Origin of the sequence: Rathayibacter sp. AY1F9, from assembly GCF_002932155.1 — a bacterium.
GTDB lineage: Bacteria > Actinomycetota > Actinomycetes > Actinomycetales > Microbacteriaceae > Rathayibacter.
The window spans coordinates 1-57,163 of the sequence record NZ_PSVA01000013.1; the positions used below are offsets into that span (position 1 = coordinate 1).

Consider the following 57,163-nt stretch of genomic DNA (forward strand, 5'->3'; position numbering starts at 1 on the left):
GCGGGGGGTCACGGGAGCCCGCTTCGCGTCCTGCTGGACGCGGTGCGCAGGAGTCTGGGGGGTTTTTTTCTCAGGGGGTCTCCTGGGCCTTCTGCCCCGTAATTCCGCGGGTTTTGCCCTCGTCAAGGTGACGAATTACGCGCGAGAATTGGCCTCTTTCGACCCTGTTTCGAGCAGGTTCTGAGAGGGCCCTCAACGGTAGAATTGGGGTGTCGGCGTCACGAGCTTGCCGCTCCTCGATCGGGGCGCCGACCTGATCTTCGAGACCCTCTCTGGGCTCGATCTGCTGTACCCACAACGAGGAGCGATGCTTTGCCGAACCGTGCTGCCGACCACCCTGATCTGATCGCCGCGACGAACGAGGCGTACCACGCGCTGCTCGCTCGAGTGATGACCCGCGAGGAGCAGCGAGCGGTCGTGCTCGACGTCGTTCACCGCTACGAGCTCGACACGACGGAGGCGACGCAGGTTTTCCTCGACGTGACCGTGGCGATGGTGGAGACGCTGTACGAGTACGTGCCGACGCTTCTCGCGTCGGAGGTGCAGGAGGGCTCTCACGAGCAGGCGACGCTTCTGCGCCTCGAGCGCGACCTCTCGCAGGGTGGTGACAGCTGATGCCGGGCGTCGGCGGCAAGTCCGTCGGGCGGGTCACGATCCGTGTCCTCCCGGATGCGACGAAGTTCCGCGATGACCTCCTCGCGACGCTGCGCCGGGTCGAGAAGACCGTGTCCGGATCAATCAAGGTCGACGCGGACACCGACGGTTTCGAGCGCAGCCTGAAGCGTCTGCAGGACCGGTGGAACGGCGAGTCAATCGCGCTGAACGCTGACGTCGACGCGGGGATCGCCTCGGCGCGCCTCGCCGCCGTGACGCGGCCCCGGACGGTGCCGATCACCGCTTCGATCGCGCCCGGATCCCTGGCGAAGGTCGGGACCGCTCTCGCTGCGCTGTCCGGCGCTCGTCTCGGCGCTGACCTGTTCAAGGGCGTCGGGGAGCGCCTGGCGAACCTGGACCGCGCGCTCCCGAAGCTCGCGGCCGTCGCGTCGTCGATCGCGTCTCTCGCCGCTGTGGGCATCTCCGCGGGCGGGGGTCTCGCGACGCTCGCAGCGAGCCTGTCGTCCATCCTCGCGGTGTCGGCCCTCGCGCCCGCCCTCATCGTCGGCGCCGGCGTCTCCGTCGCTGTCCTCGCGGTCGCGCTGTCGCAGATGGGCGACCGGCTCGGCGACGTCATCGACCGATGGAAGGGCCTCGGCGACGTCATCGGCGACGGGTTCTGGGACCAGGCCGCGCAGCCTCTCCGCGAGCTCTCCGACTCGATCTTCCCCGGCATCCGGGACGGCCTCGAAGGCACCGCCTCGGCTCTCGGATCCTGGACCGCCTCGCTCGCGCAGGGCTTCCAGTCCGCCCTCTCTGGCGCCGCCCTTGAGCAGCTGTTCGGGCGGCTGAACGAGAGCATCGCGATCGCCTCGGGCGGCACGGGAGCTTTCACCTCGGCCCTCGTGGATCTGGGCCTCGTCGGCTCCGACTACCTCCCGCGCCTCGCGCAGTGGATCTCGGATCTCACCACCCGATTCGGCGAGTTCGTCGGCGCGGCCGCCGCGGACGGGAGTCTGAAGGGCTGGATCGACGGCGGCATCACGGCCGCGCAGGAGCTCGGCTCGGTCCTGTTCTCGGCCGGGTCGATCATCTCCTCGATCGCTGACGCCGCGCAGGCAGCCGGCGGCGGCGGCCTGGCGACCCTCGCAAGCGGCCTGGCGGGCATCGCGGAGGCCGTCGCATCCTCGGGCGCTCAGGAGGCGCTGAGCACCTTGTTCGGCGGCGCGGCAGAGGGTGCCACCGGTCTCGCGACGGCCCTCGGCCCGATCGGGTCCTTCTTCGGCGTCCTCGCGCCGATCCTCGCCGACATCATGGGCGGCGTTGGCGCCGGCATCGGCGGACTGTTCTCGGAAGTCGCAGAAGCGCTCTCGGCCCCCGTCTTCACGACCGGCCTGACGGAGTTCTTCGACGGTCTGCTCGCCGGCATCGACGGCATCGGCCCCGCGCTCCCCGCTGTTGCGGAGGCCCTCGGCTCGTTCCTATCCTTCGGCGGCGAGCTCGCCTCTAACGTCGGTCCGCTGCTGGGCGAGGTGCTCACCCTTTTTGCGCCGCTGTTCACGACGATCCTGACGGAGCTCGAGCGCCTCCTCCCGGTCCTCGGTCCGGCGCTGGAGCAGATCCTCCGCGATCTCGTTCCCGCCCTCCTGCCGCTCATCTCGGAGCTCCTGCCCAAGCTCGTCGACCTGTTCATCGCCGCGGTCCCCGTGATCGTCGACGTCATCCGCGCGGTCTCCGAGCTGAAGCCGGTCCTCGACTTCCTCCTCGACGTTGTCGAGTTCGGGATCGGCATGTGGACGGCGCTCCTGAAGGTCCTCGGAGACCCGACCGCGTTCAACGATCTGCAGGGCTTCATCAAGTCCGTGGGCGGGCCGTTCGGGGACTTCATGCAGTTCGCGTTCGACTCCGGGCAGCAGTTCGGGCAGACCGTCCGCGACATCGTCGACGGCTTCGCAGGCATGGTCGGCGACGGGATGGCGAACGTGCGGGACTTCGTGAACTCCGCCATCAGCTTCGTGAACTCGGGCATCAGCGGCATCAACTCGGCACTCTCCGGCCTCTCCGCGATCGGCCTCGACATCTCGATCCCGGGCATCCCGGAGCTCGCCGACGGCGCGACGATCAATCCCCGCGAAGGCGGCACCCTGGTCCGCGTCGCTGAAGCCGGCCGCGCAGAGAGCGTCGTCGACACGGGACTCCTGAACCGGCACCTGGCCGCGTCACTGCAGATGCAGCTCGCGCAGCAGTCGGCCACTCCGCCTGCGATCTACGTGCAGAACCCGTGGACTGCTGAGTACCACGAGGCGCGCATGGCGGATGTCTCCGACCGGCGGATCGGCAGCAGCAACGAGCGCCGGGACTCGGACGCGTCGCGAGGCCGCTGGTAAGGTCCTACTGGGTAGCAGTCCTTCAGAGGGGGGCCTCGATCGTGCAGACTGACTGCATGATCGAGGCTTCTTCTGTGTTCAACGTCCGCCAGGCGGCGAGGCGCATCAAGCGCGATCGCGTCACGGTCCAGCGGTGGCTCCGTGAGGGTCTCCCGCACGAGCGCCTCTCGGAGTACGACGTGCGGATACGGGAGGACGATCTGACGCTGTGGCTGCGCACGAAGCTCGGGAATCAGCGGGCGTCGCGCTTCGGGGAGCGTGCAGCGTGACCGCGTACTCGGTCCGTGGAGCTGCTCGACGGGTGAAGCGAACCCGGACGACGATCCAGAACTGGATGCGAGAAGGGATGCCCTGCCGGCGCTACGGCGCGCACCGCGTGGAGATCGACGAGGACGTCCTGACGGAGTGGCCGCGCCGCAAGATCGTCGCGAACCCGTGCCGTCCGGGCGCCATGAACTACAACGCACGCCAGGAGCCGGTGACCGACCCGGTGACGGTCTTTCACGCCGCCTGAGCACTCCCGGACCCAAGGAGCCCCACAGGGTGCAAGAGGGCGGACAGGCGCGCCACCGCGGTCCGTTTCGCGCCCGGCGCTCCGACCGTCGCGACGTCGCGTCACCCTGGACGCATGACCACCGCCGCGCATCACCTCGTCACCGTCACCCGCCTGTGGACGACAGGGCCCGACGTCGTCGGCATCTTCGCTACGCGTGAGGCCGCAGAAGCCGCAGTCGCAAGCGCTCGGCGCGACGACGCTGGCCCCGACCGCTACTCGATCGAAACGTGGCGGGACCACCAGCGCGACGACGGGTAGCCGGAGAGCCGGTGATCTAGACGCTCCCGGCCTTTCACGCCGTCGAGGCACTCCCGGACGGGCAGATGTGCCAACGCGTCACAGAGGCGCACACCACTCGACTAGGGCGGGCTCGCGCCCATACGATCACGGAATGTCGTTCCCTCTGGCGCACTGTCCCGTCCACGGCTCCGTCCCGGCAACAGTCTTCGGAGAAATGGGGCCCTGGACCTCCGGTGAGACGATCATCACCAGCTCCCAGACTTGCCCGGTGCCAGGCTGTTCGCAACGGGCAACCATCCTCGATGCTCGCTACACGGCCTCACCATCAGGGAAGTTGATCGCCGTTCCGGCGACCATGCTCGGCGAGTCTCAGTTCCGCCGTCTGCGGAAGTCACTTGAGCAAGCACGACGGGCGACGCAACGCGGCGAGGAGCCTGCAGCGGTCGCGGCTGAGCTGCAGGCCGAACTGCTCTCACAGCTTCCGGGCGCCGCGCCAGCGGTCGAGAAGGCTCGCCAGAGCTTCGGACAGTGGTTCGAGGGACCTCAGAGTCAGGCTGCCGCGACCTGGCTGAGTGTGCTCATCGGCCTAATCGCCCTCTTCGTCACCTTGGGCAGTACGGGCATCGCGGACGATCAGCTTCAAGAGATCATCGAGGAGACCGTGCGCGAGTACCAGCAGCAAGAGCAAGCGCCGTCAGCGCCCACGCCGCCAGTACGGCCCCCAGGACCTGAACAAGGGCCGCAGATCCTAGACACGTGAACAGCACCCCGACGATTGCGAGGATGCCCCACACGATCGTCCGTTCCATGGGCGCCACGTTAACGCACCGCTGGTCGAACGTCGATGGGCGAACGAGGTCCTGTCATCGAGTCGTCGGGTCAACCGAGGGCACCGCGGGCGTGCTGGACTAGTGGCATGCAACGCGGCGAGGCCTGGGCCTACAGAGAGACCCCGAAGAAGAGCCCAGTTGAGGCACGGATCTTGTCCATCGGCACCAACGCCGACACCCCGAAGGTGAAGATCGAACTCCTCGACGATCGGTTCGAGGGCCTGCAGCGATGGGTGACACGTCGGAAATTGCTCGCGCCATGGTCCGAGGTTGACGCGTTCCTCGAGCGGGAGAGGCTCGAGGACTCGATCTGGGTACGTCGCACGTCCTCCACCGAGAACCTCACTCTCGCGATCGCCATGGAAGGCGTCCCGACTCACGTTGCCGAGGAGCGCAGCCCTGTCGGAGTCATCCGCGACGAGGCGGAGTTCGAGCGGATCACGGGCGTAGCTGCTGCCGGCATCGTCGACGGGCTGCCCCACTATCGCGACGAGGATGGCCTGCACATCTCGATCGATGGCGTCTATCGCATGGCCCAAGCGGTGGCCCGGGCTCGGCCGTCCAAGGTGCTTGCGAGTGCGGCGCAGATGGAGGCAGAGGCCCTCGAGAAGTGCGCTCAGGGCGACACGGTCGAGTCGCTGATCCAACCGGGCGAGTTTGTCCGGATCCCAGCGGAACGGTATCGCGAGGAGTACCGCGAGGAGACGCAGCCGATGATTGCGCAGTTGCGGGACTGGTGCGGCTACGAGCCGGACGGTTCGAAGCGCGAGACAGTCGAGGATCGTCTGCAGCGGCAGCTCGACTCAGCGGTGGCCGTCGGTGAACGGGCGATCGCCTACCTGCGGCACCACGGCCGGAAGCACGACGCGGACGCCCTGTCACGAGAGCTGCGTGACGCTCTCGGCGTCGAGCGCCTCTCGCAGAGGAAAGGCCGCGGCAAGGGCTGGTTCGACGGATCCTGAGGCAGTGCCCACATTCTGCCCACACTTCAGCGCAACCTGACGTGATCGGAGCAGATCGCGGTGACCGTGGATCACCGGAATGACGCGGCCCGGGACCGGTGGTCGTGCTATTCCGCGGGCCGCATTCGCCCTCCGGAGGCAGGGGCGTAGGTTCGAATCCTACTGGGGGCACATCCGCGGTCCTCCGCTCTCCTTCCTCGCACACGGGCGCTCAGCTCCGGTGCTCGACGCCCCTCGAGGCGCACCCCTCCATCACGGACCGAGCGGCGTCACCCGGTGGGCGACCGAGTCCGACCGTCCCGCTCCTCACCCGGCGCTCCGACACTCCCGAGACAGCACGAAGGCCCGCGATCGTCGATCACGGGCCTTCGGAACGTTCACCACCGGCACTCGGCCGGTCGGGCTCACTCGTAGAGGTGGAAGGTGCCGGCGCAGTCGGCCGAGCAGAAGCCGTCGCGGCGACGGGCCGAGGCCGCTCCGCAGGCTTCGCAGCGGCGGCGTCCGAGCATCCGCGAGATCAGGCTCTGAGGCGCCGACGCGACCACCGAGACCGGGGTGTCGGGGCGCACGGGGGATCCCGTGGTCGAATCGAGCTGGATCCCAGCGGTGTCGAGCGTGGCGCGGAGCATCCGTGTTACTTCCGATCGGTGAACCATGTGCGAGCACTGTATTGCCAGTCCCTGAGATTCTGCGAAGGGCTTGACGCGGCTCGCGATCGAGAGGAGCCGAAATCGACATCTGTCGGTCAGTCGGGATCGACCCGGGGAACGACGAACAGAAGCGCCCCCTCCTGGCGGAGAGAGGCACGGCTGTTCGGGCGTCGGGGATCGGTGGGCGGACGACGCCGGAGCTCATGGGAGCGGGGCGTCGAGCCCGGAACGACCGGGAAGTGGGCCTAGTACGCGCCGCTGGTGCTCCGGGTGTCGATCGCCACCGTCGGTGCGGGAACCGGCACCGGTCGCAGGGCGGGGAGCGAGGCGCTCCTGCCCGTGCGGAACGGCAGCAGGACGAGCATGACGGGAAGAAGGACGATCCACAGGAGGACCGACAGCGCGAGACGCGCCCAGATGGAAAGAATATCGAGCATTTTGTGCCGCCTTCGGGTGACGGTAGAGGTGAACTTCGCGAACAGGATCATCGGGCCGACGGGGAGAGAAGAGTAGAAATGCGCCACTGATCGCGCCTCTCCCGCCACGCCCCCGGGGCGGTCTGTTGCTCCTCATTCGTCGCCCAGCGCCGATCGGATGGGTCGATCCCGCATCCGATCGACACACGGCCCGCCCAGTGCGTCCTCCTGGGAGCCGGGCCGTAGGGTGAGCGCGTGAAGATCCTTGTCGTCGAAGACGATCCAGCCATGGGTGAGGCCCTCGTCGGCGGCCTCGAAGACGCCGGCTACGAGGCCGTGCTGACCACGAACGGCATCGACGCGCTCGTCGCGTTCAGCAACGCCGAGTTCTCGGCCGCCATCGTGGACGTCATGCTCCCGGCGATGTCGGGCTTCGAGATCTGCCGCCGGATCCGCGAGCTCGGCCGGCCCACGCCGATCATGCTGCTGACCGCGCGGGACGCGATCGAGGACCGCGTCTTCGGCCTCGACGCCGGAGCGGACGACTACCTGACCAAGCCGTTCGCGTTCACCGAGCTCAACGCGCGCCTCCGGGCCCTCCTGCGCCGCAGCCCGTCGCTGATGTCCACCTCGATCGACGTCGGACGCATCACCGTGGACGGATCGAGCATCCGGCGCACCGCCGACGGCTCGCGCATCCACGTCAGCCCGAAGGAGCTCGAGCTCCTCAAGCTCCTCATCACTCCCGTCGGCTCCGTCGTGACCCGCCAGCGGATCCTCTCCGAGATCTGGGGCGGCGGCGAGATCGTCGACAACAACATCGTCGACCAGTACGTCAGCTACCTGCGCAAGAAGCTCCCGACCGAGGACACGGGCGTCAGCATCGTGACCGTCCGCGGCAAGGGCTACTTCCTCCGCCCGGTCGAATAGCCCGTGTCGCGGATGAGCACGGCACGCCGCCGGGTCGGCGCGCTCTCGATCCGCGCGAGGATCACCGTGGGAACGGTCGCTGTGGCGACCGCCCTCTTCGCGCTCGCGGCGCTGCTCTTCTACCAGGTGGTCACCGGCATCGTCGACCGCAGCGAGCGGACGATCCTGATGTCGATCGAGGACGAGGTGCGCCGCGACATCTCGGCGGGCAACGTCCCGCGCACGCAGGGCTCGTCGACGGGCCAGCTGTTCCTCGCTCTCGCGCCCGACGGGAGCGTCAGCACCTCGACCATGCCCTCGCGCCTGAGCGGCGAGGTGCTCAGCGCTCTGGCGGAGGAGCCGGCCGACACCTCGCCCCGGTACGCCGACGTGACGACGGCGAACGGCAGCTACCTGGTCCGCTTCACGGCCATCGAGAGCGATCGCGGCGTCTGGCAGGTCGCCTCCGCCCGCGATCAGGCCGCGTCGCAGCTCGTCCTCGACGACTTCGCCCACGTGCTCGTCTACGCCGCGATCTTCCTCGTCGTCACGTTCGGGCTCGCCTCGTGGATCCTGACGGGCGCGGCCCTCGCCCCGGTGCGCCGGATGCGGGCGCGCGCGGATCAGATCGCCGCCGAGCCCGGGCAGGGCGACCAGCTCCCGGTCGTCGGCACGCGCGACGAGATCGACGAGCTCGCGGTGACGCTGAACGCGTTCCTGACCAAGCAGACCGCGTCGCTGGCCCGGGAGAAGCAGATGGTGTCGGATGCGAGCCACGAGCTCCGCACTCCCCTCGCCGCGCTCTCCGCCCAGCTCGAGATCGCCCACCACCGCGTCGACGACCCGGTCGCGGTCGACCGGGTCATCCTCGACGCGCAGAAGAGCGTCGACCGGCTCGTGCGCCTCGCATCCGCCCTCCTCGACATCTCGCGCATCGAGAGCCGCACCGTCCGCCCGACCGCTCCCTTCGCCGAGCTCGTCGACGAGCTGGTGGGCGCCGTCGACCGCACCCGCCTGCTCGCCTCGGAGTCGGGGGTGGAGATCGACTACGAGATCGACGAGCGCGAGCCGGTGCGGCTCTACGCGGTCGCGTCCCAGGACTTCGGCCGGGTGATCGACAACCTCGTGAGGAACGCGATCCAGGCGATGAACGGCGGCGGCATGATCGTCGCCTCCCTCTCGCAGTCGGACGGGCGCCTGATGCTCAGCGTCTCGGACGACGGACCGGGGATGCCCGACGCCTTCATCCCGGTCGCCTTCGACCGCTTCTCCCGCCCGGACGACTCCCGGACCCTCGCCTCCGGCGGCAGCGGTCTGGGGCTGGCCCTGGTGCACACCACCGTGCTCTCGGCCGGCGGGACGGTCGCCCTGGTCAACCGCTCCCCCCGGGGTCTCGCGGTCGACATCGTCCTCCCGCCCGTCGGCTCCGCCTGAGCCGCCCCGCCCCCGGAATGACGAAGGCCCCCGGCGGACCGGGGGCCTTCGTGGAGGATCGTCAGCGCGGGTCGTCCTCGGGGCGGACGGGCTGCGGCTGCGGGTCGCCGACCGCGGCGGGCGGCGGAGCCCAGGCCGTCTGCGGCGCCTCCGCCGGGGAGGTGCCGCCGTCGAGCAGGTTGCGCGCGCGGTTGACCACCTCGGGGTCCACGAGCACGGAGTAGCTTGTCGCGATCACCTGCATGGTCGAGGTGAAGTCGCGACGGCGGCGGTTCACGGCGTAGGAGGCGAGCCCGAAGAGCATCCCGAAGCCGGCGCCGAGGAGGACCGCCGCGATGAGGAAGGAGAACTCCGTCGTCGGCGAGAAGATGATGAGCAGGAGGCCCAGGAAGACACCGAGCCATGCGCCGGAGGCCGCTCCGGCGAGGGCGACGCGGCCCCAGGTGAGCTTGCCGGTCACCCGCTCGACGCTCTTGAGCTCGTTGCCGATGATGGCGAGCTGGCGCACCGGGAAGTCGGCGCGGGCGAGCACGTCGACGGCGGCCTGCGCCTCCTGGTACGTGTCGAACGTGGCGAGGATCTCCCCGCGCGGGATCGTGGGGAAGGCCGGCCCTCGGCCGCTGAACGGCGTCTGCTGAGTCACCCGGACAGAATCGCACAGGCCACTTGAAGGTCTCTGAACGGATTCGGAGAACCGGCCGAGGGCGAGCCGGGAACGCTCGGCGTCCGCCCGGCTGCACGGGACTAGGTTTGTAGCCGTGAGTTCCGCCAGAGTCTTCGTCGCGCGCTTGGCCGGATGCAGTGTCTTCGACCCGGCCGGCGATCGCGTCGGCAAGGTCCGCGACGTGCTCCTGGTCTACCGGCAGAACGACGCCCCGCGGGTGGTCGGCCTGGTGGTCGAGATCCCCGGGCGCCGTCGGGTCTTCGTGTCGATCGGCCGGGTCACCAGCATCGGCAGCGGCCAGATCATCACCACCGGGCTGATCAACGTGCGCCGCTTCGAGCAGCGGGGCGGCGAGGTCCGCGTCATCGCCGAGCTCCTCGGCCGCCGGGTGAGCTTCGTGGACGGCTCCGGTGACGCGGTCGTCGAGGACGTCGCGATCGAGGAAGCCGCTCCCGGCGAGTGGGAGCTCGCGCAGCTCTTCGTCCGCCGGCCCAAGACCAGCCCCTCCCCCTTCGCCAAGGGCGCGACCGCCTTCGCCGGCTGGCGCGAGGTCCGCGAGAGCGTCTCGACCGAGGCGCAGTCCGCCGAGCAGTACGTCGCCAGCCTCTCCGAGCTCAAGCCCGCCGACCTCGCCAGCACGCTCCTCGACCTGCCGCAGCAGCGGATGCTCGAGGTCGCCGGCGAGCTCTCGGACGACCGCCTCGCGGACGTGCTCGAGGAGATGCCCGAGAGCGAGCAGGTCGAGATCCTCGGCCGGCTCGACGACGACCGCGCCGCCGACGTCCTCGACCAGATGCAGCCGGACGACGCGGCCGACCTGATCGCCCAGCTCTCGGAGGAGCGCGGCGAGGCGCTCCTGGAGCTGATGGAGCCCGAGGAGGCGGACGACGTCCGCATGCTCCTCACCTACGCTCCGGAGTCCGCCGGCGGTCTGATGACCACGGAGCCGATCATCGTCTCCTCCGAGGCGACCGTCGCCGAGGGTCTCGCCCTCATCCGCCGCCACGAGCTCGCCCCGGCCCTCGGCGCCGCCGTCTGCGTCACGCTGCCGCCCTACGAGCCGCCGACCGGCCGCTTCCTCGGCATGGTGCACTTCCAGCGGATGCTCCGCTACCCGCCGCACGAGCGCCTCGGCACCCTGCTCGACCAGAGCATGGACCCGATCACGCCCGAGACCTCGGCGGCCGAGGTCGCCCGGATCCTGGCCAGCTACAACCTCGTCTCGGTGCCCGTCGTCGACGCGTCCCACCGCCTCGTCGGCGTCGTGACCATCGACGACGTCCTCGACTACCTCCTCCCCGACGACTGGCGCAGCCACGGCGACGACGACGAACCGAGGAAGCCGGTGACGACGGCGACGCAGGGCGTCCCGCTCGTGCCGCCGGCACCCGCGGCGACAGGCAGGACACGACGGGGACGGAGGGGCGCGCGTGGCTAGGGACACCAAGCAGGACCGGCGCCTGGACGCTCCGAAGGGCTTGCGCACCCGCGTCCTCTCCCGGCGGAACCGCCCGAGCAGCGACCGCTTCGGCCGCCTGACCGAGTCGTTCGCCCGCGGCATGGGCACGCCGTGGTTCCTGGTCGGCATGACGATCTTCTGCGTCTTCTGGCTGATGTTCAACACCTACGGGCCCGCGGACGCGCGCTTCGACTCGCAGGCCCTCGGCTTCACGGTGCTGACGCTGATCCTCTCGCTGCAGGCCTCCTACGCCGCGCCGCTGCTGCTGCTCGCGCAGAACCGCCAGGACGACCGCGACCGCGTCCAGATCGAGCAGGACCGGCAGCGGGCCGAGCGCAACCTCGCGGACACCGAGTACCTCGCGCGCGAGGTCGTGGCCCTGCGCCTGGCGATCCGCGACATGGCGAGCAAGGACTTCATCCGCTCGGAGCTGCGCGGCCTGCTCGAGGAGCTCGAGAAGGATCGGGCGCAGGAGCCCGAGCGGCGCGATGCCTGACGTCGCCGCCATCGAGACCGCCATCAGGACGGCGCTGGCCCGGGTCGTCGATCCGGAGATCCGGAAGCCCATCACCGAGCTCGACATGCTCGAGTCGGTCGAGGCGGCCGTCGACGGAGCGGTCCGCGTCGCGATCCGGCTGACCATCGTCGGCTGCCCGGCCGCCTCCGCGATCGAGCGCGACGTACGCGAGGCCGCGGCCTCGGCTCCCGGAGTCACGGCGGTCGACGTCGTGGTCGGAGTCATGACGCCGGCGCAGCGCACCGCCCTCACCGAACGCCTCCAGGGCGGCCGCCGGAGCATGCCCTTCGGCCCGGACTCGCTCACCCGCGTGTACGCGGTCACCAGCGGCAAGGGCGGCGTCGGCAAGTCGACCGTCACCGCCAACCTCGCGGTCGCCCTCGCCCAGCGGGGGCTCGCGGTCGGCCTCGTGGACGCCGACGTGCACGGCTTCTCCATCCCCGGCCTGCTCGGCCTGATGCACGACGGGCGCGTCGCGGGACCCACCCGCGTCGGCGAGCTGATGCTGCCGCCGGTGGCGCACGGCGTGAAGGTCATCTCGATCGGGATGTTCCTCGAGGGCGACACCCGGGGGGCGGCCGTCTCCTGGCGCGGGCCCATGCTGCACCGCACGATCTCCCAGTTCCTCACCGACGTGTACTTCGGCGACCTCGACGTGCTCCTGCTCGACCTGCCTCCCGGTACGGGGGACGTGGCGATCTCCATCGGGCAGCTGCTCCCCCATGCGGAGGTCCTCATCGTCACCACGCCGCAGCCGGCGGCCGCCGACGTGGCCGAGCGCAGCGGCGCGCTCGCCCGCCAGTCGGGTCAGCGCATCGTCGGAGTGGTCGAGAACATGTCGGGGCTTCCGCAGCCCGACGGCTCGGTGCTGGAGCTCTTCGGCAGCGGAGGCGGGGCCGAGGTCGCGCGTCGGCTCACCGCGGCGGGCGACGAGGTGCCGCTGCTCGCGTCGCTGCCGATCTCCGTCGCGCTGCGGGCGGGGGGCGACGAGGGCGTGCCCGTCGTCGTCGGCGATCCGGAGGATCCTGCCGCCCGGGCGATCGACGCCCTGGCGGCGACGCTCGCCGCGCGGCCGCGGGGACTGACCGGCCGTCGTCTTCCGCTCGCCGTCGGCTGACGCCTCCGCGCGGCTTCGTGCGGGCGGCGTCGGTCGAGACGCCCGCCCGACGCTCCTCGCGGAGCAGGGCTCAGGTGGCCTCGGAGTCGATCGGCGGCGGCGCGACGCTCGAGAGCGTGCCGGACGAGACGGAGCGCTGCATCGTCGTGTAGTAGCTGTCCTGCGCGGAGCCGGTGCCGCCCGGCACGACCGGAGCGGCGACAGCGGTGGGCGGCTTCACGGTGGGGGCCGGATCGTCCTCGAGCAGGGCGTCGCGGATGATGCGGCGGGGATCGTACTGGCGCGGGTCGAGCTTCTTCCAGTCGACGTCGTTGAACTCGTCGCCCATCTCGTCCTTGACGCGCTCCCGGGCCTGCGTGGCGAATCCGCGCACCTTGCGCACGAGCTGCCCGAGCTGGGCGGCGTAGTGCGGGAGGCGGTCGGGACCCAGCACGAAGACAGCGATGACCCCGATGATGAGGAGCTTGTCGAACGTCAGACCGAACACGAGGACAACACTAACCCGCCGCGCCTCCCTCGCGGAGCCCGCGCGCCACCGTACCCTGACGATGCCCGGGCGCGATCCGCTCGGTGCACCGATCAGAGGAGCGCCCCCGTGTCCGACAAGGATGCCAACTGGAAGTACGCCGAGGACGCGGTCGTCGAGTCGGAGGCCATCGCCTCGGCCCGCCGGCTCTCGGTCGAGCTGGGCATCGACGCCGTCTCCCCCTCGATCGGAGCGCAGGCCGCGCTGGTCGCCGCCGCGGCGCGCGCGACCTCCATCATCGAGATCGGCACCGGCACCGGAGTGAGCGGCCTGTGGCTGCTCGACGGCGCCCCCGAGGCGATGCTCACCTCGATCGACTCCGAGGCCGTGCACCAGCAGCACGCGCGCGCCCAGTTCCACGAGGCGGGCATCTCGCCCAACCGGCTGCGGCTCATCCCGGGCCGCGCCCTCGAGGTGCTGCCCCGGATGAACGAGAACTCCTACGACATCGTCTTCGTCGACGGCGATCCGCTGCAGGTCATCGAGAACGTCGAGCACGCGCTGCGGCTCGTCCGTCCGGGCGGGACGGTCCTCGTCCCCCACGCGCTCTGGCGCGGACGCGTGGCCAACCCCGCGCAGCGCGACGAGATCGCGACGGCGTTCCGCACGCTGGTGGCCGAGGTCTGCGCCTCCCCCGCCGTGGTCAGCGTGCTCTCGCCGATCGGCGACGGCCTGCTGCAGGCCAACAAGCGCCGCGCCTGACGAGCGCGGCCGACCGAGGAAAGACGGAACGCCCGCCGCACGGTGTGCGACGGGCGTTCACGACGGTGCGGATCAGGCGGGAGACACCACCGACGCGAGCGCGTCGTGCAGCTCTTTCGCCTCTGCATCGTTGACCGAGACGACGAGGCGTCCGCCTCCTTCGAGCGGAACGCGCACGACGATGAGTCGGCCCTCCTTAACAGCCTCCATCGGTCCGTCTCCGGTCCTCGGCTTCATGGCCGCCATAGAGTTCCCCTTTCGTGACGTATCCCCCTATTATCGTGCATCCGCGGGGGTGTTCCGAACCGCGCCCGGAAGTCGGGCGTCAGCCGATCACGGCGGGGACCAGTCGCCCGGGGTGAACACCCAGCACAGCAGCACCCAGACGATCTGCCCGACGATCGATGCGGCCACCACGAACACCCTCAGGAGGGTCGACCGCGGCACCGCGAGCGCCCCGGCCAGCGGGAACATCGGCATCAGGATGCGGAACGTGCTCGACTGCGGGTAGAAGAACGCGAAGAGGTAGATCGCGTAGCCGCCGACCCAGAGCCGCGAGAAGACGTCGAGGCTGCGCGTGGCCCGCGAGAACAGGATCGCCAGGAATCCGAGCACCACCACGACGGTGATGCCCATGCCCGTGATCGGCGAGCCGAACCAGAGGCCTCCCCACCAGCCCCCGCCGGCGAACCAGGAGGTGAAGGGGATGAGCTCGCCCTCGCCGATGAAGACGCTGCGCCAGGCGAGCTCGGTGTCGGTGTACGCGGTGAAGGAGCCGGTCACGGCCCAGGCGATGAGCAGCCAGGCGAACCCCACCGCGAGGGACCAGACCGTGAGGGAGACCGTGAAGGCGAACTCCCGGCGGGCGAACGGCTCGGTGCCGCGCACGTGCCGCCAGACGCGGTAGAGGAAGTAGAGGCCCGTCATCGCCGCGATCGCGAGACCGCTCGGGCGCAGGAGCCCCACGACCAGCACGACGGGGAACGTCCAGATCCACTTGCGGCGCACCAGCAGGAGGAGCAGCACGGCCGTCAGGAGGATGCCGCCGGACTCCGCGTAGCCGATCTGCAGGATCGGGGACGTCGGAGCGACGCAGAAGAAGACGATCCCCATCAGCGCCTGGCCCTCGCTGAGCGAGACGCGGAACAGCCGGTAGATCACCAGGCACGCCGCTGCACTGCAGACCAGGGCGACGAGCACCGCCGCGTTCGCCCAGTCGAGCCCGGTGATGTTCATCAGGCCGCGGACGGTGAACGGGTAGACGGGCATGAACGCCCAGGGGTTCTGCTCCACGGCTCCGGACGGCGAGAGCGGCAGGACCGACGGGTACCCCGTCATCCCGATCCGCTCGTACCAGCCGCCGTCCCACGTCGTCGCGAACCGGACGTAGGTGTCGCGGAGTCCCGTCCACTCGACGCCCTGACGCACGGCGCCGACACGGAGCATGATCACGGTCGTGACGACCCGGGACACGGCGAAGACCAGGAGCACCTGGATCCACCACGGGATCCTCCGGAGCAGACCCCAGCGGGAGCGGGACGGAGAGGCGTCCTCCGTCTCCGGCGCGATCGCGGTGGCGCTCACGCGAGCGGCCCGCGGTCCGTCGAGGAGGCGGAGGGGGTCGTCAGCGGGGAGCGGGCGGGTGTCGCCGCGGCTCGCCGGCGGGTCGGCCGGAGGAGGGGCGACGCGTGTCGCGGCTCACCGGCTGGCGTGAGGGGAGACATTCCGACGAGCATACCCGTGCGGGAGTCGGGAGTCCCGGGAGGAGCACCGCGCCGGGCGGGCGCGCGGCACGATCACGGCGGGGTCCAGTCCGATCCGGCGACGGCCCAGCAGATCGAGATCCAGACGATCTGGCCGCCGATCCCGAGCAGGACCAGCGCGACCCGGAAGACCGGCGAGCGCGGCACCGCCAGCGCTCCGACGAGCGGGAACATCGGGCCCAGCAGCCGGAAGGTGCTCGACTGCGGGAAGAAGAACGCCAGCAGGTAGACGCCGTACCCGGCGACCCAGGCCCGGCTGAAGAGATCGAGCCGCCGTGTCCACGGTGCGGCGAGGATCCCGACGAACGCAGCCAGGAGGAGCACCACCAGCACGACGCCGACGGCCGGGGCCCCGAACCACCACGAGCCCCACCAGGCGCCGCCCTGGAACCACGGGGTCAGCGGGAGCAGCTCCTGGTAGCCGATGTAGACCGCACGCCACGCCAGCTCGGTGTCGGTGTACGCGGTCATCGACCCGGTGACGGCCCACGCCACGGCGGGCCAGAGGAAGCCGACCACGAGCCCCCACGCCGTCAGGCCCACGGCCGGCAGCCACTCCGACCGCGGGAACGGCTCCGTGCGGCGCCGGACGAACCGGTAGACGACGTACAGGCCGAGCGCGGCGGCGAAGGCGAGCCCGCTCGGCCGGGTCAGGCCCAGCAGCAGCACGACGGGCACGACCGCGAGCCAGCGCCGCCGCACCAGGAGGAGGAGCGTGACCGCGGTCAGGAGCATCGCCATCGACTCCGCGTAGGCGAGCTGCATCAGCGGCGAGGTCGGCGCCACGCAGAACAGCAGCACCGCCGTCAGCGACTGCGACTCGCCGAGGGAGTGCCGGAAGAGGCGGTACAGGACGAGGCAGGCTCCGGCTCCGCACAGGACGGAGACGGTCACGGCGGCCGGAGCCCAGGTGAGGCCGGTGAGCGCCATCAGCGCCTTCACGACGCCCGGGTAGAGCGGCATGAAGGCCCAGGCGTTCTCCCCCACGTGGCCGTCCTGCGTGATCGGCAGGAAGCCGGGATACCCGGTGGCCGCGATGATCTCGTACCAGCGGCCGTCCCACATCGACGCGAAGGCCGAGTAGGACGGGGAGGGTCCGGTCCACGGGTTCGCGAGCTGGTGCGCGGCGAACTGCAGCAGGATCACCGTCGTGACCACGCGGGTCGCGATGTACACCAGGAGGACGCGCGCCCACCACGGGACCAGGCGCAGGCGGAGGCGGACGGGGACGGCCGTGGCGGTCGCGCTCACGAGGACGCGGTCAGCCAGCGGCGGAGGCCCTCGGTGCACTCGGTGATCTCGTGCACCGCCACGCGCTCGTCGTCGGCGTGGGCCCGGAGCGGGTCGCCCGGTCCGTAGTTGACAGCCGGGATGCCCATGGCGGAGAACCGCGCGACGTCGGTCCAGCCGTACTTGGGCTTCGCCTCGGCTCCGACGGCCGCGAGGAAGGCCTGGGCCAGAGGTGCGTCCAGCCCCGGGCGGGCGCCCTCGGCCAGATCGTCCACCGTCACCTCGAACCCCTCGAAGAGCTCCTCGAGGTGGGCGAGCGCCTCCTCCCCGGACCGGTCGGGGGCGAAGCGGTAGTTGACCTGCACCGTGCAGAGGTCCGGGATCACGTTGCCCGCGACCCCGCCGGTGACGCGCACGGCGTTGACGCCCTCGCGGTACACGAGGCCCTCGACCTCGACCTCGCGCGGTACGTAGGCGGCGAGGCGGTCGAGGATCGGCGCCGCCGCGTGGATCGCGTTCTCGCCGACCCAGCTGCGGGCGGAGTGGGCGCGGACGCCGCGGGTGACCACGTCGACCCGGAGCGTCCCGTTGCAGCCGCCCTCCACTGCTCCGCTGGTCGGCTCGCCGAGCACGGCGAAGTCGGCGGAGAAGAGGTCGGGGCGGTGCCGGGAGAGACGGCCGAGGCCGTTGAGGTCCGCTGCGACCTCCTCGTTGTCGTACCACATCCAGGTGATGTCGACGGCCGGATCGGAGAGCTCGGCGGCGAGGACGAGCTGCACCGCCACTCCGGCCTTCATGTCGACGGTCCCGCGGCCGACCAGGTGCTCGACGCCGTCGATCGTCTCGGCGACGACGGGCAGGTTGCCGTTGACCGGCACCGTGTCGAGGTGCCCGGCGATCACGACGCGCTGGGCGAGGCCGAGGTTCGTCCGCGCCACGACGGTGTGGCCGTCGCGGATGACCTCGAGGTGGTCGTACTGCTCGAGCGCCCACTGCACCGCGTCCGCGATCTCGAGCTCGTCGCCCGAGACGGACGGGATGTCGCAGAGGATCCGCGTCAGGGCGACCGGATCGGTGCGCAGATCGAGCGGAGGGGCGGTGGTCGGATCGGCCATGCGCCCCAGGGTAGCGGCCGGACGCTCCGCGCTACCCTGATCGGCATGACCCTCGAGCACTCCGCAGACTCCTCCGCGCCCGCCTCCGCCTGGGGATACGGGCTCGCCACCGTGGCCGCCGACGGCACCGTCCTCGACACCTGGTTCCCGGAGCCGCGCCTCGGCACCATCCCGGCCGGCCGCGACCCCTGGATCGTGCCGGCGGAGTTCGAGGAGCAGGCCGGCGAGGATCCGCGCCGCGAGGTCCGCATCGACGTGGTCACGCTGCAGATCGACGTGCAGGCGCCGCCCGCCTCCACGTCCGACGCCTACCTGCGGCTGCACCTGCTCTCGCACCTCCTGGTCCGCCCCAACGAGGTGAACCTCGACGGCGTCTTCGCCCACCTGCCGAACGTGGTGTGGACGAACGCCGGTCCGGTCTCGCCGGAGTCGTTCACCCGCCTGCGCCCCTCGCTCCGGCGCCACGGCATCCAGGCCACCGGGATCGACAAGTTCCCGCGGCTGACCGACTACGTCACCCCCGCGAAGGTGCGCATCGCGGACACCTCGCGCGTCCGCCTCGGGGCGCATCTGGCACCCGGCACGACGGTGATGCACGAGGGCTTCGTCAACTTCAACGCCGGGACCCTCGGCAGCTCGATGATCGAGGGGCGCATCTCGCAGGGCGTCGTGGTCGGCGACGGCTCGGACATCGGCGGAGGCGCGTCCATCATGGGCACCCTCTCGGGCGGAGGAGTGCAGCGCGTCTCGATCGGCGCGCGGGCGCTGCTGGGTGCGAACTCGGGCATCGGCATCTCCCTCGGCGACGACACCGTCGTCGAGGCCGGCCTCTACGTGACCGCCGGCACCAAGGTCGTCGTGGTCGGCGGAGCGCCGCGCGCCGACGGCGCCCCGCAGACCGTGAAGGCCGTGCAGCTCTCGGGCGTGCCGAACCTGCTCTTCCGCCGCAACTCACTCACCGGAGCTGTCGAGGTCCTCCCCCGCACCGGCGCCGGCATCGAGCTGAACGCCGCCCTGCACGCCTGAGGACGGGCGTCCGGCGCCGCCGGGCCCAGCAGGCGGCACCCCGGGACGACCCGTGCTGATCGAGTCCGCGGCGACCACGCCGCTCTGCGTCCCGCCTCGAAGAAGAGGTTCGAGCCTCGGACGGCTGACGAGAGGCGGGTGCGCTGCACAGCGAGAGCCCGCCCCCGGCGGGGACGGGCTCTCGGGGACCGGTCAGCGGTCGGTCGGCCAGTGGCGCTCGGGTGACCCCATGTAGAGCTGCTGCGGGCGGCCGATCTTGGTCTGCTTGTCGGTGTTCATCTCGCGCCAGTGGGCGATCCAGCCGGGCAGGCGGCCGATCGCGAAGAGCACGGTGAACATCCGGGTCGGGAAGCCCATCGCCTTGTAGATGACGCCCGTGTAGAAGTCGACGTTCGGGTAGAGGCGCCGCTCCTTGAAGTAGTCGTCCTCGAGAGCGAGGGCCTCGAGCTCCATCGCGATGTCGAGCAGCGGGTCCTTCACGCCGAGGGCCTGCAGGACCTCGGAGGCGCTCTCCTTGACCAGCTTCGCGCGCGGGTCGTAGTTCTTGTACACCCGGTGGCCGAAGCCCATCAGGCGCACGCCCTCCTCCTTGCTCTTCACCCGCTCGACGAACGTCGACACGCTCTCGCCCGACTCGCGGATCCGGCCGAGCATGGTGAGCACCGCCTCGTTCGCTCCGCCGTGCAGGGGGCCGAACAGGGCGTTGATGCCTGCCGAGACGGAGGCGTAGAGGTTCGCCTCGGTCGAGCCGACGAGGCGGACGGTCGACGTCGACGCGTTCTGCTCGTGGTCCTCGTGGAGGATCAGGAGGCGGTCGAGCGCCTTCGAGAGCACCGGGTCGACCTGGTACTGCTCGGCCATCGTTCCGAAGTTGAGACGGAGGAAGTTGTCGACGAAGCTCAGCGAGTTGTCCGGGTAAAGGAACGCCTGGCCGATCGCCTTCTTGTGGGCGTACGCCGCCATCACGGGCAGCTTCGCCAGGAGGCGGATCGTGGTGAGCTCCACAGCCTCCGGATCCTTCGGGTTGGAGCTGTCCTCGTAGTACGTCGACAGGGCCGACACTCCGGCCGAGAGCACCGACATGGGGTGCGCGCTGTGAGGGAGCGCGTCGAAGAAGCGCTTGAGGTCCTCGTGGAGGAGCGTGTGGCGGCGGATGCGCTCGTCGAAGCCCGCGAGCTCGTCGGCCGTCGGCAGCTCGCCGTAGATGAGGAGCCAGGCCACCTCGAGGTAGGTCGCGTTGGTGGCCACCTCCTCGATCGGGTAGCCGCGGTAGCGGAGGATCCCCTGGTCGCCGTCGATGTAGGTGATCTGCGACTTGGTCGCCGCCGTGTTCACGAAGCCGTAGTCGAGCGACATGAAGCCGGTCTGCTTCGACAGGGTCGAGAAGTCGATGCTCGAGGAGCCGTCGACGCTGCGCAGGACCGGGAAGTCCGCGGTGCGGTCGCCGAAGGTGAGCGTGACCTTCTCGGGGAGCTCCTGCTCCGCCGGCGCGGGAGGCGGCGTCGTGGCGCTCCCGGTCGCGGGCTCCGTGGAGCCCACCGTCGCGGTTCCGTCGCTCTGCGTGCCGGATTCGGTCACAACGCCTCCCAGGTCGTCGCGGTCGCACCCCGGGAGCGCTCGCGCGGAGCGGGCGGCGCCGGGTCTGGATCGTGGTGCAGCCGGGGCCTCGCGAGGCGCCGTCGACCGAACCACATACAGCCTATGGGCAAAGCGGGGGCACTGTGACATCGCCCAGCGCTGGGGCCGGGTCCTTGTCGGAACCCGCCAGGATCGGCCGGGTCGAGCGCCTCAGAGGCCGCCGGACAGGCGCTCGACGGCCGCGTCGATCCGCTCGTCGGAGGCCGTCAGCGAGAGGCGCACGTGCTCGGGGAAGCCCTCCCCGTAGAAGACGCCGGGGCCCGCGAGGACGCCGAGGCGGGCGAGCCGGTCGATGGACTCCCAGGCCGCGCGGCCCTCGGTCGCCCACAGGTAGAGGCCGGCCTCGCTGCGGTCGATCCGGAAGCCCGCGGACTCGAGGGCGGGCCGGAGGCGGTCGCGGCGGGAACGGTAGCGCTCCTTCTGCGCGGCGACGTGCTCGTCGTCGGCGAGGGCGACGATCATCGCCTCCTGCAGCGGACCGGGCACGATCATGCCCGCGTGCTTGCGGACGGTCACCAGGCGCGCGATCAGGGCCGCGTCCCCGGCGACGAAGGCGGCGCGGTAGCCGGCGAGGTTCGACTGCTTGCTCAGCGAGTAGACGCCGAGGACCCCGGTGCGGTCCTCCCCCACCACGCGCGGGTCGAGGACGCTCGGGATCGGCTCGTCGGCCCAGCGGCCGTCCCAGCCGAGCTCGGCGTAGCACTCGTCCCCCGCGATCACGGCCCCCAGCTCACGGGCACGCGCGACGGCGCGCTGCAGGGCGGGCACGTCGAGCACGGCGCCATCGGGGTTGCCGGGAGAGTTGAGCCAGACCAGGCGGGTCGTCGCGGGCCATTCGGCCGGGTCGTCGGAGGCGAGCGCCTCGGCGCCGGCGATCGCCGCGCCCATCGCGTACGTCGGGTAGGCGGCGCGCGGATGCACGACCACGTCCCCCTCCCCGAGTCCGAGGAGGAAGGGCAGCCAGGCGACGAGCTCCTTGGAGCCGATCGTCGGCAGGACCTCGTCGATCCCGAGGCCCTCGACTCCGCGCCGCCGCGCGTACCAGGCGGCGATCGCCTCGCGCAGAGCGGGGGTGCCCACGGTCGTGGGGTACGCGTGCGAGTCCGTCGCGCGGGCGAGCGCGTCGCGGATCGGGGCGGGCGTCGGGTCCACCGGCGAGCCGATCGACAGGTCGACGATCCCGCCGGGGTGCTCCGCCGCCGTGCGGGCGAAGGGCGCCATCAGGTCCCAGGGGTAGTCGGGCAGCGCGCCGAGGGCCACGGGAGCGGCCTCAGTGGCTCTGCGGAGGCAGCGCCGCGATGACCGGGTGGTCCTTCGCGATCACGCCGACCTTGGCGGCTCCACCCGGGGAGCCGATCTCGTCGAAGAACTCGACGTTGGCCTTGTAGTAGTCGGACCACTCCTCGGGGAGGTCGTCCTCGTAGTAGATCGCCTCGACGGGGCAGACCGGCTCGCAGGCACCGCAGTCCACGCACTCGTCCGGGTGGATGTAGAGCGAGCGCTCGCCTTCGTAGATGCAGTCGACCGGGCACTCGTCGATGCAGGCGCGGTCTTTGACATCGACGCACGGAAGTGCGATCACGTAGGTCACGGTGCTCCAGGTCCCTTCGAACAGTGTGTCTATCGTACGGGGGCCGACGGGGCGTCGGCGTCCGCGGGCCGCGGGGCGGCGGCGGGAGCGGCCGCCCGCAGCCGCGGCCAGGCGATCACGACGAGGGCGATGAGGGCGGGGAGGAAGGTCCAGGCCACGCCGAGGCCGTTCGCCGGGACGAGGACGGATCCGCCGGTGCTGCGCAGGGCGAGCAGCCCGATCATCCCGAGCAGGCCCATCGCGGTGCAGAACGCGACGAACCGGTCGATGAGCACGAGGCGCAGCCCGAGCAGGAGCAGCAGCACGCCGGCGAGGGAGGCGGCGAGGCCGACCGGGAGGACGACACCGCCGACCGACACGGTGCTCTGATGGGCGACGGTCGTGATCGCTCCGACCACCGCGCCGACCAGGACTCCGGCGACGCCCGACAGCACGCGCGATCCCAGCGTCGGACGCTCCTCCGGCAGCGGCGCCGGACGCCCCGCCTGCGCGACCGGGCGGAAGCGCTCGATGCGGCCGATGGGGAACGGCGGACCGCTCGAGAGCCGGGCCTCGTCGCCCTCGACCACCAGCTGCGTCGCGTGCGCCTCGAGGGCCGCGCGCTTGCGGGCGTGGTCCTCGGCGGACAGCTCGATCACGACGTCCCCGGGGAGGGGCGGGGCCGCGTCGGGGAGGACGGCGAGGAAGCGCAGGCCCAGGCGCTCGGCGGCGCGCTCGGCGACCCGGGCGGTACGGACGTGGTCCGGGTGGCCGTAGCCGCCACCCGCGTCGTAGGACAGCACGACGCCCGCGTCGACCTGCCGGAGGACGGCGACGAGATCCGCCACCTCCTCGTCCTCGGGCGCGGCGGTGAAGGACGCGGGATGCACCGGCTCGAGCGGCACCGGGACGCGGCCTGTGCCCCACTGCATGCCGGAGTCCCGGTAGACGCGCGGAGCGAGGCCGGGTGCGCGGGCGCCCGCCTCGCCGAGGAAGCGGTGGTCGGCGACGCCGAGGGCCGTCAGGGCGACGACGAGCTCGGTCGTCCGGTGCGCGGCCAGCTCGGCCGAGCCCTCGAGCGGAGCGAGGTCCTCGGGGATGACCTCGCCGCACTCGCCCCGCGTGGCGGTGACGACGGTCACGGAGGCGCCCTGTGCCACCAGCCGCGCCAGGGTTCCGCCCATGGTGATCGTCTCGTCGTCGGGGTGGGCGTGCACCGCCACCACCCGCTCCGCTGCTGCGTCCCGGCCCGCGTCCACTCTCCGCCTCTCGTCCTGCGCGGCCTCCGCTGCGGGCGCTTCTGGACAGCGACCGGGCAGCGGACTACAGTCGACCCGGGTTAGGCAAGGCTTACCGAACAACGGAGGCCCGCCGACCGGATCGACTCGGGGCGGGAGTCGCCCCCTCCTCGTCCACCATCGACCAAGAGAACACGCGTGCTCGCAAACTACCTCATCGGCCTCCGCGAAGGCCTCGAAGCCGGCCTCGTCGTCGGCATCCTCGTGGCCTACCTGACCAAGCTCGGCCGGCGCGACGTGCTGCCGCGGCTCTGGACCGGTATCGCCGCCGCGATCGCGATCTCACTCGTCACCGGTGCGATCCTCACCTGGGGCCCCTCGACCCTGTCGTTCCAGGCTCAGGAGCTCATCGGCGGCGGCCTCTCGATCCTCGCGGTCGGCCTGGTCACCTGGATGATCTTCTGGATGGGCGCGAACGCCCGCAGCATGAAGGGCGACCTCGAGTCCCGGCTCGACGGCGCCGTCGCGGGTTCGGCCCTCGGCATCGTGGTCCTCGGCTTCATCAGCGTCGGCCGCGAGGGCATCGAGACGGCGCTCTTCGTCTGGGCGAGCGTGTCCTCGAGCACTGCGGGGTCGGGATCCAGCGCGTGGGTCGGCACGGTCGGCGCGATGCTGGGCATCCTCAGCTCGGTCGTCATCGCGTACCTGATCTTCCGGGGCTTCGTCCGGATCGACCTCGGGCGCTTCTTCACCTGGACGGGCGGCTTCCTCATCCTTGTCGCGGCCGGCGTCCTCTCCTACGGCGTCGGCGACCTGCAGGAGGCGTCGCTCCTGCCCGGCTGGGGCACCCCGCTGTTCTCGCTCGGCCCGATCCTCCCGCCGCCCGTGACCGCCGTGGTCGGCGGCCTCTTCAACTACACGCCCGAGCCGACCGCTCTGCAGTTCGCCGCCTGGCTGCTCTACCTCGTCGTCGTCGGCGCCCTGTTCGTCCGCCAGGTCCGCCTGCGCGGTCCGCGACGGGGCAGCGCGGCCCCGGTCGCCGCTCCCGCTCCCACCTCCGTCTGACCCGCTCCGGCACCGCCGGCGCACTCGCCCCGATCCAGGAGAAGCATGTCCTCGCGCGCTCGTCCCACCCTCCCCCGCGTCACCCTCGGCCTCGCCGGCGCCGGCGCCCTGGCGCTGATCCTCACGGGCTGCGTGCCGAACACCCCCGCGTCCTCCTCCTCCGCCGCGCTCGACGTCGCGATCAGGGACGACGCCTGCGAGGTGTCGACGGCGACCGCCGAGGCGGGAGCGGTGACGTTCTCACTGACCAACGGCGGCTCGGACGTCAACGAGTTCGAGATCCTGGCCGAGGACAAGCTGCGGATCGTGGGCGAGAAGGAGAACGTGACCCCGGGCCAGAGCGTCTCCTACGTCGCTCAGCTCGAGCCGGGCACCTACTACACCGCCTGCAAGTTCCAGCAGGTCGGCGCCCCGGTCGGGCTGAGCGAGTTCACCGTGACCGGTGAGGCCACCGCGCAGTCGGCGGATGAGAAGGCGGCGACGGAGGCGGCGGTCACCAACTACGTGGCGTACGTGAAGTCGCAGGTGGGCGAGCTGCTCCCCGCGGTGGCCGAGTTCGCGCAGGCCTACGAGGCCGGCGACGACGAGAAGGCGCGCGGCCTCTTCGCGTCGACCCGCGTCTTCTACGAGCGGATCGAGCCGACCGCGGAGGCGTTCGGCGACCTCGACCCGCGCATCGACTACCGCGAGGTCGACGCCGTCGCCGAGGGCCTGGACTGGACCGGCTTCCACCGCATCGAGAAGGACCTGTGGGCCCCCGCGGAGGGTGCGCTCAACTCCGACGGCACGAGCGCGCTCCTCGACTGGGCGCCCTCCACCCCCGAGCAGCGCGCGCAGTTCGGCCAGGGCCTCGTCGACGACGTGCAGAGCCTGGCCGACCTCGTGAACGCGCCCGGCTTCACCGTCTCGGTGGGCGACATCTCCAACGGCGCCATCGGCCTGCTCGACGAGGTCGCGGCCGGCAAGATCACGGGCGAGGAGGACTGGTGGTCGAGCACTGACCTCACCGACTTCGCCGCGAACGTCCAGGGCGCGGAGGTGGCGTTCGGCAACGTCGAGCCGATCGCGACCGCCAGCGGCGACGAGGGCGCCGACCTCACCGGACGGATCACGCAGCGGTTCTCCGAGCTCGACGCCCTGCTCGCGCAGTACGGCTCGATCGACTCCGGCTTCGCCGCGTACTCCACCGTCACCGCGGAGCAGAAGAAGGAGCTCTCGGACGCGGTCAACGCTCTCTCCGAGCCGCTCTCGCAGCTGACCCACACGGTGCTGGGCGTCGAGGAGCCGGCCGCGTAGTGGGCGCCGAGCAGCACGAGGGAGCCCGGCCGACGGATTCCGAGCAGCCCGCCGACGAGCCCCGCCGCCTCTCGCGGCGCGGGCTGCTCGGCCTCGTCTCGGCGGGGACGGCCGGGCTGGCCGCCGGAGTGGGCGGCACGGTGGCCGTCACATCGTCCGCGAGCGCGACGGCCTCCTCCGCCCCGCGCACCGTGCCGTTCTTCGGCGCGAACCAGGCGGGCATCACCACCGCCGCGCAGGACCGGCTGCACTTCGCCGCGTTCGACCTCGCCGCGGGCACCACGCGCGAGGACCTCGTCGAGCTCCTGAAGGACTGGACGCTCGCCGCCTCCCGGATGACCCAGGGCCTCGAGGTCGGCGAGAACGGCGCGGTGGACGGGCCGGACACGGCTCCCCCGGAGGACACCGGAGAGGCGCTCGGGCTCGACGCCGCGTCCCTCACCGTCACGGTCGGCTTCGGACCCACCCTCTTCACGGACGAGTCCGGCGCCGACCGCTTCGGCCTCGCCGACCGCCGGCCTCCGCAGCTGCAGGCCCTGCCCCGCTTCCGCGGCGACGCGCTCGTCCCCTCGGCCGGCGGCGGCGACTTGTGCATCCAGGCCTGCGCCGACGATCCGCAGGTCGCCGTGCACGCCATCCGCAACCTGAGCCGGATCGCGTTCGGCCGGGCCTCGCTCCGCTGGTCTCAGCTCGGCTTCGGCCGCACCTCCTCGACGTCCACCGCCCAGGCGACTCCGCGCAACCTCTTCGGCTTCAAGGACGGCACGGCGAACGTGAAGTCCGAGGAGGCCGACGCCGTCCAGGAGCACGTCTGGGTCCCCTCCTCCGACGGCCCCGCGTGGATGGTCGGCGGCAGCTACCTGGTCGCGCGGAAGATCCGGATGATCATCGAGACGTGGGACCGCAGCCAGCTGGGCGAGCAGGAGCGGGTCATCGGCCGCAGCAAGGGGTCCGGAGCGCCGCTCTCGGGCGGCACGGAGTCCACCGAGCCGGACTTCGCAGCGGCCGGCGCCACCGGTGCCCCGCTGATCGATCAGGAGTCGCACGTGCGCCTCGCGCATCCGAGCGTGAACAACGGAGTGCGGCTCCTGCGCCGCGGCTACAACTTCGTCGACGGCAACGACGAGCTCGGACGCCTGAACGCGGGGCTGTTCTTCCTCTCGTTCCAGCGCTCCCCGGAGCAGTTCGTCACCGTGCAGCGGAACCTCGCGACGGACGCACTGAACGAGTACGTGAAGCACGTCGGCTCGGCCGTGTTCGCGGTGCCGCCCGGTGCCCGCGACGAGACCGACTTCCTCGGCTCCGGCCTCTTCGCCTGATCCCTGAGAGGACCCGCACTCCGTCCCAGGATCCGGCGGGCTCACTCCACGGCGCGCCGAAGCCTCCGACCGTAGCGTCGTCGGCGATGTCCGGGAACAGTGCGAGAAGCGGCCTGACCAAGCGCGAGCGCCAGGAGCTCGCCCGAGCGCAGGCGCGGGAGCGCCGCGAAGCCGAGAGGCGCCGGCGGCGCCGGAACCGGCTGCTCGGGCAGGGCGGAGCGGTCGTCGGGCTCCTCGCGGTCGTGGCCCTGGTCTGCTGGAACGTCTGGTCGCAGCAGGAGGTCGCGAGCGCCGGCCCGGCGAACATGCTCAGCGACGGCATCGTCCTCGCGGGCGACGGCTCGGCCGTGACGGCGACGACGAGCGCGGCGATCGCTCCGGGAGCATCCCCCGTCCCGACCGATGAGAGCGCCACGCGGGCGGGCGGAGTCGTCGCCGTCGACCTCTACGTCGACTACCTCTGCCCGTACTGCGGGCAGTTCGAGAAGGCGAACGCCGAGCAGCTGCAGTCGTGGCTGACGAAGGGGGCGATCACGCTCGAGATCCACCCGGTGGCGATCCTCGACTCCTCCTCGGCCGGCTCCGAGTACTCCAGCCGGGCCGCGAACGCCGCGGCGTGCGTCGCCGACGAGGATCCAGACCGCTTCCTCGCCGTGAACGCGGCGCTCTTCGCGCAGCAGCCGGCGGAGGGGACGACGGGCCTCGACGACGACGCTCTGCGGGCGCTGGTGACCGGAGCGGGCGTCACCGACGACGACGTCCTCGCCTGCATGACCGGGGGCGAGTTCCGGCCCTGGGTGAAGGCCGCGACCGAGCGGGCCACCTCGCTCCCCCTCGCGAACTCCTCGCTGCCGAAGCTGGAGTCGACGCCCACCGTGCTGGTGAACGGCGAGCAGTACACGGGGAAGCCGGACGACGCGGCGGCGTTCGTCTCCTTCGTCACCTCGACGCTCGAGGCGGAGTCCTCGACCCCCTCTCCCTCTCCGAGTCCGGCGGGCTGATCCGGACCGCGAGGGACGGGATCGGCGCTGCACGCTGCAGCACCGGGGCGGAGACGACGAGACCGGCCGGAGCATCGCTCCGGCCGGTCTCGTCGTGGGCGGGCGCCGAGGCGCCCGGGGCTCAGCCCTGCTTCTTGAGGCGGCTCGTCATGCGCGCGCGGGCGTTCGCATCGAGCTCCACCTTGCGGATGCGGACGACCTCGGGGGTGACCTCGACGCACTCGTCCTCGCGGGCGAACTCGAGGCACTCCTCGAGCGTCAGCTGACGCGACGGCGTCATCGACTCGAAGGTGTCGGAGGTGGACTGACGCATGTTGGTCAGCTTCTTCTCCTTGGTGATGTTGACGTCCATGTCGTCGTTGCGCGAGTTCTCGCCGATCACCATGCCCTCGTAGACCTCCTCGGTGGGGTTCACGAAGAAGGTCATCCGCTCCTGGAGCGCGATGATGGCGAACGGGGTCACGACGCCGTTGCGGTCCGCGACGATCGACCCGTTGTTGCGGGTGACGATCGCGCCGGCCCACGGCTCGTAGCCGTGCAGGATCGCGTTCGCGATGCCGGTGCCGCGGGTGGTGGTGAGGAACTCGGTGCGGAAGCCGATCAGGCCGCGCGACGGGACGATGAACTCCATGCGGACCCAGCCGGTGCCGTGGTTCGACATGCCGTCCATGCGGCCCTTGCGGGCGGCGAGGAGCTGCGTGATCGCGCCGAGGTACTCCTCCGGAGCGTCGATCGTCAGGTGCTCGAAGGGCTCGTGCGTCTTGCCGTCGACCTGGCGGGTGACCACCTGGGGCTTGCCGACGGTCAGCTCGTAGCCCTCGCGGCGCATCTGCTCGACGAGGATGGCCAGCGCGAGCTCGCCGCGGCCCTGGACCTCCCACGAGTCGGGGCGTCCGATGTCGACGATCTTGAGCGACACGTTTCCGATGAGCTCGCGGTCGAGGCGGTCCTTGACCATGCGCGCCGTGAGCTTGTGGCCCTTCACCTTGCCGACGAGCGGCGAGGTGTTGGTGCCGATCGTCATCGAGATCGCCGGGTCGTCGACCGTGATGGCCGGCAGCGGGCGGATGTCCTCTGGGTCGGCGATGGTCTCGCCGATGGTGATCTCGGGGAAGCCCGCGATCGCGACGATGTCGCCGGGGCCCGCGGACTCGGCCGGGTAGCGGTCGAGCGCCTTGGTGATCAGCAGCTCGGTGATGCGCGCGTTGGTGTGGGTGCCGTCGTGGTGGACCCAGGCGACCGTCTGCCCCTTCTTGATCGTGCCGTTGAAGACGCGGAGGAGGGCGAGGCGGCCGAGGAACGGCGACGCGTCGAGGTTGGTGACGTGGGCCTGGAGGGGCGCGTCGTCGTCGTAGGTCGGCGCGGGGATGTGCTTGAGGATCGCCTCGAACAGCGGCTCCAGGTCCTCGGCGTCCGGCAGCGTGCCGTCCTCGGGCTTGTTCGCCGAGGCGCGGCCGGCCTTGCCGGAGGCGTAGACCACGGGGACGTCGAGGATCGCGTCGAGGTCGAGGTCCGGCACGTCGTCGGCCATGTCGGAGGCGAGGCCGAGGAGCAGGTCCTGGCTCTCGGCGACGACCTCGTCGATGCGCGCGTCGGGGCGGTCGGTCTTGTTGACCAGGAGGATGACGGGGAGCTTCGCCTCGAGCGCCTTGCGCAGCACGAAGCGGGTCTGGGGCAGCGGGCCCTCGGACGCGTCGACGAGGAGGCAGACGCCGTCGACCATCGACAGGCCGCGCTCGACCTCGCCGCCGAAGTCGGCGTGGCCCGGGGTGTCGATGACGTTGATGGTGATGGGACCGTCGCTCGCGTGCTTGCCGCTGTACGAGACAGCGGTGTTCTTCGCGAGGATCGTGATGCCCTTCTCGCGCTCGAGCTCGTTGGAGTCCATCGCGCGCTCGTCCACGTGGGCGTGCGCGTCGAAGGAGTTCGTCTGCTTGAGCATGGCGTCGACCAGCGTGGTCTTGCCATGGTCGACGTGGGCGACGATCGCGACGTTGCGCAGGTCGGAGCGGGTGGCACTTGCCATGGATACGGACTCGTCTCGTGTTCTCGTGCAAAAGGGGGACCATCCATCGTACCGCAGCGAGGCGTCCGCACGGCGAAGGGCCCCGGATCCCCGCTCCGGAGGGCTCCGAGGAGCGCTCCAGGCGGGGCCGGGGCCCTGGTGACGGTCGGTCAGACCGCGAACTCGATGCCGGCGCCGGGGATGGCGTCGAGCAGCTCGCGGGTGTACTCCTGCTGCGGCGAGTCGAACACGGTGTCCGTCGGGGCGTGCTCGACGATCCTGCCCTTCTGCATCACGCAGACGTCGTCGGCGATCACGCGGACCACCGCCAGGTCGTGCGTGATGAACAGGTAGGTCAGCCCGAGCTCGGCCTGCAGGTCGGCGAGGAGGCGGAGGATCTGCGCCTGGACGAGGACGTCCAGAGCCGACACGGCCTCGTCGAGCACCACGATCTCCGGCTTCAGCGCGAGCGCGCGGGCGATCGCCACGCGCTGGCGCTGGCCGCCGGAGAGCTCGTTCGGGTACCGGCTCGCGATCACGCGCGGGAGGGACACCTGGTCGAGCAGCTCGAGGACGCGCTCGCGCTGCGACGTCCGGTCGCCGACCTTGTGCACTCGCAGCGGCTCCGAGATGGTGTTGCCGATGTTGTGCAGCGGGTCGAGCGAGCCGTACGGGTCCTGGAACACCGGCTGCATGGAGCGCCGGAGCGCCAGCATGTCGCGGCCCTTGAGCTTCTCGGTCCGGCGACCGGCGATCGAGATCGCTCCGGACGTCGCCGTCTCGAGGCCCAGCACCAGGCGGGCGATCGTCGACTTGCCCGATCCGGACTCGCCCACGAGCGCCGTGGTGGTGCCCTTCGGGATCGAGAACGACACGTTGTCGACGGCGGTGAAGTCCTCGGCCTTCAGGCCGCCGCGGCGGATCTTGAAGACCTTCGTGAGGCCGTCGACCTCGATCATCGGGGCGCCCGAGGCGACCGCGCCGGCGTGGTGCGCGGCGCCCGCGCCGACCAGGTCGACCTCGCGCACGGCCTCCGACTCGCCGGAGACCGACTCCACGGCCCGGCCGGCCGTCGACTGGATGCGGCGCGACGCGAGGCTGGGCGCCGCCGCGATCAGGCGCTGCGTGTAGGGGTGCTGCGGGTTCTGCAGCACCTCCACCGAGGCGCCGGACTCGACGATGCGGCCCTTGTACATGACGATGAGCTTCTCGGCGCGCTCGGCGGCGAGGCCCAGGTCGTGCGTGATGAAGAGCAGCGCGGTGCCGTCGGTCTTCGTCAGCGTCTCGAGGTGGTCGAGGATCCGGCGCTGGACTGTGACGTCGAGCGCCGAGGTGGGCTCGTCGGCGATCAGCAGCTGGGGAGCCGCGGCCAGGCCGATGCCGATCAGCACGCGCTGGCGCATGCCGCCCGAGAACTGGTGCGGGAACTGCTTGAGGCGCTTCTCCGCGTCGGCGAGGCCCGCGTTCTGCAGGACCTCGATCGCCTTGGCGCGCACCTCCTTGCGACCGGTCGCGAGGCCGTTGGCCTTGATGGTCTCCTCGACCTGGAAGCCGACCGACCAGACGGGGTTCAGGTTCGACATCGGGTCCTGCGGGACGTAGCCGATCCGGCGGCCGCGAATGTCCTCGAGCTCGGTCCTCGTCGCCTTCGCGAGGTCCTTGCCGTCGAACAGCACGGAGCCGGCGGTGACCTGGCCGGTGCCGGGGAGCAGGCCGATGATCGCGGCGGCGGTCGTCGACTTGCCGGAGCCCGACTCCCCCACGATCGCGACGGTCTGGCCGTGCTCGATCGTGAGGCTCACGCCGCGGAGGGCGGGGACCAGTCCGCTGCCGGTCTGGAAGCCGACCTCGAGGTCGGTGACCTCGAGCAGCGGCCCGTGCGGTGCGTTCGGTGTCGTGGCGGTCATCGGAGGGCCCTCGCCTTCGGGTCGAGCGCGTCGCGGAGCGATTCGCCGAGGAGGATGAAGCTCAGCACCGTGACCGTCAGGGCGATCGACGGGTAGATCAGCGTCTGCGGGTTGGTGCGCAGATCGCGCTGGGCCTGGCTGATGTCGTTGCCCCACGACATGACCGAGCCGGGCAGGCCGACGCCGAGGAACGACAGCGTCGCCTCCGCGGTGATGGCCGCGCCGAGCGAGATCGTCGTGACGACGATGACGGGAGCGATCGAGTTCGGCAGCACGTGCCGGAACAGGATCGCCATGCGGGAGAGGCCGGTCGCGGTGGCGGCGCCGACGAAGTCGGCCTGCTTCACGCGGAGGACCTCGGAGCGCAGGACGCGCGCCGTCGTCGGCCAGGCGAACGCGCCGATCGCCAGGGCGATGACGAACACGTTCCGGTAGGCCGAGAAGACGGACATGATGACGACCGCGGCGAGGATGTAGGGGATCGAGAAGAAGATGTCGCCGAGGCGCATGATCACGGTGTCGACCCAGCCGCCGAAGAAGCCGGCCAGCGCGCCGCCGATGACGCCGGAGACCGTCGTGATCACGATCACGATGAGGCCGACGGTCAGCGACGTGGACGTGCCGTGGATGATCCGCGAGAAGACGTCGCAGCCCTGCTTGGTGTAGCCGAGCAGGCTGCCGTCGCCGGGGCCCTGGTTGCTGAACGAGAGCGCGCACTGGCGGGGGTCCACCGAGGTGAACAGGCCCGGGAACAGCGCGACGGCGATGATGACGAGGATCAGGACGCCCGAGATCCAGAACATGGGCCGCTTGCGCAGGTCGCGCCACGCGTCGGTCCAGAGGTTGCTGGGCTTCTCGTCGAGGCTGACGGCGTCGACCGACGCGATCGGCGTCTCCTCGAGCGGGGCCACGAAGTGGTCGATGCGGCGGGCCTTCTGCGCGCCGCCGGTGGACTCATTTGGCATAGCGGATCCTCGGGTCGAGTACGGCGTAGAGCAGGTCGACGAGGATGTTCACCACGAGGTAGAACAGCACCATGACCGTGACGAAGGAGACGACGGTCGGCCGCTCACCTCGGATGATCGCCTGATAGAGCGTGTTCCCGACTCCGGGAACGTTGAAGATGCCCTCGGTCACGGTCGCGCCGACGATCAGGAGGCCGAAGTCGGCTCCGAACTGCGTCGTGACCGGGATGAGCGAGTTGCGCAGGACGTGCACGGGGATGACGCGGCGTCGCGAGAGCCCCTTGCTGTACGCGGTGCGGACGAAGTCCGAGCCGGCCGTCTCGATGACCGAGCCGCGCGTGAGGCGGATGGCCGAGGCGACCACGAACAGGGCGAGCACGATCGCGGGCAGCAGCAGCCTCTGGAACGACGCGTCGGCTCCGACGGTCGGAGGGAACCATCCCAGCTGGATCGCGAAGAAGGACTGCGCGATGAAGCAGAGCACGAAGATCGGCACCGACACGAGCAGGAGGCTGACGACCAGCGCGCTCGCGTCGAAGAAGCTGCCCTTGCGCAGACCGCTGATGAGACCGATGGTCAGCGCGACGACGATCTCGATGACGATCGCCATCATGGCGAGCGTCAGGGTGACCGGGAAGGTGCGGGCGAGGATCTCGTTGACGGACTGGCCGGAGAACGAGATGCCGAAGTCGCCGCGGACGACGCCTCCCAGGTAGTACAGGTACTGGACGAAGAAGGGCTCGTTCAGGTGGTACTGCTCCTCGAGGCGGGCGAGGAGTGCGGGGCTCGGCGTCTTGTCGCCGAAGAGCGACAGGAGCGGGTTCCCCGGCATGGAGAAGACCATGAAGTAGATGAGGAACGTGGTGCCGATGAGCACGGGGACGGCTTGCAGGATGCGTCGGACGATGTAGGCGAGCATGTCAGCCCAGCCGGTTCCGGAGTCGCATGGATGGGGACCTCATTCGATTGTGACCGAAACAGGGCGCTCCGCCCGTGCCGTGACCTGGTGGCCGACGGCACGGGCGAAGCGCCCCAGTGGTTCGAGCTTAGTTCTTGGTGATCTCGTAGTAGAGCGGCACCGAGTTCCAGCCGAACTCGACGTTCGACACGCCCTCGCCGTAGCCGCCGGTCACGTTCGCGTACCACAGGGGCAGCGACGGGAGGTCCTTCAGGAGGATCTCCTGGGCCTGCTGGAACGTCGTGTTCGCAGCGTCGGCGTCGGCGTCCGACAGGCCCTGCTGGAGCAGGGTGTCGAACTCGGGGTTCGAGTAGTCGCCGTCGTTGGACGAGGCGCCGGTCACGTAGAGCGGTCCGAGGAAGTTGTAGAGGCTCGGGTAGTCGGCCTGCCATCCGGTCCGGAACGCGGTCTCGATCGAGCGGTCGACGATCTTGGTGCGCGCCTCGGCGAAGGTCGGGTACGCGTCGCCCTCGGCGTCGATGCCCAGCGTGTTCTTGATCGAGTTGGTCACCGCGTCGACCCAGCCCTGGTGGCCGCCGTCGGCGTTGTAGGCGATCTTGAAGGTGCCGTCCCAGGGGCTGATCGCGTCGGCCTGAGCCCACAGCGCCTTGGCCTCGTCGGGGTTGTACTCGAGCACGTCGGCGCCGGAGAGGGCGTCGCTGTAGCCGTCGATCACCGGGGAGGTGAAGTCGGAGGCCGGGGTGCGGGTGCCCTCGAAGATCACGTCGGTGATCTCCTTGCGGTCGAAGGACATCGAGATCGCCTGGCGGCGGAGCTGGCCCTCCTCGCCGTCGAAGTGCGGAAGACGGCCCGGGATGGTGAAGGACTGGAACACGGCCGAGGGCTGGTTCACGGCGCGGTCGCCGAGGTCGCTCTCGAAGGTGCCGAAGGCGGAGTCCGGGATCTGGTCGATCACGTCGACGTTGCCGCCGAGGAGGTCGGCGTAGGAGGCGTCCTGGGTGGCGTAGAAGACGATCTTCAGGCCGCCGTTCTGGGCCTCGCGGGGGCCGGTGTACTCGTCGTTCTTGACGAGCTCGATCTGGACGTCGTGCTGCCACGCGTCGTCGCCGTCGAGCTTGTACGGGCCGTTGCCGATCGGGTTCTCGCCGAAGGCGGCCATGTCGTCGAACGCGGCGGCGGGCAGCGGGTAGTACGCCGAGTAGCCGAGGCTGATCGGGAAGTCCGACTGGGGGGACTTGAGCGCGACGGTGAAGGTGGTGTCGTCCACGGCCTTGAGGCCGGTGAGCTCGCTGTCCTCGGTGTCGCTGAAGCCCTCGAAGTTCGAGAAGAACGACGCGCTGAGCTGGTTGTTCGACAGCTTGGCGCCGTAGTTCCAGGCGTCGATGAACGAGCTGGAGGTGACCGGGTCGCCGTTCGTGAAGGTCAGGCCCGACTTGATTGTGATCGTGTAGTTCTGCGCGTCGTCCGACTCGATGGACTCGGCGACGTCGTTCTCGGGGGCGCCCTTGGCGTCGTAGTAGACCAGGCCCGCGAAGATCTCGTCGAGGATCTTGCCGCCGCCCACCTCGTTGGTGTTCGTCGGGATCAGCGGGTTCTGCGGCTCGGAGCCGTTCGTGGAGATGATCGCGGCGGCGTCGCCTCCCGATGCACCTCCGCCCGAGTCGTTCGAGCTGCTGCAGCCGGCCAGGACCAGCGTGCTCGCGGCGACGAGCGCCAGAGCCCCGAATCCGTAACGTCTGATGTTCACTATTCCTCCAGTGATGTGGGGGCGCGCGAGAAGTGGTTTCCCTGACGCGTGGAGTGCCGTGCGCGTGGCGACGGCGGCGGCGCACGAGACTGGTGGCCGTCGCGCGGATGCCTTCAACGAGACTATGTATTCGCCCGCTATCTGCACAAAAGCATGTGGCAACCGTTACACAGCGGTAACCGGGAGGTGGAATCCTTGCGCTGTTCTGCACGAAACGTGCGTACCGGGTGGCCGTCGCGCAACACATCGACTTCAGAGGAGACGCACGGAGTGTCCACCGACCTGTCAGGATCCGCGCCCGGACGGCGCCGGATCCGCATCGAGATCCTGCTGGTCCTCGGGCTCTCGCTGGGCGCCTCCGCGGTCTACTCGGTGGTCTCCATCGCCAACCGGCTCACCCGCTCGACCGCACTGGCCGACCAGACCGCGACGATCAACGGCGCCCTCAGCGACCGCCCGGGCTTCGACCTCGTCTACCAGCTGCTCGCGCTCTTCTTCGACCTGGTGCCGGTGGCCCTCTGCGCGTTCCTGCTCTGGCAGAGCTCGGGCCGTCCGCTCGGGCGCCTGGGGCTCGACCTGCGCCGGCCGTTCGCGGACCTGGGGACCGGGACCGTCCTCGCGGTGGCGATCGGCGCGCCGGGCATCGCGCTGTACGCCCTCGGACGCGCGCTGGGCATCACCGTGGCGGTGGTGGCCTCGCCGCTGGACGCGTACTGGTGGACGGTGCCGGTGCTCGTGCTCTCCGCGATCCGGGCGGGAGTGCAGGAGGAGGTCGTCGTGATCGGGTACCTCTTCGCCCGCCTGGGCGATCTGGGCTGGGGGCGGTGGCGGATCCTGGTGACCAGTGCGCTGCTCCGGGGCAGCTACCACCTGTACCAGGGCATCGGGCCCTTCATCGGGAACGTGGTCATGGGCCTGGTGTTCGGACTGTTCTACCAGCGCTTCGGACGCACCCTGCCCCTGGTGATCGCCCACTCGATCATCGACATCGTCTCGTTCGTCGGCTACCCGCTGGCCGTCGCCCTCTGGCCCGAGCTGTTCGCGCCGCCGGCTCCGCGGCCGTGACGACGGACCGATCGCATTTGAGGAGCCGCAGGACCGCGCAGCGGCTCTCCACTGCCGCGGCGTGACGCCCGCACGGTGGAGCTGCTCGCTCGTCGCGACTCCGTCGAGCCCTGCCGGCACCTCCACCACGCGTTCCACACGGTCGGGCTCCCTCGTGCATCGGAGTCGCCGTGCGCCGTTCCCCCCGGATCGGGAGAACTGCGCCCCACTCCGCGCCTGTGCGGGACCGACGGTGTCCGCAGCCGAGGGTGGGAGATGACAGGACGGGCTCGAGGCTCCGTTCCTGCTCTCTCACCCTCGGTTGCGGACGAGCGCGTGCGGGCGGATCAGGCGAAGGCCTCGATGGGCGGGCAGGCGCAGACGAGGTTGCGGTCGCCGTAGGCCTGATCGATCCGGCGGACCGGCGGCCAGTACTTGCCGCGCACCAGCGAGCGGACCGGGTAGACGGCCTGCTCGCGGCTGTAGGGGTGCGTCCACTCCTCGGCCGTCAGGCACTCGGCGGTGTGCGGGGCGCCGCGCAGCGGGTTGTCGTCCACCGGCCACTCCCCCGCGCCGACGCGGTCGGCCTCCGCCCGGATCCCGATCATCGCGTCGATGAAGCGGTCGATCTCTACGAGGTCCTCGCTCTCCGTCGGCTCGACCATCAGGGTCCCGGCGACGGGGAAGCTCATGGTCGGGGCGTGGAAGCCGTAGTCGACGAGGCGCTTGGCGACGTCGTCCACGGTCACTCCGGTCGCCGCCGTCAGCGGACGGATGTCGAGGATGCACTCGTGGGCGACGAGCCCGTTGTCCCCCGTGTAGAGCACCGGGTAGTGCTCGCGGAGGCGCGCGGCGACGTAGTTGGCCGAGAGGACGGCCGCCCCGGTCGCGGCCCGCAGGCCCTCCTCGCCCATCATCCGGGCGTACGCCCACGAGATCGGCAGGATGCCGGGGCTGCCGTAGGGCGCTGCCGACACCGGTGCGCCGCCGTGGACGATCCGCTCGCCCTGCGTGCCCACGCCGTGCTCGAGCCGCTGCGCGAGCGGGTGACCGGGCAGGAACGGCGCGAGGTGCGCCTTCGCGGCGACGGGACCGACGCCGGGACCGCCTCCGCCGTGCGGGATGCAGAACGTCTTGTGCAGGTTGAGGTGCGAGACGTCGCCGCCGAAGTCTCCGAAGCGGGCGAAGCCCAGAAGCGCGTTGAGGTTCGCGCCGTCCACGTACACCTGTCCGCCGGCCTCGTGGACGAGGCGGCAGATCTCGGCGACCTCGTGCTCGTAGACGCCGTGGGTCGACGGGTAGGTGATCATCAGCGCGGCGAGGGAGCCCGCGTGCTCGGCAATCTTCGCCCGGAGGTCGTCCAGGTCGACGTTGCCGAGCTCGTCGCAGGCCACGACGACGACGCGCATGCCGGCGAGGACCGCGCTCGCGGCGTTGGTGCCGTGGGCGCTCGAGGGGATCAGGCAGACCGTGCGGTCCTCGTCGCCGTTCGACCGGTGCCAGCCGCGGATCGCCAGCAGGCCCGCGAGCTCGCCCTGCGAGCCGGCGTTGGGCTGGAGCGACACGGAGTCGTAGCCGGTGAGGTGGGCGAGCCACCCCTCCAGCTGGTCGATCAGCGCCAGGGAGCCCTGCACGTCCGCCTCGGGGGCGAACGGGTGCAGGTCCGCGAACTGGGGCCAGCTGACCGCCTCCATCTCGGTGGCGGCGTTGAGCTTCATGGTGCAGGAGCCGAGCGGGATCATGCCGCGGTCCAGCGCGTAGTCCGAGTCGGCGAGGCGCTTGAGGTAGCGCATCATCGAGGTCTCGCTGTGGTGGCTGCTGAAGACCGGGTGCACGAGGAACGGCGTGCGGCGGTCGAGCTCGGCGGGGATGCTCCGCGCGGAGCCGCTGAGGAAGCCGAACGACGAGTCCAGCTGCCCGACGGCGGTCGCGACGGCGATCACCTCGAGGTCGGTGACCGTCTCGTCGATCGACACCGAGACCGTGTCGGCGTCGACCAGGCGCACGTCGAAGCCGGCCTGGCGGGCGCGGGCGACCGCCGCCTCCGCGCCGCCGGGCACGACGACCGAGACGGTGTCGAAGAAGTCGGCGTGCCGGAGGGAGTGGCCCCGGTCGAGGAGGAGGCGCGCGAGGAGCGCGGCCCGGCCGTGCACGCGCTCGGCGATCGCGGCGAGCCCGTCCGGCCCGTGGTAGACCGCGTACATCGCCGCCATGACCGCCAGGAGGACCTGCGCGGTGCAGATGTTCGAGGTCGCCTTCTCGCGGCGGATGTGCTGCTCGCGGGCCTGGAGGGACAGGCGGTAGGCGGGGTGGCCGTCCGCGTCCTGGCTGACGCCGACGAGGCGGCCGGGCAGCTGGCGCTCGAGTCCCTTGCGGACGGCGAGGTAGCCGGCGTGCGGTCCTCCGAAGCCCAGCGGGACGCCGAAGCGCTGCGTGGTGCCGACCGCGACGTCCGCGCCGAGCTCGCCCGGCGAGCGCACCAGGGTCAGCGCGAGCAGGTCGGCGGCGACGACGGCCAGGCCGCCGTGGGCCTTCACCGCGGCGAGCACCGCCGACGGGTCCCAGAGGTGCCCGGACGCGCCGGGGTACTGCACGAGGGCGCCGAAGCACTCCGGCACCTCCTCCGCGGCGGTGCGCGAGAGCGGGAGCTCGACGATGCGGATGCCGACGGCCTCCGCGCGGCCGCGCAGCAGCGCGAGGGTCTGCGGGAGAGCGTCGGAGTCGACGACGAAGACGTCGGTGCGCGCCTTCGAGGCGCGGCGCGCGAGCAGCATCGCCTCGACGACGGCCGTACCCTCGTCGAGCATCGACGCGCCGGCCGTGTCGAGGCCGGTGAGGTCGGAGACCATCGTCTGGAAGTTGATCAGCGCCTCCAGGCGCCCCTGCGAGATCTCGGGCTGGTACGGCGTGTAGGCCGTGTACCAGCTGGGGTTCTCGAGCACGTTGCGCTTGATCACGGCGGGGGTGTGCGTGCCGTAGTAGCCGAGGCCGATCATCGGCCGACGCACCGCGTTCCTCGCGGCGAGGGCGCGCAGCTCGGCGAGCGCCTCCGTCTCGGTGGCCGGAGCGGGCAGCACCTGCGGGAGGTCGCGGACGTGGATCGACTCGGGGACGGCGGCGGTGACGAGCTCCTCCACGGAGTCGTAGCCGAGAGCCGCGAGCATGGTGCGCTGCGCGTCGGCGTCGGTCCCGATGTGGCGGGACTCGAAGGCGCCGGGGGTCCTGGTGGCCGCCATCTACTCGCCGACCAGCTCGGTGTAGGCGGCGGAGTCGAGGAGGCCGTCGGGCAGGGCGTCGAAGCGGACCCGGATCAGCCACCCCTCGCCGAACGGGTCGGAGTTGACGAGCTCGGGGCTGTCGACGACGGCCGTGTTGGCCTCGAGGACCTCGCCGTCGACGGGGGCGAACAGCTCGCCCACCGACTTGGTCGACTCGATCTCGCCGACGACGCTGCCGCCCTCGACGCGGGCTCCCGCCTCGGGGAGCTCGACGAAGACGACGTCGCCCAGCTTGTCCGCGGCGTATGCGGTGATGCCGACGGTCGCGACCTCTCCGTCGACCCGGATCCACTCGTGGTCGGAGGTGTACTGCAGCTCGGTGGGCACGGCCATGTCAGTTCTTCTTTCTCGAGTAGAAGGGGAGCTCGGTGACGGTCATCGGGAGGCGCGTGCCGCGGATGTCGACGGCGAGCGCCGTCCCGGGCTGCGCGGAGGCGGGGGCGACGTAGGCCATCGCGATCGGGACGCCCAGGGTCGGCGAGAGGACGCCGCTGGTGACCACTCCGACCTCGTCGTCGCCGGAGAGGACGGTGTAGTCGGCACGGGCGGCGCGGCGGCCCTCGCCAACGAGCCCGACGAGCACGGGAGCGTCTCCGGAGGGACCCTCCTCGCTGGCCGCGCGGCCGACGAAGTCGATCGGCTTCCCGAAGGCGACGACGCGGCCGAGGCCGGCCTGTGCGGGGAAGACGTCGCGGGAGAGTTCGTGGCCGTAGAGCGGCATGCCCGCCTCGAGGCGGAGGGTGTCGCGGGCGGCGAGGCCGGCGGGGACGAGGCCCGCTCCGGCGCCGGTCTCGGCGAGAGCCTGCCAGAGCGTGGGAGCGGAGTCGGGCGAGACGTAGATCTCGAAGCCGTCCTCGCCTGTGTACCCGGTGCGCGCGATCAGGATCGGGTGCGCCTCGAAGGTCGCGGGCACGGCGCGGTAGTAGCGCAGCTCCGCGAGCAGGCGGGCGGCGTCGTCCGTGTCGAGCACCGACTCCGCTCCCCGCTCGGTCTCGACGGCGAGGCCCTGGACGTTCTGCAGGATCTCGAGCGAGCGCGGGCCCTGCAGCGCGATGAGGGCGACGTCGTCGCTCTCGTCGAACAGCTCGCACTCGAACATCGCGGTGCGGTCGCGGAGCGTCTCGACGACGATGTGCCGGTTGGCCGCGTTCGCGACGACCATGAAGCGGTCCTCGCCCGTGCGGTAGACGACGAGGTCGTCGATCACGCCGCCCGTGCGCTCCAGGAGAAGGGTGTACTTCGCGCGGCCGGCGGCGACGGCCGAGATGTCGCTCGCCAGCGCGTAGTCGAGGGCGTCGACCGCCTCGGGGCCGACGACGAGGATCTCGGCCATGTGCGAGAGGTCGAAGAGGCCGGCGGCGGTGCGCACGGCGTGGTGCTCGGCGAGATCGCCGGAGTAGCGGACCGGCATCTGCCACCCGGCGAAGTCGGTGAAGGACGCGCCGGCGGCGACGTGCACCTCGTGCAGGGGCGAGTAGCGGGCTTCGGGGCTGGTCGTCGGGGTCTCGGACATGAGTTCTCCATTTCGTCGCAGTGCTGGACTCGCGCCGCGTTCGCGGCAGAGCACAGCAGTGCCGTGGGAACTCCCCCTCTGTCGTGGAGCCTGAGAGATTCGCGCCGCCCCGAGGGGTCGAGCGCTTTCACCATGGGCGGATCCGAGCGGATCGCTTTCCAGAGTGGCCAGTTCGACGCGGTACAAGACCTGAGAGATTGGCGGGGAGGCTTGCTCCTTCGGTGCCGACCGGAGTCGGCTCTCCCGCGTCGCGTATTGCGGCCCGGTATTCGGTTGTGCGGTCAGCCTAGCGGTGAGGGCGGACCCTGCGCGGCGTGTCGCCTCTTCCGCTAGGTGTTCAGGTGTTCGTGACACTAAGGTGATCTCAGCACTTACAGTCGGTGCGACTCTTAGTAGGGGGCACCGGATGCCGGACGTGCAGCTCGCCGTGTCGACGGTGATCTTCGCCCTGCGGCCGCACCCGGAGACCGGAGCGAGCACCGTCTGGATCCCCGTCGTCCGGCGCATCCGCGAGCCGTTCGAGGGACTCTGGGCACTGCCCGGCGGACCGCTGCATCCGGACGAGGACCTCGCCGAGTCGGCCCGCCGCACTCTCCGCGAGACCACGGGCCTGGCTCCGCGCTACCTCGAGCAGCTCTACGCCGTCGGCGGCACCGACCGCTCCCCCGGCGAGGACCGCGTCGTGTCGATCGTCTACTGGGCGCTCGTGCGCTCCGCCGAGGCCGACGAGGCCATCGTGGGAGAGAACGTCGCCTGGCTCTGCACCGATCTGCCGCTCGAGCTCGCCTTCGACCACGGACTGATCGTCGACTACGCCCTCTGGCGCCTGCGCAACAAGATGGAGTACTCCCGCATCGCGCAGGCCTTCCTCGGCGGCGCCTTCACCCTGTCCCAACTGCGGGAGGTCCACGAGGCCGTCCTGCAGAAGCCCCTCGACCCGGCCAACTTCCGCCGGACGATCGAGAGCTCCGGCACCGTGGTGCCCACCGGGGAGCGCCTGACGGGCACCCGCCACCGTCCCCCGCGCCTCTACCGCTACGACGAGTCGGCGGCGCTCGTCGACAACGGCCCGCTGCCCGTCTGAGCGCGCCGCCCGACTCCCCCACCCGCCTCACGAGGAGAACACCGTGACATCCGTCGACAGCACCATCCGGCTCATCGAGGGCGGCTCCGCGCCCGGCGCCACCTGCGCGCCCGAGCTCGCGGAGGCCCCCTGGTCGTTCGACCTCGGCCTGCCCGCCTACGGGCCCGGCGCCTCCCAGGCCGACCCGATCCCGGCCGACGCCCCGGTCCAGGGACGTCTGCCGGAGGAGTACACGACGGCGAGCGCCGACGAGCTGCACCACCGCATCCTCGCGGCGAAGGAGACGCTCGGCGAGCGGGTCGTCGTGCTCGGGCACTTCTACCAGCGGGACGAGGTGGTGCAGTACGCCGACTACGTGGGCGACTCGTTCCAGCTGGCGAAGGCGGCGACGAGCCGGCCCGACGCCGAGGCGATCGTCTTCTGCGGCGTGCACTTCATGGCGGAGACGGCCGACATCCTCTCCGGTCCGGAGCAGGCCGTGATCCTCCCGAACCTGGCGGCCGGCTGCTCGATGGCGGACATGGCCGACATCGACTCCGTCGAGGACGCCTGGGCCGAGCTCACCGAGCTCTACGGCACCGAGCCGGACGCCGACGGCCGCGTGCCGCTCGTCCCGGTCACGTACATGAACTCCTCCGCCGCGCTGAAGGCGTTCTGCGGCCGCAACGGAGGCGTGGTCTGCACCTCCTCGAACGCGGCGACCGTGCTCGAGGACGCGTTCGCGCGCGGGCAGCGGGTGCTGTTCTTCCCCGACCAGCACCTCGGCCGCAACACCGCCAAGGCGATGGGCGTGCCGCTGGAGCGGATGCCGATGTGGAACCCGCGGAAGCCGCAGGGCGGCTCCGACACTGCGACGCTCCTGGACGCGCAGGTGATCCTCTGGCACGGCTTCTGCTCGGTGCACAAGCGCTTCACGACGGCCCAGATCGCGAAGGCGCGCGCCGAGCACCCGGGCGTGCGCGTGATCGTGCACCCGGAGTGCCCGATGGCGGTCGTCGACGCGGCCGACGAGTACGGCTCGACCGACTACATCGTGAAGGCGATCCAGGCGGCACCCGCGGGATCGACCTTCGCGATCGGCACCGAGATCAACCTGGTGCAGCGCCTCGCCGTCCAGTACCCGCAGCACACGATCTTCTGCCTCGACGACGTGGTCTGCCCCTGCTCGACCATGTACCGCATCCACCCCGGCTACCTCGCCTGGGTGCTCGAGGGACTGGTCGCGGGGACGGTGCTCAACCGGATCGAGGTCGCGGAGTCGGTGCAGGCCGAGGCGCGCATCGCCCTCGAGCGGATGCTCGCGGCCGTTCCGCCCGCCGGGCCGGCGGCGGTCTGACATGGCGCGGGTCGTCGTCGTCGGCAGCGGCATCGCCGGGCTGGTCGCCGCGCTGACGGCGCAGCACCGCCACGAGGTGCTGCTCGTCACCAAGGGCACGCTGGCGGAGTCGTCGACGCGCGCCGCGCAGGGCGGGATCGCCGCGGTCACGGCGCCGGGCGACTCCGTGGCGCTGCACGTGGAGGACACGCTCACCGCCGGTGCGGGCCTCGCCGTGCGCTCGGCGGTCGAGGTGCTCTGCGCCGAGGGGCCGGAGGCGGTCGCGGTGCTGCAGGAGTGGGGCGTCGGCTTCGACCGCGAGGGCGGCGAGCTGGCGCGGGGACTCGAGGGCGCCCACTCGCGTCCGCGGATCCTGCACGCCGGCGGCGACGCGACGGGCGCCGCGATCGAGGCCGCTCTCGTGGCGGCGGTGCGGGCCTCGTCGGTCGAGGTGCGCGAGCACGCCGCCCTGGTCGACCTGGTGCGGGAGGGCGGCTCGGTCACGGGCGCCGACGTCCTGCACGACGGCGTGCTCGAGCGCCTGGCGGCCGACGCGGTCGTGCTGGCCACCGGAGGCGCCGGGCAGCTCTACCGGCACACCACCAATCCGTCCGTCGCGACCGGGGACGGGCTTGCCGCCGCCCTGCGGGTGGGAGCGGAGACGGCGGACCTGGAGTTCTACCAGTTCCACCCGACCACGCTCGCGCTGCCGGGCGGCTTCCTCGTCTCGGAGGCGGTGCGCGGCGAGGGCGCGGTGCTGCGCGACTCCGCGGGCGAGCGGTTCCTGGCCGGGGTGCACCCCGAGGCCGAGCTGGCGCCGCGCGACGTCGTGGCGCGCGCGATCGCGGAGCGGATGCGACTGCAGGGCGGACTGCCCGTGCACCTGGACGCCCGGGCGATCGACCCCGAGGTGCTGGCGAAGAGGTTCCCGACGATCTCGGCGGCCTGCCGCGAGAACGGGCTCTCGCTCGCCGACGACCTGCTGCCCGTGACTCCGGCCGCGCACTACTGGATGGGCGGGATCGCGACCGACCTGGACGGGCGCACCAGCCTCCCCGGGCTGCTCGCAGTGGGCGAGGTCGCCCGCACCGGCGTCCACGGCGCGAACCGCCTCGCCTCCAACAGCCTGCTCGAGGGCGTCGTGTTCGCGCGCCGCGCGGCGCTCGCCCTCGACTCCCTCTCCTGGAGCGGCGGCCCGGTCGCCCCTCCCCGCGCCGTCGTCCCGATGACGCTCGACCGCACCGCTCTCCAGGACGCGATGTGGGCGGGAGCCGGCCTCTCCCGGGACGCGGCGGGGCTCACAGCGGCGCGCGACGCGCTCGTCGCCTCCGCCTCGCCCGCTCCGCTCGGACTGAGGACGCTCGAGGACGCGAACCTGCTGACCTGCGCCCTCGCTCTCATCGACGCCGCGCTCGCGCGCACGCACTCCGTCGGCGCCCACCACCGCACCGACTCCCCCGACCCCGCGACGGCGAGCGCCGCCGCCCCCACCAGAGAGGCGGCCCTTCCGTGCTGACCCGCCAGAGCATCGACCGCGTCGTCACCCTCGCCCTCGAGGAGGACGCGCCCTGGGGCGACCTGACCTCCGACACCCTCCTCCCCGCGGACGCCACCGCGAGCGCAGCCCTCGTGGCCCGCGAGCCCGGCGTCTTCAGCGGCGGCGCCGTCCTCGTCGGCACGATGCGGCAGGTCGACTCCCGGATCCGCTGCTCGGTGCTCGTGGAGGACGGCGCGGTCTTCGAGGCCGGGCAGACCCTCGCCCGGATCGAGGGCCCCGCGGGCGGCGTGCTCCGCGGCGAGCGGGTCGCGCTCAACCTCGTGCAGCGGATGAGCGGCATCGCCACCCTGACGGCGCAGTACGTCGCCGCGGTGGAGGGGACGCGCGCCCGCATCGTCGACACCCGCAAGACCACGCCGGGTCTGCGTGCGCTCGAGAGGCACGCCGTCCGCAGCGGCGGCGGCCGCAACCACCGCTTCTCGCTCTCGGACGCGGTGCTGGCGAAGGACAACCACCTCGCGGTGCTCGCCGCGCGCGGGATCGACCTGACCGCGGCCCTGCGGGCGGCGCGCGCCTCGATCCCGCACACGGCGCACCTCGAGGTCGAGGTCGACCGGCTCGACCAGATCGAGCCCGCGCTGGCGGGAGGCGCGGACACGATCATGCTCGACAACTTCACCCCCGAACTGCTCCGCCAGGGCGTCGCCCTCATCGGAGGGCGGGCCGTGGTCGAGGCGAGCGGCGGCGTCGACCTCTCGACCGTGCGCGCGATCGCGGAGGCGGGGGTCGACGTGATCTCCGTCGGCGCGCTCACCCACAGCGTCCGCTCGCTCGACCTCGGCCTGGACATCGCGGTCGAGTGATCTACCTCGACCACGCCGCGACCTCGCCCGTGCGCCGCGAGGTGCTGGAGGCCATGTGGCCGTTCCTCACCGCCGAGTACGGCAATCCGTCGAGCAGCCACTCGCTCGGCGACGCCGCGGCGCGCGCGCTGGAGGCGGCGCGCGCTCACGTGGCCCGCTTCCTCGGCGGCCGCGCCTCCGAGACGCTCTTCACCTCCGGCGGCACGGAGTCGATCAACACGGCGGTCAAGGGCCTCGCGCTGGGATCGCCGCGCGGACGGCACCTGGTGATCTCGGCGCTCGAGCACGAGGCGACCGTCGAGTCGGCCGACCACCTCCGGCGCCTGCACGGCTTCGAGGTGTCGACGGCCCCCGTCGACGCGACCGGCCTGCTCGACCTCGACGCGCTCGCCGCGCTGGCCCGGCCGGACACCGCACTGGTCTCGGTGCTCGCGGCGAGCAACGAGATCGGGACGGTGCAGGACGTTCCGGCGATCGCGGCGCTCTGCCGATCGCGCGGCGTGCCGCTGCACGTGGACGCCGTCCAGGCCGCCGGCTGGCTGGACGTCGCGGGCTGGGGCGCCGACGCGGTCTCGGTCTCGGGGCACAAGCTCGGGGCGCCGAAGGGCGTGGGGGCGCTGCTGCTGCGCAGCCGGCTCCCGTTCGAGCCCCTGCTGCACGGCGGCGGCCAGGAGCGGGAGCGGCGCTCGGGCACCGAGAACGTGGCCTTCGCGGTCGCGCTCGGCACCGCGGTGCGCCTGCTCGATCCGGACCGCGCGGCACGGGTCGGAGCGGTCCGGGACGCGTTCGCCGAGCGGGTCGCGGCCCTGGCGCCCCGGGCCGTGCCGCTGGGCTCCGCGGCGCACCGGCTCCCCTCGATCGCGGCGTACGCCGTCCCCGGACGCAGCGGCGAGTCGACGCTCCTCGAGCTGGAGGAGCGCGGCGTCGTCGTCTCGAGCGGCTCGGCGTGCGCCGCCGGGCGCGACGAGCCCTCGCCCGCGCTGCTGGCCCTCGGCCTCGACCCCGACGTCGCCCGGACCGCCGTGCGGTTCAGCTTCGGCGAGGGCGCCACGCTCGAGGAGGCCGAGGCCGCGTCCTCCGCGCTCTCCGCGGTCCTCACCTGAGACCTCTCGCAGCGGATCCCCGTCGATCGGGAATGTCCGGGGCGTCCGCCGCTGTTCTCCCTCCGTACCCCGCATCCGCGCCCGCGAGTCGAGCCGTCGATGCGCCCCTCACACCGATCCCCTCACGACCGGAGAACACCTGTGACCGAGCGCAGCACCCTTCCCGCCGCGCGGCCCGCCGCACCCGCCGCCGCCACGACCCTCGAGCCGCGCAGCCGCCTGGTCATCAGCCTCCTGCTGGTGTCGGCGTTCGTCGTGATCCTCAACGAGACGATCATGAGCGTGGCGCTGCCCGACCTCATGCGCGACTTCGACGTCGAGGCGCACGTGGGCCAGTGGCTCTCGACCGCCTTCATGCTCACGATGGCCGTCGTCATCCCGATCACGGGCTACCTGATCCAGCGGCTGCACACCCGCACGCTCTTCGCCGCCGCGATGATCCTCTTCAGCCTCGGCACGCTCACCGCCGCGCTCGCCCCGACCTTCGCGGTCCTCCTGGCGGCCCGCGTGGTGCAGGCCGGCGGCACGGCCATCATGATGCCGCTGCTGATGACGACCGTGATGACGCTGGTGCCCCCGGCGATCCGCGGCCGGATGATGGGCAACATCTCGATCGTCATCTCGGTGGCTCCGGCCGTCGGACCGACGATCTCGGGCGTCATCCTCAACTTCCTCGGCTGGCGCTGGATGTTCTGGATCGTGCTGCCGATCGCGATCGGCGCGCTGCTCCTGGGCCTGCGCAAGGTCGAGAACGTCACCGAGCCCCGCTCCATCCCGATCGACTCGCTCTCGGTCGTCCTCTCGGTCTTCGGCTTCGGCGGCCTCGTCTACGGCCTGTCGAGCCTCGGCGAGGGCGGAGCCGCGGTCGTCGCGCCGTGGATCCCGTTCGTCGTCGCGGGTCTCGGCCTCGCGGGCTTCATCGCGCGCCAGCTGCTGCTGCAGCGCACCGACCGGGCCCTGCTGGACCTCCGGACCTTCTCCTCCGCGAACTTCACCATCGTCATCGCGATGATGGCGGTCAGCATGTCGGCGCTCTTCGGCACCCTGATCCTGCTGCCCCTCTACACGCAGAACGTGCTGGGCCTCACTCCGCTGGAGACCGGGCTGCTCCTGCTCCCCGGCGGCCTGCTGATGGGCCTGCTCGCGCCGTTCGTCGGCCGCGGCTACGACCGCTTCGGCCCGCGCGTGCTGCTCGTGCCCGGCTCGATCGTCGTCGCCGGCGCACTGTGGGGGTACACCCTGCTCGCGGCGGACTCGTCGCCCTGGTTCGTCCTCTCGCTGCACGTCACCCTCAGCCTGGGCCTCGCCTTCGTCTTCACGCCGCTGTTCACCGCCGGCCTCGGCTCGGTGCGCCCCTCGCTCTACTCGCACGGCAGCGCGATCATCGGCACCGTGCAGCAGCTGGGCGGCGCGGCGGGCACGGCGCTGTTCGTCACCGTCCTCTCGATCCGGTCGGCGGAGCTCGCGCAGGGCGGAGCCGACGAGGTCGCCTCCTACGCCGGCGGCATCCACTCCGCGTTCCTGTGGGGCGCGTCGATCGCGACGGTCGCGATCGTGGCCGCGTTCTTCGTCCGCCGCCCGGCGGAGTCGGACGCGCCGCTCCCGATGGCGCACTGAGCCGGGCGGGCCGACCCCGCCTGTTCACCTCCGCGTCACCCCGCCTCCCTACGGTGTCGCCCCGGCCGCCGCGCTCCCGATCGCGCGGCCGGGACGGAGACGAGACGTGACCGAGACGGCCGGCCCCCAGGACGTGCTCGACGCCGGAGCAGCCACCCCTCCTCCTCGCACGCTGGTCGACGTCCTCCGCGACACCGCGGAGCGCCACCCGGACGCCTCCGCGCTGGAGGACCCGGCCGGAGCGCTCAGCTACCGGGAGCTGCTGGCCCGCACGGTGCAGCTCGCGGGCGAGCTCACCACCGCAGGGGTCCGACGCGGCGACCGCGTCGGGATCCGCATGCCCAGCGGCTCCCGCGAGCTCTACCTCGCGATCCTGGCCGTCCTCGCCGCGGGAGCCGCGTACGTCCCGGTGGACGCGGACGACCCCGAGGAGCGGGCGCGCCTCGTCTTCGGCGAGGCCGCCGTCCGCGGCGTGATCACCGGCTCCGGCCGCTTCGAGCGCACCGGCGCCGACGAGCCGGCCGCGCGCCTGTTCACCGCGAGCGCGCCGCACCCGAGCACGGCGTCGATCCCGCTGCTGCAGCCGCCCTCGCTCGAGGACGACGCCTGGATCATCTTCACCTCCGGCTCCACCGGAACCCCCAAGGGAGTGGCGGTCAGCCACCGCTCCGCCGCCGCCTTCGTCGACGCCGAGGCGCGCCTGTTCCTCCAGGCGGAGCCGCTCGGCCCCGGGGACCGGGTGCTGGCCGGTCTCTCGGTCGCGTTCGACGCGTCCTGCGAGGAGATGTGGCTCGCCTGGCGGCACGGCGCCTGCCTCGTCCCCGCTCCCCGCTCGCTGGTCCGCAGCGGCATGGACCTCGGCCCCTGGCTGACCACGCACGGCATCACCGTGGTCTCGACCGTGCCGACCCTCGCGGCGCTCTGGCCCGCGGAGTCGCTCGAGAACGTCCGCCTGCTGATCTTCGGTGGCGAGGCGTGCCCGCCGGAGCTCGGCGAGCGCCTGGCCGTCGAGGGTCGCGAGGTCTGGAACACCTACGGGCCGACCGAGGCCACCGTCGTCGCCTGCGCCGCGCCCCTCGGCGGGCCTCCCCCGGTGCGCATCGGGCTGCCGCTGGACGGCTGGCGGCTCGCCGTCGTGGACGCGGACGGGCAGCGGGTCGGCGAGGGCGAGGTCGGCGAGCTGGTCATCGGCGGGGTCGGGCTCGCGCGCTACCTCGACCCGGTCAAGGACGCCGAGAAGTACGCGCCGGCACCGCTCCTGGGCTGGGAGCGGGCCTACCGCTCCGGCGACCTGGTGCGCTTCGAGAGCGCCGGCCTCGTCTTCCAGGGGCGCGCGGACGACCAGGTGAAGCTCGGCGGTCGGCGGATCGAGCTCGGCGAGGTCGAGGCGGCGCTGCAGGCGCTCCCCGGAGTCTCGGGGGCGGCGGCCGCGGTCCGCACCACGGCGGCCGGCAACCAGGTCCTCGTCGGCTACCTGGCCCTCGCCGGCGGCCGGGAGCTCGACCGCGACGCGGCGCTCGCCCGCCTGCGTGAGGAGCTGCCCGCATCCCTCGTGCCGCTGCTGGCCGTGGTCGAGGAGCTGCCGACCCGCGTCTCCGGCAAGGTCGACCGCGCCGCACTCCCCTGGCCGCTCGCCGTGGGCACGACCGAGGACGCCTCCCTCGACCCCGAGGAGGCGTGGCTCGCCGCCCTCTGGCGCGACGTGCTCGGCGTGCCGGTCGACGAGCGGGCGAACTTCTTCGACCTCGGCGGCGGCTCCCTCGCCGCCGCCCAGCTGGTCGCGCGGATCCGCGAGCGCGACCCCGAGTTCACGGTCGCCGACGTCTACGCCCACCCGCGTCTCGCGGCGATGGCCGCCGAGATCCAGAGCCGCTCGACGGGCACCGCGGAGGTGTCCGCTCACCGCATCGCGCCGGTCCCCCTCCGGATGCGCGTCCTGCAGACCCTCCTCGGCGCACCGCTGCTCGTGCTCGGCAGCGCCCGCTGGATCACCGCGATCCTCACCGTCACCGCGGTGCTCGACCTGGTGCCGGGGTTCGGCTGGCTGCCCACCGCTCCGCTCGCCGCGCTGATCCCCGCGTTCGCGCTCTTCCTCACGCCGTTCGGGCGGATGGGGCTCACCGTCCTCGCCGCGCGCACCCTGCTGCGCGGGATCCGAGCCGGAGACCACCCGCGCGGCGGGAGCGTGCACCTCCGGCTCTGGCTGGCGGAGCAGATCGCGTTCCAGCTCAAGGCCGTGAGCCTGGCGGGCGCGCCCTGGGTCGCCTACTACGCCCGCGCGCTCGGTGCCCGCATCGCCGACGACGTCGACCTGCACTCCCTCCCTCCTCTGACCGGGATGCTCACGCTCGGGCGCGGCGCCGCGATCGAGCCCGAGGTCGACCTCTCCGGCTACTGGATCGACGGCGACGTCCTGCGCGTCGGCGCCGTCCGGGTCGGCGCGGGCAGCACGGTGGGCGCGCGCAGCACGCTCCTCCCCGGCGCCCGGATCGGCAAGCACGCGCAGATCGAGCCGGGATCGGCCGTCTTCGGGCGGGTGCCGGCCGGGCAGCGCTGGGGAGGATCCCCCGCCCAGCGGCTCGGCAGGGCGAACGCCGGGTTCCCCTCGGAGCGCCCGGCGCGCCGCCCGGGCTGGGTCTGGGCGTACGGAGCGTCCGCGGTCGGCCTCGCAGCGGTCCCGGTCCTCGCCCTCGCGGCCGGGCTCGCCGTCGTGGCCGCCGCCGTGCGCGGCTCGGCCGGCCTCGGCGCCGCGCTCGGGCCCGCTCTCGCCGCCCTCGTGCCCGCCGTCGCCGTCTCCGGAGTCGTCCTCGCCGCCCTCGTCGTCGTCCTGGTGCGCCTGCTCGGCCGGGGCGTCGAGCCGGGCACCCACCCCGTGCGCGGTCGGATCGGCTGGCAGGTCTGGTCGACGGAGCGGCTGCTCGACTCCGCGCGGGTCCTGCTCTTCCCGCTCTACTCGGGCCTGTTCACCCCGGTCTGGCTGCGGCTCCTCGGCGCGAAGGTCGGACGCGACGTCGAGGCCTCGACGGTGCTGCTCCTGCCCGCGATGACGACCATCCGCGACGGCGCGTTCCTCGCCGACGACACGCTCGTCGCCTCCTACGCGCTCGGCGGCGGCTGGATGCGGCTCGCCCGCGCCGAGATCGGCGAGCGCGCGTTCCTCGGCAACTCCGGCATGGCGGCTCCCGGTCACACCGTGCCCGCCGGCGGACTCGTCGCCGTCCTCTCCTCCGCGCCCCGGAAGTCGAAGGCGGGCTCGTCGTGGCTCGGCTCACCGCCCGTGCGGCTGCGGCGCACCGTCGTCGAGGCGGAGTCGGCGCGCACCTTCCGCCCGGCCCGCCGACTCCGCGCGGCCCGCATCGCGTGGGAGCTCGGCCGCTTCGTCCCGGTGGTCGTCTCGGTCGCGATCGGCCTCGGCGTGGTCGCCGGACTGCTCGCGCTGATCCAGACGCTCGGGGCGGTGCTCGCCGCGCTCGTGGGAGGCGTCGTGCTGCTGGCCGCCGGGGCGGTCGCCGCGGCCGTCTCCACCGCCGCGAAGTGGATCCTGATCCAGCGGGTCGAGCCGAGCGAGCAGCCGCTGTGGTCCTCGTTCGTCTGGCGGAGCGAGCTGGCCGACGCCTTCACCGAGATGGTCGCCGCGCCCTGGTTCGCCCACGCCGCCGCGGGCACTCCGGCGCTGGTCTGGTGGCTGCGGAGCCTCGGCGCCCGGATCGGACGCGGCGTCTGGTGCGAGAGCTACTGGCTCCCCGAGGCCGATCTGATCTCGCTCGGCGACGGAGCGACCGTGAACCGGGGCTGCGTCGTGCAGACGCACCTGTTCCATGATCGAATCATGAGCATGGATCTCGTGAGCCTCGACGCCGGCGCCACCCTGGGCCCGCACAGCGTGATCCTCCCCGCCGCGCGGATCGCCGAGCACGGCACGGTCGGCCCGGCCTCGCTCGTCATGCGGGGGGAGCTCGTGCCCGCGGGCAGCCGCTGGAGCGGCAACCCGATCGGCCCGTGGCGCGAGGTGCGCGTCGCCGACTACCACGCGCCCGTCGCGTGAGCCCCGCGCTGACCGGGCTCGAGACCGCCGGCGACCCCTACGTCCCCGGCATCGGGAACACCGGCTACCGCGTCGAGTCCTACGACCTCGACCTCGACTACCGCGTCGCCTCGAACCGCCTGGCCGGCCGGGCCGTGCTGCGGATCGTCGCGCTGCAGCCGCTCCGGCGGTTCTCCCTCGACCTCTCCCGGCTCCGCGTGGCCCGCGTCCGGATCGACGGACGCCGCGCCCGCCACGAGCAGGCGCCGCACAAGCTGCGGGTGTCCCCCGCCGAGCCGCTGGCCGCCGGCGAGAGCGTCGACGTCGAGATCGAGTACAGCGGCCACCCCGCCCCCCGCGCCACCCACTGGGGCGAGCTCGGCTGGGAGGAGCTGGAGGACGGGGTGCTCGTCGCCTCGCAGCCCTCCGGCTCCTCCACCTGGTTCCCCTGCAACGACGACGTCGCCGAGAAGGCTCCGTACCGCCTGCGCGTCACCGCCGAGGAGGGCTACGCCGTGCTCGCGAACGGGGTGCTCATCGACTCGAGCGCCCGCTCCGGCCGCCGCACCTGGCTCTACGAGCAGCGCGAGCCCAGCGCCGCGTACCTCGCCTCGGTGCAGATCGGCCGCTACGCGATCGAGGAGTGCGTGCTCGCCGGCGTCGCGGTGACCCTCGCCCGCCCCGCCGCCCTGGCCGCTCGGGTCGCGCACGACTTCGCTCCGCTCGAGCGCATGCTCGCCCTGTTCACGCGGCTGTTCGGGCCCTACCCCTTCGCCCGCTACTGCGTCGTCGTCACGGCGGACGAGCTGGAGATCCCGCTCGAGGCGCAGGCGATGGCGGTGTTCGGCGCCAACCACGCCGACGGCCGCGGCGGCTCGGAGCGCCTCATCGCGCACGAGCTCGCGCACCAGTGGTTCGGCAACAGCGTGGGCATCGCCCGGTGGCGCCACATCTGGCTCAACGAGGGGTTCGCCTGCTACGCGGAGTGGCTGTGGTCGGAGGAGTCGGGCCGCGCCACCGCCGACGCCTGCGCCCGCCGCCACCACGCGGTGCTGCGGGCTGCGGCGCAGGATCTCGTGCTCGCCGATCCGGGGCCGGTCGCACTCTTCGACGACCGCGTCTACAAGCGCGGCGCGCTCACCCTGCACGCGCTGCGGCTCACCGTCGGCGACGAGCCCTTCCTCCGGCTGCTGCGGGAGTGGACGTCCCGCTACGCCTCCGCCGCCGTCACCGACGAGGAGTTCCGCGAGCTCTGCACCGAGGTCCTCGGCGAGGGCGTGGACGACCTGCTCGACGCCTGGCTCCTCGACGAGGAGCTGCCGCCGCTACCGTCCGGGCGCTGACACCAGCGAGTCCGCGAGCGCGTCGCCGTGCTCGCGCCGCCAGCCGATGATGGGCCCGGCGCCCGCGTCCCCCATCGGCCCGAGGGCGACGCTGACCCGCAGCGCGGGGTCCAGCTGCGGCTCGGCCAGCCGGAAGCGGACGCCGTCGATCCGCGCCTCCGCCGCGTGGTGCGACTCGTGCACGTGCACCCGGCGCGGGTCGAGCTCGAGCCCGCGGCCGTCCGCCTTCAGTGCGGCCTCGATCCGGGTCCAGTGCAGGACGGGGTCGGCGGGGCGCATCCCGCCCGTGGCGAAGGGCGCCCCGGCGATGCGCGTGATCCGCTCCCCGCGCTCGGGCGTGCCCAGCGTCGGCTCCACATCGACGCCGACCGCACCGGCGCTGCTCGCCGCGACCACGACGGCGCCCGCGCAGTGCGCGATGCTCACCGACAGCAGCTCGAGCGCGATCCCGCGTCCCTCCAGCCGCGGCCGGCCGTGCGCGCCCCCGCAGCGCGGGCAGCACGCGACGACCCGGACCTCCGACGCGCGCGTCCCCGTGAGCTCGGCCGCGAGCATCCGCAGGAGCACCCGCCCGAAGACGAATCGCTCGGCCGCCGACGCGGCGACCGTGCCGGCGTAGCGCTCGCGCTCCTCGTCGCTCAACAGCGGCAGCAGCCGCTCGGCGTCCAGCGTCTGCTCGTCGAGCGCCAGCCAGCGCAGGTGCACCCCCGGCAGCTCCGCGCCGATCCCCGACTCCCCCATGTCCGTCCCCCCGGTCAGCTCGTCGCGGCGTGCTCGCCGCGCTCGTACACGTCCGCGGCCGATCCGACGATCAGCGGGTCCGGACCCAGCGGGCCCACGACCTCCTCGTCGCGTCCGTCGTAGTCGTAGAGGCTCAGGACGTAGCGCATGGCCTCGAGCCGGGCGCGCTTCTTGTCGTTGCTCTTCACGATGGTCCAGGGAGCGTCGGCGGTGTCGGTCGCCGCCATCATCGCCTCCTTGGCCGCGGTGTAGTCGCCCCACTTGTCGAGCGAGGCGAGGTCCATCGGCGAGAGCTTCCACTGGCGCACGGGGTCGATCATGCGGATCGTGAACCGGGTGCGCTGCTCCTCCGCCGAGACCGAGAACCACAGCTTCACCAGGTCGATGCCGTCGCCGACGAGCATCCGCTCGAACAGCGGCGTCTGGCGGATGAACTCGTCGTACTGCGCCGGCGTGCAGAAGCCCATCACGCGCTCCACGCCGGCCCGGTTGTACCAGGAGCGGTCGAAGAGGACGATCTCGCCGGCGGCCGGCAGGTGCGAGACGTAGCGCTGGAAGTACCACTGACCGGCCTCGCGCTCGGTCGGCTTCTCGAGCGCGACCACGCGGGCTCCGCGCGGGTTGAGGTGCTCGGTGAAGCGCTTGATGGTGCCGCCCTTGCCCGCGGCGTCGCGCCCCTCGAACACGACCACGAGTCGGCGCCCGTGCTTCTTGATCCAGTTCTGCAGCTTCAGCAGCTCGATCTGGAGGAGGCGCTTGCCCGCCTCGTACTCCTCGCGCGACATCCGCTCGTCGTAGGGGTAGCCCTCGCGCCAGGTGTCGATCTGCGTGCCGTCGCGGCGCAGGAGCACCGGATCGTCGTCGTCCTCGTCCAGCACGACGAGGTCCCGCGCGTCGGCGGGTGTGAGCGTGCGGAGCAGCTCGGGAGTGGGACGGAGGGCGTCATCGGCGGTGTCGGGCACGGAGGGACGCTAGTGCGGCCGTGCAACGCTCCGGTGAACGGCGGGTATCCCCGCGTCTGCGGGGAGGACGGTCGGACGGGCTGCCGCGCCGATCGCGGTCCCGGCCGCCGGATGCGCAGGCTGATCACGGCGGCTGTACGCAGCCGAGGCTGCAGTGCTCGATCCGGGGCGCTCCCGCGAGGATCGACCGGCTCCGCCTCGTCTCGGGACGGCGTCAGCCGGTGAACGCCGCAGGAGGCAGGTCGGTCTCGCCGCCCTCGACCGCGTCGAGCAGCCGGTCGACCACGTCCTGCGGCGCCAGACCCGCGCCGAAGCGGGGCGCGTCTCCCGCGAGCGGGTGCCGGGACAGCTCGGTCTCGGTGTGGCCGGGGCGCGCGTCGAGCAGGAGGACGCCCGCCCGCTTGTACTCGCGGGCCGAGGCCTTCACGAAGGAGTGCAGTGCCGCCTTCGAGGCGGAGTACGCGGCGAGTCCCGCGGTCGGAGCCTCCGCCACCACGCCGCTGATGGTCAGCGCGAACGGCTCGCGCCCCTCGCCCGCCGACGCGACGAGCGACGGCAGCGCGGCGGTCAGCACCCGGATCGGCGCCAGCGCGTTCACCTCGACGAGCTCCTCCAGAACGGCCGGATCGAGCTCGGCGGAGGGCCCGAAGGCCACGACGCCCGCGGCCACGACGACGCCGTCGAGGCGCCCGTGCCGCTCGAGCACCTCGGCGACCACGCGCCGGGGCTCGTCCTCCCCGCGCAGGTCGGCGACCAGGGGTGCCTCGCCGAGCGCCGCGGAGTCGCGCCCCGAGCGCACCGCGACGGCACCGCGCGCCTCCAGCGAATCGGCCAGGAGGCGGCCGAGGCCGCCCGAGGCTCCGAGGACGAGGACGACGGCACCGTCGAGACGAGTCATGTGGCGAGCCTAGACGGGTGCGCTGTCGCGGATCGGCACTACCGTCCGAGCGACCGGGCCCCTACCGTGAGGCCCATGACACGACTGCAGAGCCGTGCCGTGCTGCACCGCCT

At 71.9% G+C, this 57,163-nt stretch carries 51 protein-coding genes and 1 riboswitch (1 of these 52 cut by a window edge); of the genes, 28 read left to right on the forward strand and 23 right to left on the reverse strand.

What is annotated here, in order from left to right:
- Window positions 1-312 precede the first annotated feature (312 nt).
- From C5C37_RS09855 to C5C37_RS09880, 7 genes are all read left to right on the forward strand, one after another.
- On the forward strand, window positions 313-615 hold the full coding sequence (locus tag C5C37_RS09855) for a hypothetical protein (RefSeq protein ID WP_104338875.1): 303 nt from the start codon (window positions 313-315) through the stop codon (window positions 613-615).
- A complete protein-coding gene (locus C5C37_RS09860) occupies window positions 615-2,981 on the forward strand; it encodes a hypothetical protein (RefSeq protein WP_104338876.1) in 2,367 nt (788 codons plus the stop codon). Before C5C37_RS09855 ends, C5C37_RS09860 begins: the two co-directional genes overlap by 1 nt.
- Window positions 2,982-3,037: 56 nt before the next feature.
- Window positions 3,038-3,250: a hypothetical protein gene (locus C5C37_RS09865; protein ID WP_146085212.1), complete on the forward strand. Its 213-nt coding sequence runs from the start codon at window positions 3,038-3,040 to the stop codon at window positions 3,248-3,250.
- 32 nt (window positions 3,251-3,282) lie between these two features.
- On the forward strand, window positions 3,283-3,495 hold the full coding sequence (locus C5C37_RS17155; protein WP_146085213.1) for a hypothetical protein: 213 nt from the start codon (window positions 3,283-3,285) through the stop codon (window positions 3,493-3,495).
- A gap of 114 nt (window positions 3,496-3,609) precedes the next feature.
- Complete coding sequence (locus C5C37_RS09870) at window positions 3,610-3,795, forward strand: hypothetical protein (RefSeq protein WP_104338878.1); 186 nt, start codon at window positions 3,610-3,612, stop codon at window positions 3,793-3,795.
- 133 nt (window positions 3,796-3,928) lie between these two features.
- On the forward strand, window positions 3,929-4,537 hold the full coding sequence (locus C5C37_RS09875) for a hypothetical protein (protein ID WP_146085214.1): 609 nt from the start codon (window positions 3,929-3,931) through the stop codon (window positions 4,535-4,537).
- A 222-nt stretch (window positions 4,538-4,759) separates the two neighbouring features.
- Entirely contained in the window at window positions 4,760-5,569 is an 810-nt protein-coding gene (locus tag C5C37_RS09880; RefSeq protein WP_146085215.1) for a hypothetical protein, read from the forward strand.
- A 404-nt stretch (window positions 5,570-5,973) separates the two neighbouring features.
- Here the strand turns inward: C5C37_RS09880 and C5C37_RS09885 are convergent, their stop codons facing one another.
- Window positions 5,974-6,225 carry a hypothetical protein gene (locus tag C5C37_RS09885; protein WP_146085216.1) on the reverse strand — a complete coding sequence of 84 codons (252 nt, stop codon included), beginning with the start codon at window positions 6,223-6,225 and terminating at the stop codon, window positions 5,974-5,976.
- Between the two features lie 239 nt (window positions 6,226-6,464).
- On the reverse strand, window positions 6,465-6,707 hold the full coding sequence (locus C5C37_RS09890) for a hypothetical protein (RefSeq protein WP_146085217.1): 243 nt from the start codon (window positions 6,705-6,707) through the stop codon (window positions 6,465-6,467).
- Window positions 6,708-6,890: 183 nt separating this feature from the next.
- Between C5C37_RS09890 and C5C37_RS09895 the strand changes: the two genes are divergently transcribed.
- Together C5C37_RS09895 and C5C37_RS09900 are read left to right on the forward strand one after the other, a co-directional pair.
- Window positions 6,891-7,565 carry a response regulator transcription factor gene (locus tag C5C37_RS09895; RefSeq protein ID WP_258059273.1) on the forward strand — a complete coding sequence of 225 codons (675 nt, stop codon included), beginning with the start codon at window positions 6,891-6,893 and terminating at the stop codon, window positions 7,563-7,565.
- Between the two features lie 12 nt (window positions 7,566-7,577).
- Window positions 7,578-8,978: a cell wall metabolism sensor histidine kinase WalK gene (locus C5C37_RS09900; RefSeq protein ID WP_146078762.1), complete on the forward strand. Its 1,401-nt coding sequence runs from the start codon at window positions 7,578-7,580 to the stop codon at window positions 8,976-8,978.
- Window positions 8,979-9,039: 61 nt separating this feature from the next.
- Here the strand turns inward: C5C37_RS09900 and C5C37_RS09905 are convergent, their stop codons facing one another.
- Window positions 9,040-9,621: a general stress protein gene (locus C5C37_RS09905; RefSeq protein WP_258063423.1), complete on the reverse strand. Its 582-nt coding sequence runs from the start codon at window positions 9,619-9,621 to the stop codon at window positions 9,040-9,042.
- Window positions 9,622-9,736: 115 nt separating this feature from the next.
- Here C5C37_RS09905 and C5C37_RS09910 point away from each other — a divergent pair, with 115 nt between their 5' ends.
- From C5C37_RS09910 to C5C37_RS09920, 3 genes are read left to right on the forward strand one after another with little or no spacing between them, the layout of a single operon-like run.
- Window positions 9,737-11,080 carry a magnesium transporter MgtE N-terminal domain-containing protein gene (locus tag C5C37_RS09910; protein ID WP_104225554.1) on the forward strand — a complete coding sequence of 448 codons (1,344 nt, stop codon included), beginning with the start codon at window positions 9,737-9,739 and terminating at the stop codon, window positions 11,078-11,080.
- On the forward strand, window positions 11,073-11,597 hold the full coding sequence (locus tag C5C37_RS09915) for a DUF1003 domain-containing protein (protein ID WP_104222991.1): 525 nt from the start codon (window positions 11,073-11,075) through the stop codon (window positions 11,595-11,597). Before C5C37_RS09910 ends, C5C37_RS09915 begins: the two co-directional genes overlap by 8 nt.
- Window positions 11,590-12,735 carry an Mrp/NBP35 family ATP-binding protein gene (locus C5C37_RS09920; protein ID WP_104338882.1) on the forward strand — a complete coding sequence of 382 codons (1,146 nt, stop codon included), beginning with the start codon at window positions 11,590-11,592 and terminating at the stop codon, window positions 12,733-12,735. Before C5C37_RS09915 ends, C5C37_RS09920 begins: the two co-directional genes overlap by 8 nt.
- 70 nt (window positions 12,736-12,805) lie before the next feature.
- Here C5C37_RS09920 and C5C37_RS09925 read toward each other — a convergent pair whose 3' ends face one another.
- Window positions 12,806-13,222 carry a twin-arginine translocase TatA/TatE family subunit gene (locus C5C37_RS09925; RefSeq protein WP_146076468.1) on the reverse strand — a complete coding sequence of 139 codons (417 nt, stop codon included), beginning with the start codon at window positions 13,220-13,222 and terminating at the stop codon, window positions 12,806-12,808.
- A 108-nt stretch (window positions 13,223-13,330) separates the two neighbouring features.
- Here C5C37_RS09925 and C5C37_RS09930 point away from each other — a divergent pair, with 108 nt between their 5' ends.
- A complete protein-coding gene (locus C5C37_RS09930) occupies window positions 13,331-13,963 on the forward strand; it encodes an O-methyltransferase (RefSeq protein WP_104222989.1) in 633 nt (210 codons plus the stop codon).
- A gap of 72 nt (window positions 13,964-14,035) precedes the next feature.
- Here the strand turns inward: C5C37_RS09930 and C5C37_RS09935 are convergent, their stop codons facing one another.
- From C5C37_RS09935 to dapE, 4 genes are all read right to left on the reverse strand, one after another.
- A complete protein-coding gene (locus C5C37_RS09935) occupies window positions 14,036-14,209 on the reverse strand; it encodes a DUF3117 domain-containing protein (protein ID WP_068208299.1) in 174 nt (57 codons plus the stop codon).
- Window positions 14,210-14,296: 87 nt separating this feature from the next.
- Window positions 14,297-15,547 (reverse strand): hypothetical protein, encoded by a 1,251-nt coding sequence (locus C5C37_RS09940; RefSeq protein WP_104222988.1) that lies wholly within the window; start codon window positions 15,545-15,547, stop codon window positions 14,297-14,299.
- Between the two features lie 212 nt (window positions 15,548-15,759).
- Window positions 15,760-16,977, reverse strand: a complete 1,218-nt coding sequence (locus C5C37_RS09945; RefSeq protein ID WP_258065743.1) for a hypothetical protein — start codon at window positions 16,975-16,977, stop codon at window positions 15,760-15,762.
- Window positions 16,974-18,071: a succinyl-diaminopimelate desuccinylase gene (dapE, locus tag C5C37_RS09950; RefSeq protein WP_104272627.1), complete on the reverse strand. Its 1,098-nt coding sequence runs from the start codon at window positions 18,069-18,071 to the stop codon at window positions 16,974-16,976. The genes C5C37_RS09945 and dapE overlap by 4 nt, the downstream gene beginning before the upstream one ends.
- A gap of 45 nt (window positions 18,072-18,116) precedes the next feature.
- Here dapE and dapD point away from each other — a divergent pair, with 45 nt between their 5' ends.
- Window positions 18,117-19,097, forward strand: a complete 981-nt coding sequence (dapD, locus tag C5C37_RS09955; protein WP_104246605.1) for a 2,3,4,5-tetrahydropyridine-2,6-dicarboxylate N-succinyltransferase — start codon at window positions 18,117-18,119, stop codon at window positions 19,095-19,097.
- A gap of 192 nt (window positions 19,098-19,289) precedes the next feature.
- On the opposite strand, the gene C5C37_RS09960 is transcribed toward dapD, so the two are convergent.
- From C5C37_RS09960 to C5C37_RS09975, 4 genes are all read right to left on the reverse strand, one after another.
- Window positions 19,290-20,675, reverse strand: coding sequence for a citrate synthase (locus tag C5C37_RS09960; RefSeq protein WP_258063160.1), 1,386 nt, complete (start codon window positions 20,673-20,675; stop codon window positions 19,290-19,292).
- A gap of 210 nt (window positions 20,676-20,885) precedes the next feature.
- Window positions 20,886-21,995: a succinyldiaminopimelate transaminase gene (gene dapC, locus C5C37_RS09965; RefSeq protein ID WP_104246606.1), complete on the reverse strand. Its 1,110-nt coding sequence runs from the start codon at window positions 21,993-21,995 to the stop codon at window positions 20,886-20,888.
- Window positions 21,996-22,005: 10 nt separating this feature from the next.
- Entirely contained in the window at window positions 22,006-22,326 is a 321-nt protein-coding gene (gene fdxA, locus C5C37_RS09970; RefSeq protein ID WP_104222984.1) for a ferredoxin, read from the reverse strand.
- 29 nt (window positions 22,327-22,355) lie between these two features.
- Window positions 22,356-23,564, reverse strand: coding sequence for a PIG-L family deacetylase (locus C5C37_RS09975; RefSeq protein ID WP_146083675.1), 1,209 nt, complete (start codon window positions 23,562-23,564; stop codon window positions 22,356-22,358).
- 177 nt (window positions 23,565-23,741) lie between these two features.
- Between C5C37_RS09975 and efeU the strand changes: the two genes are divergently transcribed.
- From efeU to C5C37_RS09995, 4 genes are all read left to right on the forward strand, one after another.
- Window positions 23,742-24,608 (forward strand): iron uptake transporter permease EfeU, encoded by an 867-nt coding sequence (gene efeU / locus C5C37_RS09980; RefSeq protein ID WP_104225548.1) that lies wholly within the window; start codon window positions 23,742-23,744, stop codon window positions 24,606-24,608.
- Between the two features lie 45 nt (window positions 24,609-24,653).
- Complete coding sequence (efeO, locus tag C5C37_RS09985; protein ID WP_104237549.1) at window positions 24,654-25,904, forward strand: iron uptake system protein EfeO; 1,251 nt, start codon at window positions 24,654-24,656, stop codon at window positions 25,902-25,904.
- Window positions 25,904-27,223 (forward strand): iron uptake transporter deferrochelatase/peroxidase subunit, encoded by a 1,320-nt coding sequence (gene efeB, locus C5C37_RS09990; protein ID WP_104291539.1) that lies wholly within the window; start codon window positions 25,904-25,906, stop codon window positions 27,221-27,223. The genes efeO and efeB overlap by 1 nt, the downstream gene beginning before the upstream one ends.
- 86 nt (window positions 27,224-27,309) lie before the next feature.
- Window positions 27,310-28,224 (forward strand): thioredoxin domain-containing protein, encoded by a 915-nt coding sequence (locus tag C5C37_RS09995; protein WP_104222979.1) that lies wholly within the window; start codon window positions 27,310-27,312, stop codon window positions 28,222-28,224.
- A 121-nt stretch (window positions 28,225-28,345) separates the two neighbouring features.
- Here the strand turns inward: C5C37_RS09995 and typA are convergent, their stop codons facing one another.
- From typA to C5C37_RS10020, 5 genes are all read right to left on the reverse strand, one after another.
- Window positions 28,346-30,250, reverse strand: a complete 1,905-nt coding sequence (gene typA / locus C5C37_RS10000) for a translational GTPase TypA (RefSeq protein WP_104222978.1) — start codon at window positions 30,248-30,250, stop codon at window positions 28,346-28,348.
- A gap of 149 nt (window positions 30,251-30,399) precedes the next feature.
- Window positions 30,400-32,136, reverse strand: a complete 1,737-nt coding sequence (locus C5C37_RS10005; protein WP_104260189.1) for an ABC transporter ATP-binding protein — start codon at window positions 32,134-32,136, stop codon at window positions 30,400-30,402.
- The gene (locus C5C37_RS10010; RefSeq protein ID WP_104222976.1) at window positions 32,133-33,101 is read right to left on the reverse strand and encodes an ABC transporter permease; all 969 of its coding nucleotides are present in this window, start codon (window positions 33,099-33,101) and stop codon (window positions 32,133-32,135) included. Before C5C37_RS10010 ends, C5C37_RS10005 begins: the two co-directional genes overlap by 4 nt.
- Window positions 33,091-34,020: an ABC transporter permease gene (locus C5C37_RS10015; RefSeq protein WP_104222975.1), complete on the reverse strand. Its 930-nt coding sequence runs from the start codon at window positions 34,018-34,020 to the stop codon at window positions 33,091-33,093. The genes C5C37_RS10010 and C5C37_RS10015 overlap by 11 nt, the downstream gene beginning before the upstream one ends.
- 127 nt (window positions 34,021-34,147) lie before the next feature.
- Window positions 34,148-35,767 (reverse strand): ABC transporter substrate-binding protein, encoded by a 1,620-nt coding sequence (locus tag C5C37_RS10020; protein WP_104315220.1) that lies wholly within the window; start codon window positions 35,765-35,767, stop codon window positions 34,148-34,150.
- A gap of 270 nt (window positions 35,768-36,037) precedes the next feature.
- Here C5C37_RS10020 and C5C37_RS10025 point away from each other — a divergent pair, with 270 nt between their 5' ends.
- Window positions 36,038-36,832, forward strand: a complete 795-nt coding sequence (locus C5C37_RS10025) for a CPBP family intramembrane glutamic endopeptidase (protein ID WP_258066877.1) — start codon at window positions 36,038-36,040, stop codon at window positions 36,830-36,832.
- A gap of 326 nt (window positions 36,833-37,158) precedes the next feature.
- On the opposite strand, the gene gcvP is transcribed toward C5C37_RS10025, so the two are convergent.
- From gcvP to gcvT, 3 genes are read right to left on the reverse strand one after another with little or no spacing between them, the layout of a single operon-like run.
- The gene (gcvP, locus tag C5C37_RS10030; protein ID WP_104338884.1) at window positions 37,159-40,047 is read right to left on the reverse strand and encodes an aminomethyl-transferring glycine dehydrogenase; all 2,889 of its coding nucleotides are present in this window, start codon (window positions 40,045-40,047) and stop codon (window positions 37,159-37,161) included.
- On the reverse strand, window positions 40,048-40,422 hold the full coding sequence (gene gcvH / locus C5C37_RS10035) for a glycine cleavage system protein GcvH (RefSeq protein ID WP_104237541.1): 375 nt from the start codon (window positions 40,420-40,422) through the stop codon (window positions 40,048-40,050). It lies immediately after the preceding gene.
- Window position 40,423: 1 nt separating this feature from the next.
- On the reverse strand, window positions 40,424-41,602 hold the full coding sequence (gene gcvT / locus C5C37_RS10040; protein WP_104222970.1) for a glycine cleavage system aminomethyltransferase GcvT: 1,179 nt from the start codon (window positions 41,600-41,602) through the stop codon (window positions 40,424-40,426).
- A gap of 168 nt (window positions 41,603-41,770) precedes the next feature.
- A riboswitch (glycine riboswitch) is annotated at window positions 41,771-41,858 on the reverse strand.
- 150 nt (window positions 41,859-42,008) lie between these two features.
- Here gcvT and C5C37_RS10045 point away from each other — a divergent pair.
- The 8 genes from C5C37_RS10045 (at window position 42,009) to C5C37_RS10080 (ending at window position 54,449) form a co-directional block, all read left to right on the forward strand.
- Complete coding sequence (locus C5C37_RS10045) at window positions 42,009-42,686, forward strand: NUDIX domain-containing protein (RefSeq protein WP_104222969.1); 678 nt, start codon at window positions 42,009-42,011, stop codon at window positions 42,684-42,686.
- 43 nt (window positions 42,687-42,729) lie between these two features.
- On the forward strand, window positions 42,730-44,022 hold the full coding sequence (gene nadA, locus C5C37_RS10050) for a quinolinate synthase NadA (RefSeq protein ID WP_104222968.1): 1,293 nt from the start codon (window positions 42,730-42,732) through the stop codon (window positions 44,020-44,022).
- A 1-nt stretch (window position 44,023) separates the two neighbouring features.
- Complete coding sequence (gene nadB, locus C5C37_RS10055) at window positions 44,024-45,517, forward strand: L-aspartate oxidase (RefSeq protein WP_104246614.1); 1,494 nt, start codon at window positions 44,024-44,026, stop codon at window positions 45,515-45,517.
- Window positions 45,511-46,362 (forward strand): carboxylating nicotinate-nucleotide diphosphorylase, encoded by an 852-nt coding sequence (nadC, locus tag C5C37_RS10060; protein WP_104266935.1) that lies wholly within the window; start codon window positions 45,511-45,513, stop codon window positions 46,360-46,362. Before nadB ends, nadC begins: the two co-directional genes overlap by 7 nt.
- Window positions 46,359-47,465 (forward strand): cysteine desulfurase family protein, encoded by a 1,107-nt coding sequence (locus tag C5C37_RS10065; RefSeq protein WP_104338885.1) that lies wholly within the window; start codon window positions 46,359-46,361, stop codon window positions 47,463-47,465. Before nadC ends, C5C37_RS10065 begins: the two co-directional genes overlap by 4 nt.
- 99 nt (window positions 47,466-47,564) lie before the next feature.
- On the forward strand, window positions 47,565-49,082 hold the full coding sequence (locus C5C37_RS10070) for a DHA2 family efflux MFS transporter permease subunit (RefSeq protein WP_104255091.1): 1,518 nt from the start codon (window positions 47,565-47,567) through the stop codon (window positions 49,080-49,082).
- A gap of 106 nt (window positions 49,083-49,188) precedes the next feature.
- Complete coding sequence (locus C5C37_RS10075; protein ID WP_181127402.1) at window positions 49,189-53,127, forward strand: Pls/PosA family non-ribosomal peptide synthetase; 3,939 nt, start codon at window positions 49,189-49,191, stop codon at window positions 53,125-53,127.
- A complete protein-coding gene (locus tag C5C37_RS10080; protein WP_258074108.1) occupies window positions 53,124-54,449 on the forward strand; it encodes a M1 family metallopeptidase in 1,326 nt (441 codons plus the stop codon). Before C5C37_RS10075 ends, C5C37_RS10080 begins: the two co-directional genes overlap by 4 nt.
- Here the strand turns inward: C5C37_RS10080 and C5C37_RS10085 are convergent.
- From C5C37_RS10085 to C5C37_RS10095, 3 genes are all read right to left on the reverse strand, one after another.
- On the reverse strand, window positions 54,432-55,190 hold the full coding sequence (locus tag C5C37_RS10085; RefSeq protein WP_104222962.1) for a 4'-phosphopantetheinyl transferase superfamily protein: 759 nt from the start codon (window positions 55,188-55,190) through the stop codon (window positions 54,432-54,434). The genes C5C37_RS10080 and C5C37_RS10085 overlap by 18 nt on opposite strands.
- Window positions 55,191-55,204: 14 nt before the next feature.
- Window positions 55,205-56,065: a polyphosphate kinase 2 gene (gene ppk2, locus C5C37_RS10090; RefSeq protein WP_244229668.1), complete on the reverse strand. Its 861-nt coding sequence runs from the start codon at window positions 56,063-56,065 to the stop codon at window positions 55,205-55,207.
- Window positions 56,066-56,366: 301 nt separating this feature from the next.
- Complete coding sequence (locus C5C37_RS10095; protein WP_104222961.1) at window positions 56,367-57,050, reverse strand: SDR family oxidoreductase; 684 nt, start codon at window positions 57,048-57,050, stop codon at window positions 56,367-56,369.
- A gap of 75 nt (window positions 57,051-57,125) precedes the next feature.
- On the opposite strand from C5C37_RS10095, the gene C5C37_RS10100 reads away from it, so the two are divergent.
- A protein-coding gene (locus C5C37_RS10100; protein ID WP_104222960.1) for a hypothetical protein crosses the window boundary here: on the forward strand, window positions 57,126-57,163 show its beginning. It continues 196 nt past the right edge of the window; only the first 38 of its 234 coding nucleotides appear in the window; it begins with the start codon at window positions 57,126-57,128; its stop codon lies off the right edge, out of view.

What these genes read in the sequence shown, in the direction of transcription:
- typA (WP_104222978.1), bottom strand. Translation starts at nt 30,250, where the DNA reads ATGGCAAGTGCCACCCGCTCCGACCTGCGCAACGTCGCGATCGTCGCC.
- C5C37_RS09875 (WP_146085214.1), top strand. Translation starts at nt 3,929, where the DNA reads ATGTCGTTCCCTCTGGCGCACTGTCCCGTCCACGGCTCCGTCCCGGCA.
- gcvP (WP_104338884.1), bottom strand. Translation starts at nt 40,047, where the DNA reads ATGGCGGCCACCAGGACCCCCGGCGCCTTCGAGTCCCGCCACATCGGG.
- C5C37_RS09935 (WP_068208299.1), bottom strand. Translation starts at nt 14,209, where the DNA reads ATGGCGGCCATGAAGCCGAGGACCGGAGACGGACCGATGGAGGCTGTT.
- C5C37_RS09870 (WP_104338878.1), top strand. Translation starts at nt 3,610, where the DNA reads ATGACCACCGCCGCGCATCACCTCGTCACCGTCACCCGCCTGTGGACG.
- C5C37_RS09920 (WP_104338882.1), top strand. Translation starts at nt 11,590, where the DNA reads ATGCCTGACGTCGCCGCCATCGAGACCGCCATCAGGACGGCGCTGGCC.
- C5C37_RS10015 (WP_104222975.1), bottom strand. Translation starts at nt 34,020, where the DNA reads ATGCTCGCCTACATCGTCCGACGCATCCTGCAAGCCGTCCCCGTGCTC.
- dapE (WP_104272627.1), bottom strand. Translation starts at nt 18,071, where the DNA reads ATGGCCGATCCGACCACCGCCCCTCCGCTCGATCTGCGCACCGATCCG.
- gcvH (WP_104237541.1), bottom strand. Translation starts at nt 40,422, where the DNA reads ATGGCCGTGCCCACCGAGCTGCAGTACACCTCCGACCACGAGTGGATC.
- C5C37_RS10045 (WP_104222969.1), top strand. Translation starts at nt 42,009, where the DNA reads ATGCCGGACGTGCAGCTCGCCGTGTCGACGGTGATCTTCGCCCTGCGG.
- C5C37_RS09900 (WP_146078762.1), top strand. Translation starts at nt 7,578, where the DNA reads ATGAGCACGGCACGCCGCCGGGTCGGCGCGCTCTCGATCCGCGCGAGG.
- efeO (WP_104237549.1), top strand. Translation starts at nt 24,654, where the DNA reads ATGTCCTCGCGCGCTCGTCCCACCCTCCCCCGCGTCACCCTCGGCCTC.
- C5C37_RS09860 (WP_104338876.1), top strand. Translation starts at nt 615, where the DNA reads ATGCCGGGCGTCGGCGGCAAGTCCGTCGGGCGGGTCACGATCCGTGTC.
- C5C37_RS09995 (WP_104222979.1), top strand. Translation starts at nt 27,310, where the DNA reads ATGTCCGGGAACAGTGCGAGAAGCGGCCTGACCAAGCGCGAGCGCCAG.
- gcvT (WP_104222970.1), bottom strand. Translation starts at nt 41,602, where the DNA reads ATGTCCGAGACCCCGACGACCAGCCCCGAAGCCCGCTACTCGCCCCTG.
- C5C37_RS09890 (WP_146085217.1), bottom strand. Translation starts at nt 6,707, where the DNA reads ATGATCCTGTTCGCGAAGTTCACCTCTACCGTCACCCGAAGGCGGCAC.
- C5C37_RS10085 (WP_104222962.1), bottom strand. Translation starts at nt 55,190, where the DNA reads ATGGGGGAGTCGGGGATCGGCGCGGAGCTGCCGGGGGTGCACCTGCGC.
- nadB (WP_104246614.1), top strand. Translation starts at nt 44,024, where the DNA reads ATGGCGCGGGTCGTCGTCGTCGGCAGCGGCATCGCCGGGCTGGTCGCC.
- C5C37_RS09885 (WP_146085216.1), bottom strand. Translation starts at nt 6,225, where the DNA reads ATGGTTCACCGATCGGAAGTAACACGGATGCTCCGCGCCACGCTCGAC.
- C5C37_RS10005 (WP_104260189.1), bottom strand. Translation starts at nt 32,136, where the DNA reads ATGACCGCCACGACACCGAACGCACCGCACGGGCCGCTGCTCGAGGTC.
- C5C37_RS09865 (WP_146085212.1), top strand. Translation starts at nt 3,038, where the DNA reads ATGATCGAGGCTTCTTCTGTGTTCAACGTCCGCCAGGCGGCGAGGCGC.
- C5C37_RS10095 (WP_104222961.1), bottom strand. Translation starts at nt 57,050, where the DNA reads ATGACTCGTCTCGACGGTGCCGTCGTCCTCGTCCTCGGAGCCTCGGGC.
- C5C37_RS10010 (WP_104222976.1), bottom strand. Translation starts at nt 33,101, where the DNA reads ATGCCAAATGAGTCCACCGGCGGCGCGCAGAAGGCCCGCCGCATCGAC.
- C5C37_RS10070 (WP_104255091.1), top strand. Translation starts at nt 47,565, where the DNA reads ATGCGCCCCTCACACCGATCCCCTCACGACCGGAGAACACCTGTGACC.
- dapD (WP_104246605.1), top strand. Translation starts at nt 18,117, where the DNA reads ATGACCCTCGAGCACTCCGCAGACTCCTCCGCGCCCGCCTCCGCCTGG.